The sequence below is a fragment of the Marinomonas polaris DSM 16579 genome (assembly GCF_900129155.1).
Lineage (GTDB): Bacteria > Pseudomonadota > Gammaproteobacteria > Pseudomonadales > Marinomonadaceae > Marinomonas > Marinomonas polaris.
The window spans coordinates 63,872-121,542 of the sequence record NZ_FQVF01000003.1; the positions used below are offsets into that span (position 1 = coordinate 63,872).

The following is a 57,671-nucleotide window of genomic DNA, read 5'->3' on the forward strand; positions in this document are numbered from 1 at the left end:
GGCCTATGAAAAAAATCAGGCATTAAAGATCTTAAAGCGAATTTTTGGTTACTTTTTGGGCGCTTGCAAAAAGTTACCCGCTCAGCAGAGCGGAATAAAGGTCGGGAATACAAAGCTATTAAGAAGTGGCAAATATCCTTTAAAAAACCAAAGAAATGACCCCATCCTAACCTTCCCCTGGAAGAAAGGGGAAGGAACTGAGCCCCGCTATGCAGAGCGGAAAAGAACAAGTTTTGAACGCTTTTTTAAAAGCCCTACTCCCCGATGTGCCAACCATTAGTAATCGGATAACGACGATCTCGTCCAAACCCACGAGCCGTAATACGCACACCAGTGGGTGCTTGGCGGCGTTTGTATTCGTTCACGTCGACAAGGCGAAGCACGCGATACACGGTTTCGCGATCAAATTTTTTGGTCGCGAGAATCGCTTCCGCACTTTGATCTTCTTCGATGTACATGCGTAAGATTTCATCGAGGATGTCGTAGCTTGGTAAAGAATCTTCGTCTTTTTGATCTGGTGCCAGTTCTGCTGAAGGTGGTCGCGTGATGACTCGTTCAGGAATCACGTAGCCCAAGGTGTTGCGGTAGCGGCAAAGCTTGAATACCAAGGTTTTGAAGACGTCTTTTAGTACGGAATAACCGCCGACCATGTCGCCATACAATGTGGCATAGCCTACGGCCATTTCGCTTTTGTTGCCTGTGGTAAGGACCATGTAACCTTTCTTGTTAGAGATAGCCATTAGGGTGACGCCACGAGTACGAGCTTGTAGATTTTCTTCTGTGGTGTCTTTGGCGTAGCCTTCGAATTCTGGCGCCAATACGTCGGTAAAAGCTGACACCATAGATTCAATTGGCAAGACGCTGTATTTCACGCCAAGCAAGTTGGCCTCTTCTTCTGCATCATGCAAGCTGATGGAGGAAGTGTAAGTGTAAGGCATCATGATGGCTTGAACACGGTCTGCGCCGATGGCATCTACGGCCACAGCCAAAGACAAGGCGGAGTCGATACCGCCACTCAAACCCAATACAATGCCTTTGAAACGGTTCTTGGTGATGTAGTCGCGTAGGCCAAGCACCATGGCTTGATAGACGTTGGCTTCGACACCCAATGCAGGAGCAATAACACCAGCGACAGGTTCAACCTTGTTTGGTTGGCTTTCATCGACGATCATATCGATGCTGTACAGGCCGGCTTCAAACCAAGGCGCTTGCATGATTTTCTCGCCTTTGGCATTGACGACAAAAGAGCCGCCTTCGTATACCAATTCATCCTGCGCGCCCATATAGTTCACATAGACAATCGGCAAAGTGACTTCAGTCGCACGCTGATGGAGCAGTTCTTCACGCTCGCCCATTTTTTCAATGTGATAAGGCGAAGCATTCAAATTAAGGATCAATTCCGCGCCAGCCGCTTTAGCTTGTGCGATAGGTTCTGGATGCCAAATATCTTCGCAGATACTTAAGCCAACTTTTACACCTTTGATATCAACAAGACCCGCTTCACGACCTTCGCTGAAGTAACGTTTATCATCAAACACTAGGAAATTAGGCAGTTTTTGTTTGGCGTATTCCACCAGCAATTGACCTTGGTAAATCACGCCAGCGCAGTTAAATAGTTCGCCATCAATACGACGTGGATAACCAACAACTACGTATATATCGTGAATCTCGGCTAATAATTTCGCCAAGGAAGATTCAATACGTGTATCCAAGCTAGAACGTAATAATAAATCTTCTGGAGGATAGCCAGTTAAGGTTAATTCTGGAAAAACCACCACATCCGCGCATTCTTCATCACGGGCTTTGTTCGCCGCATCAATAACGGATTGGGTGTTTTTTGTAATGTCGCCGACCAGCATATCCAGCTGGGCCATTGCAATTCGTAATGTCATACAGTTGCTATCTCGTGAACTCTGTTAGAATATGCCCGTTATTGTCTGGAATAACCCAAGCTAGGTAAAGTGTATGATCGTACGTTTGATCGTTTTTGTTGCTATTTTCTTTATTGGTTGGTGGTTGTATCGCCAATTTGTCGCTTTTAAACGCAGTCAATCGCCTGCGGAAGCAAAAAAACAGGATTCGCCTAAAAAGGACGAATCACAAGAAAGTATGGTTCGCTGTGAAGAATGTAAAACTTTCACGCCACGTTCTCATGCTATTCATGACCAAGAAGCGCGTCCATTTTGCAGCGCGGAACATTTAAAAGCCTTCAACCAGAAGCACTAACCCAACCGTTTGCAAGCAATCTATCTTCTCGCCACCACCAGCATAGATACTGTTGCTGGTTTTGTGTGGCGCAGAGTCGATAGGAAATCTTAGTATTATCAGATTCATCCGGCAGCGACTCGTAACTTTCCCAGCGATAATGCACAAGCTGGTTATCTTTTTGCCAAGTTTTTTCCTGTGAACGCTCGCCTAAATCACAAAAGCCAATACATTCGCTCGCCTTTGCAGATGTGAAACTAGGAGAAACAACTAAGGCTTGCCGAAAGTCTGCCCAAATTTGCTGATCGGCTTCCACTTCATTCACTTGCCCACGCCATTGATAAGCGGCCATGAGCCTTTCTTGAAAATGCATCGACAAGCTAGACATCGCCAGTAGCAAGGCAACAATGGGCAAAGACACCCAACCTTGTTGTGCATGAAACAATGACACATTCATTTTATCTATTCCTTAAGATTTTCATCTCATCCATGTGAATGAAAAAACACACAGATTACAGCACGATTATTTGATTATCCACGCCCTGACAAGGCGAATGATAATGCCATTTTTCGCCTCTCATAGAATGGTATTCTTGATGAAATTCTGCATCACGGTTGGCTTTGCAATCACTTAATCGATACTGATACTCCACCCATAAACCACGTAGATTTTTTAAGGGGAAGCGTCCATATTCTGTGTCCAATGTGTCTACCAAACCATTTCGACTATTATCCAATAAAGGAAAAACAGCAAAGCGCTCTAAGCCATTCCATAGCTCTAACGACTTACCGCTTTCTTCTGGTGTGCGCCATAAGGCACTCCAGACATCTTTGCCTTCTGCGATATACCAATAAAAACCATCTTCACTTTGAATAACGCCTGACTGACCAATAGCTGCATCATCCTCAAGTTTAATCTGGCTTTTACTCGCAGAGTCGCTTAAAACATGCCCAGAATAATTTGACTCGCAAGATGAAAAAGTCGTTCTATCGCCCGCTTTCCAATGGCAGGCCATGGTCGTTTCCATGGGATTATTTCGAACTGTAACTGAACTGCGACACAAGCCGTAATCAGCGCCCTGTAGCCAGTCTGAGTTTTTGTCGATTCGTCGCGTCGCCAAACGAATCGGTGGCGACATGCCCGATTCAATCGTCAAATATAACGACTCGTCTATCGTACAACTGGCAGGCAAAAGGCGTGACCACTGCGCCTTCAGGTGCGCATCAATAGCCGCTTTTATGGTGTGCTGATCTTGATAAGTTTGAGCCAAAAGATGACGCTCCTGCATGCGAGCAATCGCAATCACTAAAAAGGGTAAAAACAAGCCGATCAAACCACACACCACCAGCAACTCGATCAATAAGCTGCCTTTCATATAACGTCGCTGATTCATCGTGTATCCTCTTCACTCAATGTGAGTGTCGTTGACTCAAACAAAAAATGCTGTGAGGCATGGAACCAATTTTTAAGCTCATTGCCAGTACATTTTTGACAATCAGGATATCCTTCGTTGGGCGAGCTCTGAGCATCTAGCCAAATCAAAGATCCCGTCAGCTGTGCCATTGCGGCTTGTTTTTGTTGATTTTCGTGCAGTTTTCGGTGTTCTTCTGCTTGCTGAACAGATTGCCATTGTGCTGAGCTCTGACGCTGTAAAACTAGTAACACCACAGCAAATAATGCCAAACAAAGAATCACTTCGAGCATGATCCAACCCTTTTGCCTTGGCTTAGACAATCGCTGCATTAATCGCTGTTTATTCATCCGCATTGCCCTCCGCCCATTCCTTGCGAATAAGAGTCTTGCGAATAAGAGTCTTGCGAATAAGAGTCTTGCGAATAAGAGTCTTGCGAATAAAAGTCTTGTGAATAAAAGCCTCGTGGATCGGTGAGATAAAAACGCCCGCTTTGATTGAGTATTAACTCCGCTTGCCAAGCTCCCAAACAAAACTCAAAGGTGCCATTTTGATAACCAGACAAACCGTTAGATCGAAACTCTATCTGCTGTTTCTTCACGGGAAAGCCACTCCATGACACCGCCAATAAAGGCTCGAAGATAACCTGCCGATAACGTTTCTCAGCTCCACTATTAGGCTCAATTTGATAAAGTGTAAATCCTGAAGACCAAACACCGTCGCAATTCAAGCCACCACACAAAAAGCTGGTTTGACCGCTAATTACCGCCAATTGACGAGCCTGCGTGAGTGCATCCGCTAAGCGCTTCATTTCATTTTTTAGGGTGTTTTTGTCTTTGGTGTTTTGACTAACGCTAAGAAAATGCGCTGAGCCTGCGTGAGCTAATATGCTCAAAATAGCTAGAACACAGAGTAGTTCCAGCAGAGAAAAACCGTATTGACGGCCCATTAAAAACCTCCTTGTTTTCATGTTTTTTTACATTTTCTTTCTAGAAAATCATAAAATTAACGGGCTTCCTGCCCTTTTTAGCAACGCTTGTTTTATCTTAACGCTTATTTTGTTCTTAGTTCGCTGCAAACCAATTATTAATATGATTGGCGATTTGTCTAGGCTTTTGAAAGGGTAATGAATGATCACACGCGCTCAGCGTTTTATGTTGCCAAGCAGCGTTCTGCTCGCTCAACAAATCATAGTGTTGGCGCAAGGCCTCATGGCTTAATTCACCCGAGAACAAGAACACTTGTTCTGACGCATCGATCATCGCTTGGCGAATATGCGGCTCATTCGCCATCAACGACACATGGTCCGTTACTGCATCCAATGCATAAGCAAAACCATAAGGTCGGTGAGCAAGGCGCGATTGCGTGGTGGCTTCTGCTACAGGATGCTTACGTCTATTAGGTGACACGCCATCCATAAAACTTGCTACGCCAAGTTCCACATCTCCCGTATCACGAATCAGTTTCGATGCATGACGATACTTTTGGCGCACATCCATCAATGTAGATAAATCTTCACGATCCAAAGACGCAGGTTCTAACAAAGCCATTTTGACTTTCTTTTTGCCTTGCAAGCTACGCTGATAATTTAGGTTCAGCGCCACAAGACCGCCTAGGGAATAAGCAACTAGATCAAAATCATCCCATTTCACATGAGCCAATAAAGCTTCTACTTCGTCGGTTAATTCGGTAACCGACACAGCACCCTCTTCACCATGATGATGAAAAGAATCGCCCATGCCTTTTAGATCGGGCACCAGCATCCAACGCCACTGGGTAAAATACGGCAGCATCGGAGAATAAGTAATTTCCCCAGCGACGCCTGCACCATGTAGCAACAGACAAACTCGGTCGCTTTGCGCTTCTGGGTTCTCGTAAAGACGGTACGCAATACGCGCATTGGGTAAAGAAAGAAAAAAAATGTCAGACACTTGTAATTAACCTGTGAGGACCCTTATTAAAAGAATACAATGCTGCGATCAGCAAAACGAATACATTGAGACCTTGCGCCATATTGTAATTGCAATCAGTCAATACAATTACAAGTCGAGCGAAACCAAAACTCGGCTATTTTTAACAAAGCAATGGTAAACGCAGATCTCATATTACTAGGTATTAAAATAAATGTCAGAAATCAAACACGTAAATCTCCCTTATCAGGCGTCGTTACTGTCTTTCTTTTCTGCTGTGCGAGACTTACCTTATCCCGCTTTACTCGACAGTAACCATGAACACTTCCCTGATACAAATTACGATATTTTAGTCGCCAACCCACTTGCTCGCATTCATCCAGTTCAAAACAGTCAGCCTATCACTTGGTACATCAAACCGCTTTACGCGCTAAGCAATACTGACAACCCAATGACCTTGCTAAACGAATTAATGAGCTTAATTTGCCAAGAAACTTGGGCGAAATCAGCGCCGAAAGATTTGCCATTTGTTGGTGGCTTACTTGGCTATTACGGTTATGAAAGTGGACATTTTGTTGAGCAATTGCCAGATACAGTAGAGCATGACATTCGGTTGGAAACCTTGAGTATTGGCCTTTATGGTTGGGCAGTAATTACCTGTCACAAGAAAAAAACCACCCAATTAATTACTTCACCTTGGTGTCCTTCAGAAGACGTTGCTGATCTTATCAATCGCTTCACCAGTGCTTGTGATGATGTATTGGTAAAGCATGATTTAAACGAAGCACGACCTTTTCATTTGCAAGCGCCTTTTACTTCAAACATGACAGAAACCGAGTACGCGCAAAAGTTTTCTACTGTGCAAGATTACATTCAGTCCGGTGATTGTTATCAGGTAAATTTGGCGCAGCGTTTTTCAACTTGCTACCAAGGTGACACTTTTACGGCGTATCACACATTAAGAGACGTTTGCCCTACGCCGTTTTCGGCTTATATGGAATTTTCACCAGAGCAAAGTTTACTAAGTCATTCTCCTGAACGATTCCTCTTGTGTGATCAGGGTCGAGTAGAATCCAAGCCAATCAAAGGCACAGTAGCGCGCGGTAAAACACCTGAAGAAGACCAAGCCAACGCAGATTGGTTGCTTGCATCAGAAAAAGATCGTGCCGAAAACCTGATGATTGTCGATTTGCTGCGCAACGACCTAGGCCGAACCTGTTTAACCGGCAGTATCAAGGTGCCAAAGCTGTTTGCTTTAGAAAGTTATGCAAATGTACATCATTTGGTTTCCACGGTAGAAGGTAGGATTGATCAGGCGGATCAAGCGATTCGAGTTTTCCATCAAAGCTTCCCTGGCGGCTCCATTACTGGCGCACCTAAGATTCGCTCTATGGAAATTATCGATGAGCTAGAACCTCATGAACGTTCAGCCTATTGTGGTTCTATCGCTTACTTCAGTGCGAATGGTCAAATGGATTCCAGCATTACGATTCGCACATTGGTCGCAGACCATGGCAACTTGCACTGTTGGGCAGGCGGTGGACTGGTCGCGGATTCGAAATGCCAAGAAGAATACCAAGAAACCTTTACCAAAGTGGGCAAGTTAACCCATACTCTAGAACAAGACTTTTTGAAATAGGCCGTATCATGTCTGACATAGAGCAGTTTTTAAATGCTCCTCCCATTGACCTAAGCTTGGATGATATTCGCGCTGCATTAGACAGAGAACCTTATGCGCAACAAATTCATAACCCAGACGAGAAAATGTTTCCTAGTGGTTATGATTTGAACTACAGATCTGCCGCCGTACTCATCCCTATTTGGAAAGAGCCAGAAAATGGCGAGTTGTATGTACTTCTAACCCAACGCGCGCTTCACATGCGCAATCATCCGGGACAAATAGCCTTCCCCGGTGGCAAACATGACCCAGACGATGCCAGCATCCAATACACAGCACTGCGTGAAACATTAGAAGAAGTCGGCCTCTCACCGGATTGTTTCGATCTATTGGGAGAGCTTGGCGAGTATTGCACCATTTCGGGCTATTGCATAAAACCCATCGTCGCCGAAATGACGCGTAGAAGCGAATTAAGCCTGTGTGAAGAAGAAGTAAAATCCGTCCATTGGGTGCCTTTGCGCTACTTGCTCACACCACAAAATTACCGTTTTAAAAAGAAAGTGCTCGATACAACGTCTCGTGGTTATTTTGAAATTGATTACGAAGATATTCGTATTTGGGGTGTTACTGCAGGCATTCTCTACGGACTTTATCAAACACTGGCCAGGCATATACGTTAATGGTTTTAGTCTTTTCTCTCTTTACCCTTTATTAAGTATTATAAGGATAGTTTTCTTTCGTCTTTTATTTCATTGACACAAATTGATAAGGTACAACTAACGTAACTTAGAACACGGTAAACCTTCCTATGCCAGCATTTGATTTAGCGTCTTTTATTGCTAACAACAAAGAAGACGAAGCTCAAAAAATCATCCATAACGCGATGAAAGAATTCGACAACATTGCCATCTCTTTTAGTGGTGCAGAAGATGTTGTTCTAATTGACATGGCAGTCAAAGCAAAAAAAGACATATACGTATTTTCTCTTGATACTGGTCGTTTGCATGCAGAAACGTATCGTTTCATCGAACAAGTTCGTAAACACTACAAGATCAATATCGATATTCTTTCCCCTGACCGTGAAGCACTCGAAAACTTCACCCGAGAAAAAGGCTTATTTAGCTTTTTTGAAGATGGCCACAAAGAATGCTGCGGCATTCGCAAAGTACAGCCACTTAAACGTAAGCTCTCCACACTAGACGCGTGGATCACTGGACAACGCAAAGACCAAAGCCCAGGTACACGTAACGTTTTAGCCTTTGCTGAAAAAGACAGCGCATTTAGTACAGATGAAAAAGATCTATTTAAATTCAATCCATTGGCGAACTGGTCTTCAGAAGACGTTTGGAACTATATCAAGATGTTTGATGTTCCCTACAATGAATTGCATTTGAAAGGTTTTACCAGCATCGGCTGCGAACCTTGTACTCGCCCTATTTTACCGAATCAACACGAACGTGAAGGTCGTTGGTGGTGGGAAGAATCAGAACACAAAGAATGTGGGCTACACATTGGCAACTTAATACCAACAACTCAACAATAAGCTCTTCTTTTTGTTTAGAAGCACTTAAATTATAAGCGTCTAAAATTAAAAGTGCCTGATACCATCAGGCACTTTTAATTTCTTTAAACACATCATTTGATTTACTTTCTACATGGCTTTGCCATGATGCGATAAAGTCTTGATAACATAACTCTAGTTCTGTTATGTGTTGCAACAAAACTTCTCCTGCTGGTGTCATGTCCGTTGTTCGACCATGTCGAATCAACAACGGCTCACCTAAGTCCCGCTCTAATTTTTGAATGTGTTGGCTGACTGCTGGCTGAGTTAATCCCAACTGCTTCGCAGTTTTCGTAAAACTCCCCGTTTCAACCAAAGCCTTAAAAGTAATAAGATGTTGTGTATTAAGCATAAAGATTCCTTATAGTAGATCCCATTATGCCCAATGCCTATTTTACGAACATTGACCTATATCGTGTTTTCATGAAAGACTCAAAGTTATTAACCTAAGTGGATTAAGAGCATGACTACCGCACAAGACACAATGCTACCTTGGCACGAAAGACAATCTGGTCATAAAAAATCCCGCGACAACGATTACCGTACACCTTACCAGCGCGACCGAGCCAGAATCATCCACAGCGCGGCGTTTCGTCGCTTGCAATCCAAAACTCAAATTCTCGCCATTCGACAAAACGACTACAGCCGCACGCGCTTAACACACTCTTTAGAAGTCGCCCAAATTGGCAACGGCATTGTTCACCAACTTAAATTCAGCTCACCTGCTGACGCCGACTTTCAACCTTGGCTCGCCGATGATGCTTTAATTGAAACCGTTTGCCTCAGCCACGACATCGGCCACCCACCGTTTGGACATGGCGGAGAAGTTGCCCTTAACTACATGATGCAAACCTATGGCGGCTTTGAAGGCAACGCACAATCATTAAGAATCCTAGGTAAGCGCGGCTCCTACTCACCCACTTATGGGATGGATGTCACGCGCCGCACTTTATTAGGGATTTTAAAATACCCTGTTTTACACGCGAGTGTGGTTGGAAAATACCCAGAAAAACCCGCTAACTTCCGCCAATTCAAAGCCTCTAACTGGGCGCCACCAAAATGCGTCTATCAAGAAGAGCAAGACTTACTCAATTGGATCATCGAGCCGTTTAGCCAAGCCGACAAAAGCTTATTACAAGAAGTAAGCCAAACTGATCCAGATAGCCACGCCAAAGCCAAACACGCCAGCTTCGACACCAGCATCATGGATCTCGCCGACGACATCGCCTACGGTGTTCACGACCTGGAAGATGCCATCGTCCTCGGCATGGTCACCAAAGACATGTGGCTAGAACACCTAGAACCAAAACTTGCCGCCTTAGCGTCACCCTTTTTAGCGGAAAACCTAAACGACATTCGCACCCAACTGTTCAGCCGCCAAAGTCACTTACGCAAAGAAGCCATCGGCAGCTTAGTTAGCTGGTTTATCACCTCTTGTCGAGTCGTCGAAAAAGCACAGTTTGAGCATCCATTATTGCGCTTTCAAGTCGGCTTACCAGAAGGCCAACGTCAAGCATTAAACTTGTTAAAACAATTCGAAATGCAACACATCATCCAACGCCCAGAAGTGCAAATGCTCGTCTACAAAGGCCAGCAAATGTTATTGGAAATGTTTGAAGCCTACTCCGCCGATCCGAGCCGATTACTGCCAAGAGAAATCGCCAACGAATGGCAAAAAAGCCAAGATCGAGGAGAAAGCGGACTTCGCATCATCTGCGACTACATGGCTTCCATGACCGACGACTACGCCAGCCGCATGTACAATAAATTGTTTGTTCCGAGCTTGGGCTCGGTTTTTGAGCCAATGTAGTTGGGTTTAATTACAATTCGATTTGGAGCCAAAGGGATATTTGGCTCCGTTCAAACGCTTTGTATTCCCAACCTTTATTCCGCCCTGCTGAGCGGGTAACTTTTGTCCAGATCCACAAAAGTAACCAAAACGTCTCTTTATCGGGCTTTCGCCCAAACGTCTTATTCATATTGTTTAACATCACGTCTAGCAACACGATTTTTATCGTAAGGCATAGATTGTTTTTGATGCTTTTAGAAAGAGTATCTTTAACTGACCCTAAAACTCCATAAAGTCGCGCAACTTCGTCGCGTCGAACTGACTTCATAGTGAATTCAATAATAGGCACCAAAGAACGTAGGTCTGATGAGACGAGGCACGAGGCGTGATCTGACGCTGAAAGCGAAGCTTTCATATTCTAGGGTAGATCGCGGCTTGAGCCCGACGCGGAATTTAAACTCCATTCAAACGCTTTGTATTCCAGACCTTTATTCCGCCCTGCTGGGCGTGTAACTTTTGCCAAACGATGCAAAAGTAACCAAAAAATCTTTTGTCGAGCTATCGCCCAAACGTCTCATTCACATTGTTTAACATCACGTCTAGCAACACGACCTTTATCGAAAGGCATAGATTGTTTTTGATGCTTTTAGAAAGAGTATCTTTAACTGACCCTAAAACTCCATAAAGTCGCGCAACTCTGTTGCGTCGAACTGGCTTCTTCGGTCTGCAGTGATGGAAAACAAAGACGTAGGGCGACATGAGGGAGGTACGACCGTAATGCGCCGATGAAAGCGAAGCTTTCATTTTCTATGGAGGTCGAATATTGAAGGTAACGTTTACTAATCACTAAATCCCTTCCCCTTTTGTCTTCCAAGGGGGAGGCGGAGGATGGGATTAATCTCTTCTTTGGGTACTATTCAAATACATTATCTCTTCACCATATCCTTGGAAATCGTAATTCAAAGACAATTTGTTCATAAAACCGTGAAGATAGGATACTTGGCGAATGGACACGTTTTGCTTTCCCGATAGTTGATGAATCAATTCATCAACTGAGAAATGACGCTCCATGGAAGGAAACACTAATTCGATAGGAAACCGTGGATTACAAACAACATTGCTTCTAATCTGCGAGCCGTAGTAACAGATCGCTTTTTTGACTACCGTGATAGACTCATCACCTGAAATATTCCAGATAGCTGAAGCACCAACACTGAAGCCAATCAACAACACCTCACCTTGTTGTTCCAGCAAAACTTGCTTTAATTTATCAGCGTAGGAACCCAAACCGACATTCTCAGAAAAATACGCATAAGCAGCCTCTTCGTTTTTAAAATTCATAAACTCTGAATCATATGGATCTAAAATTAACGCGTCTTCGCTTATCTCTGCGGTAAAACGCTCAAGGGCTGCGGTTCTGCCAAAAATGTCTGAGATTACGATGGTTTTCATTGGTGTATCCAGTGGTATTTCTGCGTAAAGTTTGTCTGACAATATAACCTAGTTAAGGGTAACCTACATTTTTGTTTAATGCCTGTGATACGTAATTAACTAGAAAAATCGCCTTTAAACTATTAAGCTTGCTTCCGTAATCTAGTGATTCGCCATGCAATACCATATGCCTATTAAGAAGATTAAACCCTTTTTCACTTTATTCCAGTTTTCTGTCGTCCAGAAGGACAGCCTACCTTAAAGATGAAAGCTTCGCTTTCAACCGGCACATTACGCTACGCTAATGATGCCCTACGTTATGGTTTTACACGATTAGCTACAAAGAAGTCAGTTCGACGCGACGAAGTGGCGCGACTTTATGGAGTTTCAGAGTCATTAACAGACAAAGTCTCTCGAACAGAAAAAACCAATCTATGCCTTACGATAAAAGTCGTGTTGCTAGACGTGATGTTAAGCAATGTGAATGAGACGTTTGGGCGAAAGCCCGATAAAGCGAATTTTTGGTTACTTTTTGGGCGCTTGCAAAAAGTTACCCGCTCAGCAGAGCGGAAAAAAGGTCAGGAATACAAAGCGTTTGAATGGAAGCAAATAAAGAACACTTTGAGCAAAGTGTTCTTCACAGGGATGTCACTGGTAAACAGCCACGCCCCCATCTGTATTGTTCTGCTGTCTATGCATTTTCATTAATCCTTTCAGGTTGATCAATAGCATCGGCAGTACAATCAGTGCGAAGGTGATGTTGGAAAGAGGAACGGCTAACCAAACACCATCAATGCCTAGGTATTTCGGCAAGATGAATAGGAATGGAAACTGTATCAACATGTTACCTACGGAGACAAACAGGGCTTGCCCGCTTTTACCGACGGCAACAAAGTAGATGGACGCCATAAATAAAAAGCCGTCTAAAAACAGTGCCATTAAGTGTAGGCGAATGCCATTTTTACTTGCTTCAAGTAATGCATCGTTGCCTGTGGTAAAGATGCTAATAAAGAGCTCAGGAACAATGTTAAACAGTATAACCAAAGCGATACCGGACCCAACGGTGACTGAAAAAGCTAATTTTACGGTTTCGGTAATGCGCTTGTATTGCTTGGCACCTAGATAGTAACTCACCGGTGGCTGCAAGCCGCTGACTAAGCCTTCGGCGAAGAAGTAGTAACAGCTCGCTAAGTAGCCAACAATTGCAAAGGCGGCTAATTGCGTAGTGTCTCCGTAGGCCATAAATTGCATGTTATGGAACGCCATGACGAAGCTGAAGTAGATAAACATCACTAAGTTTGATGCACCCAATTGCACGATACGAATGGCGATGGTTTTATCAAGTTGCTTAATAGTCAGCTTGGTTTTGGCTTTTGCCGACGTAAAATAACGTAGACACAATACACAGGTCGCCAGTTGAGCAATTAAGGTCGCAATGGCGGCGCCTTTTAATCCCATGCCAAGATGGCCTAAGAAAACATAATCCAAGACGATGTTGGTCAAGGCGCCAACGATGATAAATACCGTCGCAAGATTTGGGCTGTCGTCATTTCGGACCAACATCGGCATGGCACTCGCACCAATCGAAATAAGCGCACCAAACGACATTATCTGCACATAACTCCAGCTCATTTCTAGGATGACGCCCGTCGCGCCTTGAATATTGAGCAAACTTTTGCCAAAAGCAATAAACACGATAGTTGCCAATAAGCCAATCAAAATGATCAAAAAAAGCGCCGTGACAAGTGTTGCTTGAGTGGCTGCGAGATTTTTCTCGCCACGATATTTAGACAATACGCTGCCGCCGCCCATACCCACAAGCAAACCAAAGCCCATAATTAAACCAAGCAATGGAATGGCCATGTTGATGCTTGCGAGTCCGTCTGCACCAACAAAGTGACCAACGAAGAAGCCATCAATGATCTGATACAGACCACTGACTAACATAGCGACGATGGAAGGAATGGCAAAACGCCAAAACGTTCGAGCAACGGATTGGGACTTTTGAACCTGTGGAGCGGCTTGCATAACTTAAATATCCAGAAAGTAAGAATGCAGGCATAATATATATAATTGAGATATAAGAAAGTTAGTTACCATCCGTTTATAGGATGGATTAAGCAATAATCTATGCCGCGAGAGTAACCATTTTATGAGCAAAGAAATGAATTGGACACTGGATCAGTTACTGGCTTTTGTTACCGCCGCAGAGTTGGGTTCTTTTTCGGCAGCAGCAAGGCAATTACAAAAGGCACAATCGCGTATCAGTAGTGCCATCGCCAATTTAGAATTGGATTTAGGGTTTGAGTTATTTGATCGCAGCTCTAAATTCCCCGTATTGACACACCTGGGTAGAGAAATGCTTCCCGAAGCGCGAGCCGTACTTAACCAGTGCTTACGTCTAGACTCGCGTGCTTTATCAGCAGCAAACAAAGAACCCATTTCGTTGCGCATCGCGCTAGATGAAGCCTTGCCACTGGAAACCATCCACTCTATTTTTTCTCAAGTTGGCGATTTATTTCCTAACACGCATTTAGTTATTACCAATGGGTCACAAGACGATATCGCCATAGCCATTGCTAATCAAAAAGCTGACATTGGTTTTATGATTAGCAACAGTGCTTTGCCACCAAAGTTAACTTTGCAGTCTTTGGGATATTTTAAAAAAATCCTGATTGTCGGTAAAAAGCACCCTCTTGCTAAAGAAAATATATTGAGTCTTGCGCAACTACAGCAATACCGTCAATTCGTACTATGCAATCGTTCAGGAGAAAACCGCGAAAATGCCCTAAGCCCAGATCATTGGGATTTAGACAGTTATTATCTGATTTGTGAATTGGTAACGCAGAATCAAGGTTGGGCCATCGTACCTGAGCATATTGCCAAGGCACATTGGTTTTTTGAGCAAATAAAAATCGCCAAAAGTGACTTTTTAACGGATCAATTAATTGAAATAGGTATAGTGAAACGACTCGACAGCCCAAGTAATAAATTGACAGATTGGATCACTGAACAGATGCGCCACTTAATGGATAATCGCTCTATTTAGACAATAAAAGCTTTTCAGCCAAGGTGTCTGGCAGCCCCCAGCTGTAGATGAATTCTTTTGTTTGATTGCCACAAGGTGTATGCCAATAAGAAGAGCCGATATTTTTAGCGCCAAGGGATTCATAGAATCCAATGGCTTTGGTATTAGACTCTAAAACTTCTAAATATAAGTCTGTGCTTTTATAATGAGTCGCAGCCCAAGATGCAGCGCCAGCGAGTAATTGACGGCCAATACCTTTACCCTTGTTGCCCGGTTTTACATGTAGGTTATCGATGATAGTGCCGAAAGTTGGATGATTATCACCAAACGCGCAAATGAAGCCGCAGATATAGTCATCTAACTCTGCGACTAACACCAACTGGTTTGTTAAAGGTTTATTTAATCTAGATGTCCATACCGCTTGCCTATCAGTAAATACCACTTTATCAAGGTACTCTTCAGACAAGACATCACGGTAATTGTCACGCCAACTTTGGGCATGTAGGTTTGCAATACTGGACAGATCGTCTAAACACGCTTTTCGAATGATCATATTTTCATTCAGTTTCTATTAATCGGACTGATATTTATCACTAGAAAAACTCTCTTCCAAGAATAAACACGTCTTCTTTAATCTGTTCATTCTGAGCAATATTCGGCAGCAGTCCCCATTGATCAAACCCTTGGCGTTTGAAGAAGCCTTGGCTTTCGAGGTTGCTGGCGTAGATGTAGGCGACAAGGTGGGTAAAACCAAGCTCTATCTGGTTCGTTTCTAGGTATTTAAATAGCTGTGTGCCAATGCCTTTTCCTTGCCAGTTTGGCGAGACATAGAAGCTGACTTCACAAGCGCAATCAAATGCGGGTAAGCCATAGAAGGGTTCGACTGAGCACCAAGCAATCACATTGCCCTGTTCTTCTAGAACCAACATTGGGTGGTTATCGGTGACGCTTTCCAGCCAGTCCATGACATCGATCAAGCCTATATTGTCTTGTCGATGGCCTGTGCTGGCAAAAAGGTCACAATGCTGAAAGATGTCTAATATCGCAGGGGCATCGTCTAATACTGCTAGACGGATTTCCCTGCTATGACTGAGTGACATTGCTGCGTTAGCCTTGTTCAAGCAAACGACGTAGGTCGATAATCGCGGTATTTGCACGTGCAATATAAGATGCCATGACCAAAGAATGGTTTGCCAAGACACCAAAACCACTGCCGTTTAAGATAAAGGGCGACCAGACATTGGCTTGGGTTGCTTCTAGTTCACGGATAATTTGACGCAAGCTAACCAGTGCGTTTTTGTCCTGTAAAGTGAAGATGAAATCTACTTCTACAGCACGCAACATGTGGATCAGTGCCCAGCTTGTGCCACGAGCTTCATAAAAAACATCATCTACTTTAGACCAAGGTGTACGCACGTAACGGGTATTTTCGTCTGATTCCAACTGTGGTTTGTCTTCTATTACACTTGCAGATAAACGCTGAGACAAGCTACCAAGACGAGTACTGACGTCTGATAACCAGTCCGAAAGGTTATCGGCACGAGCATAGAATTGGGCTTTGTTGTTTGATTGGCCAGCCAAACGATCAAGATACTCCATTAGCTCTTTATTACCACGACGATATTCGCTTTCACTAGATGGCAAGGCCCAGCTTTTGTTGTCGAAGTTGAATTGTGGCTCGGCTATTTTTAAGTTTACATCTTCTGTGGACTGGGACTGAGAGCGGCTAAACTCTTTACGGAACGCTCTGGCTAAATCACGCGACTGTACAAGCACACCAAATTCCCATGCTGGCATGTTGTCCATAAACACACCTGGCGGCAGTATGTCATTGCTAATAAAACCGCCTGGTTTATCCAGTAATGTTTCCATGATGGTGTGCAGTGTGCTTGCGGTTGTGTAGCCAACAACGAGCTTTTTACTATTGTTTAAATAACCACGCTCGGTAGCCTTTTCTTTTGCTGTAGCAACGACATCAAATTGATCTGGTTCACTACTCCAATACATACCTAAAAAGCTCAACAATACAGCAGCAATGAGCACAGCAGATATGGCGACTTTCCCCACACTCGAAAAATTAATACTTGGCTTTAAACCTTGTAACTTATTCGCTAACCACGACATTCTTGACCTACCTTAATCTTGTTGTAATTCGACCATGTAATCAGCACGATGATATGTCATCGCACGAACACGAAATTCGGGAACACGGCTATTAATGATTTGATAAATCAAACGTGCTTCTTTGTCATTTGGCCAGTAAATAGCGATGGGACGATCCGCTGTTGCCACTTCATCTATAATAGGCTGAATCTTTGCGATTATCTCTTCTTCACTCAAACTAAAAAGTGTTTCGGGCAATAAAAACTGTCCCTCTTTTAGAGCTTTCGGTTCTTTCGACTCTGGCTTTGTTTTTGAAATCTTAGCAGCCAGCTCTCGTTTCGCTTTCAAATCACTAACACGCGACGTCATTTCTATGATGGCAGGATCTTCTGGATTAACGGAGCGTGCAGAATCTAAATATTTTGCAGCCTTCTTATAATCACCGTTTCTAGCCGCTTGCCATGCCCATTGCGTATAAACATCCACAATGGCAGTAATGCCTTGAATTGCACGGAAATTACCAGGATCACGTCCTAGCGCAGCCTGAAAGTACAAGTTAGCATTGTCGTCTACTGGCGTTAAAAATCGCTCTGCAGCTAAAGCTATTTCGCCCTGCTCTATCAATCGCTGTGTCAATCGTTCAAAAGCCGTTGGGGCTTTGGCAGCTTTAGGTTGCTGTGTTTTTATCGCCGCTGGCTTTTCAATATCGACTGATTTATTAACAGAAGCCTTAGCTACTACAGCTTGGGTGACTTCCACTTCTTGTAGTGGCTGGCTTTTCTCTGTTGACTTCACATTTTCCTGACAGCCTGTCAGGAAAACTACAACAATTAGAAAAGAAACTAGGTTTTTACTCAATTTGCCCCCTTGCGATTGGCAACTTAAAGGTGGATTGGTAGTCTACACCTTCTATCTAGCGTGATGAAATATGGATTTACAATTTACACAATACGCTCAATTTGATTGAAGATATTTATGCGCCTACTCGTTCTACTGTTTTTACTGATATTTCAAAGCGTTTCTCACGCCTTCACTTTCGGCCCCACATCAAGACTTGCAGAACCAGAATTTTTAACTGTAGACCAAGCTTTCCAACTATCCGTCTCGGCTCCTAAAGACGGAAAATTAATGGCAACATGGCAGATTCAAGATGGCTACTATTTATATCAAGAACAATTCGCCTTGTCTGGTGATGCTGCAGATAAACTGCATTTTTCGCCTTTTCCTGCCGGCGAAATCAAACAAGATCCTTATTATGGTGAAGTAACGGTTTATCGCGAGCAATTAACTCTGCCCATTTATTACGACATCAAACTGACAGCAGGTACTCAAGTTAATGCCGTACTATCTTATCAAGGCTGTGCCGATAAAGGCTTATGTTACGCACCACAAAAAATGCCGATTCAATTTACAGTTCCCGCACTATTATCATCGACAGAAAAACTGGCATCGACAGAAAAACATCTAACCGCATCTCAACCTAGAGCAGAAAACCCTCAACCTTCCAACGCAATGCTTGTACCTTCCGAAGCGCAATCAGTAAGTCAGTTGCTCAGCAGTAACAATACTTGGGTAACTCTTATTGCTATATTTAGCTTAGGGTTACTTTTATCACTAACGCCTTGCGTACTTCCTATGGTGCCTATTGTCAGTGCGATTGTCATTGGCACTCGCAATTCAAAATTAGGCGCATTTTATTACAGCTTTGTTTATGTACTGGCCATGGCATTGACCTATGCGGCCATTGGTGGATTGGTCGGTGTTTTTGGTACCCAGCTCAATCTACAGGCCCAGCTACAAAACCCTATTTTATTAATTTGCAGTGCAATCATCTTTGTATTGCTCGCCCTAGCAATGTTCGGTGTCTATGAAATAAGACTGCCAAGCTCATGGCAACAGCGCCTCCAAGTATCGACCAAATCAACAAGTTCTACTTGGAAATCAACCGCGAGTATTTTCCTAGCTGGGGTTTTATCTACGCTAATAGTCTCACCATGCGTCTCTGCACCACTTGCTGGTGCCTTACTATATATAAGCAGCCAAGGTAATGCGTGGTATGGCGCGACGATGCTGTTTGTCATGGCGCTAGGCATGGGGGTTCCACTATTACTAGTCGGCCTTTTTGGGCCTAAAGTATTACCCAAAAGCGGAGAGTGGTTGCACGATATTAAGGTACTCATGGGCTTTGGTTTACTCGCTATGGCGGTCTGGATGATTACTCGTTGGTTACCAATGAACAGCCACTTGTATCTGTGGAGCATTCTTGCATTAGCAATAAGCGGCTATTTTATTCATCGCGCTTATAAAATTGCCTCGCACCCTATTCGTTGGTTTTTGGCCTTAGCCTTTTTCCTTATCGGCAGTGTTGAGTTTATTGGCGGCACAACAGGTAGCAGCAGTCCACTGCAACCCTTGAAAAAATTATCATCACCCTCAACAACACTAGAGGAGAAAGTAATATTTGACGCCACAATTACGAACTTAGACGAACTTGATGAAATTATAGCAAATCAAGACTCTCGCCCTATCATTTTAGATCTTTATGCAGATTGGTGTATCAGCTGCAAAATATTAGAAGACATGTTTGCTTCATCTGACGTGTTACCACTGCTCGATAAGGTTCAATTAGTTCGAGTTGATGTCACGGAAAATTCAGCGAAGAACCAAGCATTAATGCAGAAGTTCAACTTATTTGGGCCGCCATCACTGGTATTTTTAGATAGTAAAGGCGAAGAGCGTAAAGCATTAACTTTGATGGGCGAACCGACAAAATCCTTACTAATTGATCGCTTAAATCACGCTATCAACTAATAACTTTTATAAAAAAGCACGAGAGTTTACTTTTGATCAAAAATAAACCGCCGAGAACATTTTTCGGTTTTTTTAACGCAAAACTGGACAATATCCCGCTTTTTATCGATAATTTCGCGTTACAAGCTTTTACAATTCGTTTTTTTATAAAAGCCCTGTTTGTTGGATAACACAAGCAGTACACAGATTTTATAATAGTCAGTGGATAACATAACCACTGAAACACCAACACAGACAGAAGAGAGTATTTATGGACATTCGTAAAATCAAAAAGCTAATCGAACTTTTAGAAGAATCTAACGTCTATGAGATTGAAATCAAAGAAGGCGAAGAAGCTGTTCGTATTAGCCGTGGTGGTGCTCCAGTTCAAGCACCTATGATGGCCGCTCCAATGATGGCAGCACCTGCTGCACCAGTTGCTTCTACTGCAGCACCTGAAGCACCAGCTGCTTTCACTGGTCACTCTGTAAATTCTCCAATGGTCGGTACTTACTACAAGTCTTCTGCACCAGGTGCTAAGCCTTTCATCGAAGTAGGTCAAAAAGTTAACGCTGGCGATACTATTTGTATCGTTGAAGCAATGAAAATGATGAACCAAATTGAAGCAGATAAATCTGGTACAATTGGCGCTATCCTTGTTGAAGACGGCGAGCCAGTTGAATTTGACCAGCCTCTTATTACTATCATTTAATCCAACGCAAAGGTTTCATCATGCTCGATAAGGTATTGATTGCTAACCGAGGCGAAATCGCGCTACGTATTTTACGTGCGTGTAAAGAACTCGGTATCAAAACCGTTGCGGTTCACTCTAAGATTGACCGTGACTTGTTACATGTGCGCCTTGCAGACGAATCTATCTGCATAGGGCCAAATCCATCAGCTCAAAGTTATTTGAATATTCCAGCTATCATTAGCGCTGCAGAATTGACAGACACCTCAGCTATTCACCCAGGATACGGCTTCCTTGCTGAAAATGCGGATTTCGCGGAGCAAGTTGAGCGTTCTGGTTTTACCTTCATCGGTCCTAAGGCCGAAACGATTCGCCTAATGGGTGACAAAGTTTCTGCGATTAAGGCAATGAAAGCAGCTGGTGTTCCGACTGTTCCAGGTTCAAACGGCCCAGTACCTACAGATCCTGAAGAATGTATCCGTGTTGCTAATGAAATCGGCTTTCCGGTTATCGTTAAAGCAGCGGCAGGCGGTGGTGGCCGTGGTATGCGCGTTGTTCACAACGAAGGCAGCCTACTAAAATCTATCAGCATCACACAATCCGAAGCAGGTTCTTACTTCGGTGATAGCACGGTTTATATGGAAAAATTCCTACAAAACCCGCGTCACGTCGAAGTTCAAGTATTGGCTGATGGTCAAGGCAATGCCGTTCATCTATACGACCGTGATTGCTCTTTGCAACGTCGCCATCAAAAAGTGCTGGAAGAAGCGCCAGCACCGATGCTGAACGAAGAATCTCGCCAAGCTTGTTTAAAAGCGTGTGTTGATGCTTGTATCAAGATCAACTACCGTGGTGCGGGTACTTTCGAATTCCTATACGAAGACGGCAACTTCTACTTCATCGAGATGAACACTCGTGTGCAAGTAGAACATCCTGTTACAGAAATGGTAACTGGCGTAGATATCGTTAAAGAACAACTTCGTATTGCTAGCGGCTTGCCATTGTCTTTTAAACAAGAAGATATCAAGTTAAATGGCCACGCTGTTGAATCTCGAATCAACGCAGAAGACGCTAAAACCTTCATGCCTTGCCCTGGTAAAGTGGAATACTTCCACGCTCCAGGCGGTATGGGTGTTCGTGTTGACTCTCACTTGTACAGTGGCTACACAGTACCACCTACGTATGATTCTATGATTGCTAAAATCATTTGTCATGCACCAGATCGTACTGCTGCACTAAAACGCCTTTCTGGCGCTCTAGATGAAACATTCATCGATGGTATTAAAACCAATATAGAGCTACAAAAAGACCTAGTAAATGATGCTAATTTCATTGCTGGTGGCGTTAATATCCATTATTTGGAGAAAAAACTCGGTCTATAAAGACTGCAGTTTTGCCCCTAGTGACTACATAAATCACTAGGGGCAATCATTTTCCTCTCGCCTCTCGCTCTAAGCTTCGCTATTCTATTCCTGTTTGTTTTACTGTTGGACTTCACTTTATGCCTTGGCTTCAAATACGTATCAATACCACGCCCGATCACGTCCCAGCTTTCGAAGATACTCTTCTTGACTGTGGCGCAATGGTTGTCACCTTTGAAGACGTCCATGACGATCCTGTATACGAACCAGACCTAAACACTACACCTCTGTGGAAAAACACTAAGGTGACTGGCCTGTTTGAAGCAGACGCCGATATTGAACACATTCGTCCAGTAATTGAACATAAAGCCGAGTCCCTTGGTGAAACCGATATCGATATGAAAATAGAGATAGTCGAAGACAAAGATTGGGAAAGAGAATGGATGGACAACTACCATCCAATCCAATTTGGCGAACGTCTTTGGGTTTGCCCTAGCTGGCGCGAAGTACCAGATCCAAATGCAGTTACACTGATGCTAGACCCAGGCTTAGCATTTGGCACAGGCACGCACCCCACTACCGCATTGTGCCTACAATGGCTAGATAGCATTGATTGCAAAGATAAAACCATCATAGATTACGGTTGCGGCTCAGGTATTCTTGGCATTGCGGGCTTACTACTTGGTGCAAACAACATGGTTGGTATCGATATCGACCCACAAGCTGTGCAAGCAACAGAAGCTAACGCTGAACGCAACAAGATCGACCCAAGCCGTTTAGAAGTAAAACTGCCTCCGTACGAATCTGACTTACAAGCCGATATCGTAGTTGCAAATATTCTTGCAGGCCCACTTGCCCACTTAGCCCCAACTATTTCCGCTCTGGTTAAAAATCAAGGTCAATTAGCCCTTTCTGGCATCCTTGCTAACCAGGCCCAGGAAGTGATTGAGGCATATAAAGAGTGGTTTACAATTGACTCCATTACCGAAAAGGAAGAATGGATTCGTATTGTAGGTACTAAGCACGCATAATAGCCGTTTTACTCAGCACAGTTTTAGACAGGAAGATTACACCCTATGGCCAATAGCCTAATAACACGTTGCCCAAAATGTTCAACCGCATTTCGAGTAAGCGATGAAGTATTAAGCATGGCCAAGGGCAAAGTCAGATGCGGCCAATGCTTCCATATTTTTAATGCCAACGATGCGGCAAACAACAAGACTAATACTGCCAATACCAGAGAACAGCCACTACAAGAAAACAATGATCCAGCAATAGAAACGGTCGCGCCCAAAAAACAAGCACAAGCTGATTTGACTCGCCAGCCGACAGATCAAAACAACATAGCTCAAAACACTATAGCTCAAAACAACACCCCTCCAAACAATGAAGCTCACGCAAACTTAAAAGCATCTATTGATAATAGGCTCGCTCCTGCAGAAGAAATTGTTAATCCAGATTGGCTACACACGCTATTTGATGACGAGGACCTGCAACCACAGAGTGAAGATACAACAAGTTCAAAAATCAGCAGCATACAAGAAGAAGACGAAGCCTTCGAAGCAAACAATGCTTACCAAGAGTCTGTTCACAAACAAGAACAAGCCAAAAAAGCTGCTGCAGAAACAAAAAGACAAGATGAGCCAGCGCCATGGGAGTTAGAGCTTGCTGAAGTAGAAGCCGCACTTAAGGCGACACCACAGCAACCCTTTACAGCAAATAAACCCGCAGCCAAACCAACAAAGCCAGCCGCGACTGAAGCCTCTGTAGCAGTCAATCCTGAGCCAGACTATATGGTTGCCCTGCATTCCTTAGCGCAAACTGCTGCGGAACAAACACGCCCATCCGACATAAAAAACCAACACACCATCCTTGAGCAACTATCCGCTCAACAAAGCTTAGCGCCATTAATGGGCGAGAGCGAATCATTCACAAGCAAGAAAAAAGGACACCCTTGGCTATGGTTTTTTGCTTCGTTATTAGGAATCGCCTTATTGACTGCACAAGTGGCTACGCATTTTTTTGAAGAAGGCAGTCGCTCTTCTAATTTTAGAGCCATCTACAAAACGATTTGCTCTTACTCTGGCTGTGCACTACCAAGATTCGAAGACATCAGCGCCATCACCATTCAACATGTTCGCATCCAAAGCCACCCGTCCATACCGAATACACTTTTAGTAAACGCCATTATCACCAACACCAGTGATTTCTCTCAGCCAATGCCAAAAATTGCCTTAGAGTTTTTTGACTTAAACGGTCTACCAGTGGCAGCAAGACTCTTTTCGCCAAACGATTATCTGCACAAAGACTTTCTAGATATCACCTATATGCCACCAAATACCCCGATCCACTTGGTCATTCCGATACAAGATCCAGGCGCTCGTGCGGTCACTCATCAGCTTAGAGCCTTCCCAACAGACACTCGCTCTTACTAGTTTTTCACTGTTTTAGTACTAAGGTTAAAAAAAGAACAAAAAATAGTCAGTTTTTAGCCTGTCAAGACTTCAAAAACAACGATTGCATAGGTATTATTCACGCCCGCTCGACGCTGTCGACGATCTTTAACATTCAATCCAGTATTCAGGAACATCATGGCATTTGCTATTGGCCCATATTGCGTTGACAAGCCCGTTATTCTTGCCCCTATGGCAGGCGTAACAGATTTGCCTTTTCGCCGCCTTTGCCATGACCAAGGTGCAGGCTTAGTAGTATCAGAAATGGTCACTTCTGATGTTCGCCTGTGGAACTCGACAAAAAGCCGCCATCGTTTAATTCACGACGCGGAAGTCTCGCCGAGATCCGTTCAAATTGCTGGCGGTGACCCTCAAATGATGGCTGAAGCCGCTCAACAAAATGTTGAGCTAGGCGCACAAATCATTGATATAAACATGGGTTGCCCCGCTAAAAAAGTATGCAATAAAGCGGCAGGCTCTGCATTACTTAAAGATGAAGCACTTGTTCGAGAAATATTGGAGTCTGTTGTAAATAGTGTTTCTGTTCCAGTCACTCTAAAAATCCGTACTGGATGGAGTCTTGATCAGAAAAACGGTCTTGCGATTGCGAAAATGGCAGAGGATATTGGCATTCAAGCATTAGCAATTCACGGACGAACACGGGAATGTAAATTCCAAGGACAAGTTGAATACGACACGATTGCAGAGATTAAGCATCATTTAAACATCCCTATTTTTGCTAATGGAGATATTAAAGACGCGCAATCCGCAAAATTCGTGAAAGATTACACCCAAGCGGATGGCATCATGATTGGTCGAGCCGCCCAAGGAAGACCGTGGATTTTTCGCGAAATAAACCACTATTTAGAAACAAACGAATTGTTAGCGCCTCCTTCTTTATCTGAGGTGAGACAGCTTGTTATCAACCATGTGAACGCCTTACACCAATTTTATGGTGATTATTTAGGCGTGCGTATTGCTCGCAAGCACGTTGGTTGGTACCTGCAGACGTTAGCGGATAAAACACAATTTCGCAGTATGTTTAACCGTATTGATAATACGCAAGAACAGCTTGATAAATTGGAAGAGTTCTTTGTTTGCCAATAGGCAAACGAACCTTACACTTAATGTACTGAAAATCAAAAAAGAAGACCTAGATCACCCTTCTCAATGACGATCAACGTGCATTAATAAATGGTTAGCTTTAAAAATAGAAGGTCATTCTGTGGTAGAACAAACTCATACTCATACGTTTCAAGCCGCTTCTTCAGAGCAGTCACAAACCCTACGTGACAATGTTGAAAAAGCCCTACAAAACTATTTCGCTCATCTTGATGGGCAGCCAATAACAGACTTATATCAGTTAGTCTTAGCAGAGGTTGAGGCGCCTTTGCTGGAGTCTGTCATGAGCTACACAAAGGATAACCAAACAAAAGCATCCACCATCCTTGGTTTAAACCGAGGTACACTTCGCAAGAAGCTGAAGCAATACGGTATGCTATAAGCACAAAGAAAAAAGGGCGAATTCGCCCTTTTTTTCGTCTTACCTTCCCCTTGTTTATTTAGTGTTAAATTAATTGCGAGAACCATGATGGCAAATCAAAATACAGTAACTCCAATCAAACGAGCGTTAATCAGTGTTTCCGACAAAACAGGCATTGTCGAATTCGCACGCGAACTGACCGCTCAAGGTGTTGAAATTCTTTCAACTGGTGGTACTTACCGTCTTTTATTGGACAGCAACGTTAAAGCAACTGAAGTTTCTGACTACACAGGCTTTCCAGAAATGATGGATGGCCGCGTAAAAACTCTACACCCAAAAGTGCACGGTGGCATTCTTGGTCGTCGTGACATCGATGGCGCCATCATGAAAGAACACGGTATCGAAGAAATCGATATGGTGGTTGTAAACCTTTACCCATTCGAAGCGACCATCGAACGTCCTGATTGCGATTTACCAATGGCGATCGAAAATATCGACATCGGTGGACCAACTATGGTTCGCTCTGCAGCGAAAAACCATAAAGACGTTGCTATCGTAGTTTCCCCTTCTAACTACGAAGACATCTTGGCATCTATTAAAGCAGATGGTGGTTTGACTTTCGAACAGCGTTTCGACCTTGCTGTTAAAGCATTCGAACATACTTCTCACTACGATGGCGCTATTGCTAACTTCCTAGGTAAAAAAGTAGAAGGCGGCAGCGAAGACTTCGCTCGTACCTTCAACCTACAATTCCACAAAAAAGAAGAAATGCGCTACGGTGAGAATCCACACCAGAAAGCCGCTTTCTATGTTGAAGCAAATCCTAAAGAAGCTTCCATCAGCACTGCTAAACAAATCCAAGGTAAGGCACTGTCTTATAACAACATCGCAGACACCGATGCGGCTCTTGAGTGCGTAAAAAGCTTCGATAAACCAGCATGCGTTATCGTTAAACACGCTAACCCTTGTGGCGTAGCAACAGCAGCGTCCCAATTTGAAGCCTACGATCTTGCTTTCCAAACAGACCCAACGTCTGCATTTGGCGGCATCATTGCTTTTAACCAAGAGCTAGATGCTAAAACAGCTCAAGCGATTGTTGATCGTCAATTCGTTGAAGTTATCATTGCACCAAGCGTAAGCAAAGAAGCCGCCGATATCGTTGCTGCGAAGCAGAATGTTCGAGTACTTGAATGCGGACAATGGTCAAAAGACAAGCCAGCAGCACTAGATTACAAGCGTGTTAACGGCGGCTTATTGATTCAAGACCGTGACGATGGTGTGATTACTTTAGACGATCTTAAAATCGTCTCTAAACGCCAACCTAGCGAAGAAGAACTAAAAGACCTATTGTTTGCTTGGAAAGTGGCTAAATTTGTTAAATCCAATGCGATTGTTTATGCAAAAGCGGAACAAACTATTGGTGTAGGTGCAGGCCAGATGAGCCGTGTTTACAGCGCTAAAATCGCAGGTATTAAAGCAGCTGATGAGAACTTGGAAGTAGTTGGCTCTGTTATGGCATCTGATGCATTTTTCCCATTCCGTGATGGTATCGATGCTGCAGCACAAGCTGGTATTACGGCTGTTATCCAACCTGGCGGTTCTATGCGTGACGAAGAAGTCATCGCTGCTGCTGACGAAGCAGGCATGGCAATGGTCTTCACTGGCATGCGTCACTTCCGTCATTAAGAACGCGTCATTAAGAAGCTGCAATTAATGGAAGCATCCATTAATACATCAAAACTTTTTAGTTAGTCGCCAGAGACTTCGGTCTCTGGCTCGCAATACAAAGGATTAGATAATGAAAGTTCTTATTATTGGTAACGGCGGACGTGAACATGCTCTAGCATGGAAAACCGCAGAATCTAGCCATGTCGAAAAAGTTTTCGTTGCTCCAGGCAACGCAGGCTCAGCAACAGAAAACAAAGTCGAAAACGTTAACATTGGCGTCACTGATATTGCAGATCTTGTTGCTTTTGCAAAAAAAGAAAACATCGACCTAACAATTGTTGGTCCAGAAGCGCCATTGGTTATTGGTGTAGTAGACGCGTTTGAAAAAGAAGGCTTGGCTATCTTCGGCCCAACGGCGGCAGCAGCACAACTAGAAGGCTCTAAAGCCTTCACTAAAGACTTCTTAGCTCGCCACAATATCCCAACTGCGGCTTACGGTAACTTCACCGAGATCGAACCTGCTATTGCTTACATCAAGCAGCATGGTGCTCCAATCGTTGTTAAAGCCGACGGCTTAGCAGCAGGCAAAGGCGTTATTTTGGCGCAAACAGAAGCCGAAGCTATTGAAGCTGTTGAAGACATGCTGCAAGGCAACGCTTTTGGTGATGCAGGTAGTCGTGTTGTTATCGAAGAATTCTTGGTTGGCGAAGAAGCTAGCTTCATCTGCATGGTTGATGGCGAGACCGTTTTACCAATGGCGACAAGCCAAGACCACAAAGCACGTGATAATGGTGACAAAGGCCCTAACACTGGCGGCATGGGCGCTTACTCTCCAGCACCTGTTGTTACACCAGAAATCCATGATCGCATCATGAACGAAGTCATCATGCCAACGGTCAAAGGCATGAACGCTGAAGGTAATCGCTACCGCGGTTTCTTATACGCTGGCGTGATGATCGCACCAGATGGCACACCAAAAACGCTCGAATACAACTGCCGTTTTGGTGATCCAGAAACACAACCAATCATGATGCGCTTGCGTTCTGATTTGGCACAAATGTGTTTGGCTGCGATCAATGGCAAGCTAGATACAATCGAAGCTGATTGGGATCCTCGCGCAAGCTTAGGCGTGGTTCTTGCTGCTGGCGGCTACCCTGCCGATTATCCTAAAGGCGATGTAATTTCTGGTTTGGACACAGTACTTCCTGCAGGCCAGAAAGTATTTCAAGCTGGCACAACATTAAAAGATGGCCAGGTGGTTACCAATGGCGGCCGTGTTCTTTGTGCCGTTGCTCTTGGCGATACGGTTGCAGAAGCACAAGCGTCTGCTTACGATGTGGTTAAGACATTGTCTTGGGACAAAGTTTATTTCCGCACCGACATCGGCCATCGTGCAATTGCTCGTGAGCAAAAGTAATCTGCATTCAACTTAAAGTGTAAATACGTTATTTATTAACAAAAAAGGCCTCAATTGAGGCCTTTTTCACATATTAAAATTGATCCAGACTTATGACTTATTTTTCAGCTGAGACTCTTTTTTGTCTAACCAAGCCTTAAACAAGCGCCCTACTTCCAGCACCAATAAACCAAAAATAATGCCAGCGACCCAATCTAAACCAAGCACAAAACCTAGCGCTGCAATCATTCCATAGCCGTACATTAGATTAGTTCGGGTTGTCGGTTTTGCTTGCCTAGCAAACCAAGTTACACCCAACAAGAGTATGCTAAACCAAACATAATACTCCACCAAAATTGGATATAGCATTTGATCCCCTATCTAGTTAATAATGATAGCCTTTATACAATATAATTAGGCTAGCGTTTTGCTTTATCGATTTATTTTACTGTTTTTACTTAGCATCTCCAACACCGCGTGGAGCACAAACACTATTGCCATCATTGATGATACGAATAGTACGTTCAATATTAGCAAAAGCGGCTCTTATTTTATCGATGAAGATCAAGCCCTCCCATTTAGCACTATTGCGTCTGACGAATATGCAAAGAGATTTCGTCCAATTAACCGTGAATACTTACAATTGGGATTGGTAAAAGGCAACATATGGATTCGCACCGATGTAGCAATACGAACTACCAACAGTACGCCTATTTTACTAGAAATAGATTCGCCTAGACTACAATATCTAGACATCTACCTACCTAATTTATACGAAAATCAGATCCAGGCAGAGCTCGGTGGTGCGCGCCCTTATAACAACAAAGAAATCAAAGCACCAAACTATATTTTTTCAATTCCAGCCAACTCGCCCCCCGTGTTCACCTTATACATTAAGCTATCATCTCACTTACCAATTAATGCACAAATCGAGCTTAAAACCCTTTCTCAACTAAGCCAAGACACTCAAAAAAGCCTAACTTTCACCGGGGTTCTCATTGGCATATTGTTGGCTCTACTGGTTTGTAATGCCTTCTTTTTTGTCAAAACAACACACCCTATGTATTTAATCTACTGCATCTTGCTCATTGGCATAGCAGTTCTACATCTCGCACTTCACGATCAGATTTCTCAGCTGTTTCCAAACCAGATCAATATTCAAGAACGAATATACAATCTAGCCGCATTATCTTGTTTATGCGCCATTGTATTTTTCTCCCGCCTCTATCTTGATACCAAAGAACATCTGCCTAAATTAGACAAGCTATTAATCGCAGTCGGTTCTATTAACGCGTTATTTGCCATCATTTTCACCGTTTCACCAGAAAAAATAAACATAGCGGCTCTTTCTTTCATAGTGGTTGGCACTCTTATTATATTAACTGTGCATGCTGTCATCGCCTTTATGAAAAATATACCGTTTTCTGGGTACTACCTGGTTGCTCGACTAACATTACTTTGCGGCCACTTTGCTTGGCTTATGTCAGCCTATGGCGTTATTCCAAGCGCGTTATTGTTTGAGTGGGGGTTAACCATCACTATAATCATCGAAGCAATGATTCATTTCACTGGTATGATTGCGCAAACAACGCCACTACTACAAAGGCATTCGAAAAAGAGCAAACAAGCTCAAACAGAAATAACAGACCTTTTATCCGACATTTCCAACAGGCTTCGCCGTCAAATCAATATTCTTGGAGGTACACTCTCTCACCTTGAACAAGCTGCTACATCAAATGATACCAAGCTGTTTTTAACCAGCAGCCTGACTGCCAACAACAACCTAAAAAATCTGATTGAGCGAATTGACCTAATTAGTGATATTAAAGAACATACGCCACCAGATCAGCCGTACCCGCTATCACTTAATCAGTTAATAGATAATGCTTACAATAACGTTCAACGCTTAGATCAAGATAACACGCAGATTGAGCTGAATACTTACAAGACAGATCAAGTTGAAATCTTACAGAATGCATCTATTTTGCAGCACCTTATAGAAAGCCTAGCGCAAGAATTCAAGCACTTCACAGATCAAATATTAACCATCAACATTACCCGCCATGAAATAAACAGAGAAGGTGTAACTTTACTAGAGCTCAGCTGCTTTCCGCTGCCGACACAAGTTCGCACTACTGCAACCAGTTTTGATCTTGGAATGCATTACATATCACTTCTCACCCAACACTTAGAAGGTGAGATACAAACATCTGAAAATGCTCATATGCGAAGCGTTAACATCCAGCTCCCTATACGCGCGCACATACGCCCTTTAAATAACGATATCAGCCAACAACATCACTTTGACATCATATTATTTGGCCAAGAAGACAGCGATCTACAAAAAGCACTAACGATCTTGCAAAGTCATACCAATAAAATAGAGCACTTCACCACTCTAGAAAGTTTATTGGATTATTTAGAGCTGCCTGCAAAAAGAGAATCAGGCTCTGTTATTTTAGTATTTGATAACGGCGGGCACATTCCTCACATTACACAGCAAAGATTACTTCCTTTAATGCGGCATGAAGATCAGTGCTTACTCATCAGCAACAATGTTAAAATGTCGCTAGATTATGCAAAAAAGCTGGGATTTGATGAATTACTAGCCTGCTCTGAGTTAGAAAACCATCTAGAGCAAAGGATATCGCGCCTTATACAAAAAGGGGACAGACTAAAGAACACATCTTTGTCTCGGATCAACCCTTTGCGCAAAACGCCTTGAAGCAAAACCACTAACCTTGAATAATACAAACGAAAGGAGATGATATGGACTGTTTATTTTGCAAGATAGTAAAGGGTGACATTCCGGCAAACATTTTATTTGAAGACGATGACGTTATTGCTTTTGAAGATATTATGCCTAAAGCACCAACCCATTTTCTTGTCATCCCGAAGCGTCACATTAGTACGTTGAATGACCTTACAGATGAAGATGCTCCAGTGGTTGGTAAACTACAAATTACCGCAGCGAAAATAGCAAAACAGAAAGGCATCAGCGACGCAGGCTATCGAGTCGTGATGAACTGCAACGAAATGGGTGGGCAAACCGTTTACCACATTCATATGCATGTATTGGGTGGCCGCGCGATGACATGGCCTCCAGGTTAACAAGAGGAAATATGATGATCTCTTTTCTAGATAAAGCCGTATTACAGTTTGACCGCGCTTTACAAACGCTTGTCCCTCACGCAGCGAAAGCAAATCGACCTTCCCCTGCTGATAAACTAGAAGAAGCAGAATTGGATCAAAGCGAGCGTAAGCATTCATCAGGCCTAATGCGTATTAACCATACTGGAGAGGTATGCGCACAAGCCCTTTACGCGGGCCAAGCTACTACTGCAAAACTAGCTACAGTTCGCCAAGAAATGGAGCATGCCGCAGACGAAGAAATAGATCATCTAGTCTGGTGCGAACAGCGTCTTTATGACCTAGGCAGCAAGCCGAGCATTTTGAACCCATTATTTTATGGTGCGTCATTTATGATAGGAGCTGGAGCTGGTCTTATTAGTGATAAATTAAGCTTAGGCTTTGTTGCAGCAACAGAAGATCAGGTTTGCATTCATCTTCAAAAACACATGGCGACCCTGCCAATGCAAGATGCAAAAAGCAAAGCTGTATTAACGCAAATGCACATAGACGAAGCCAGACACAAAGCAATGGCGTTAGAAGCAGGCGGATACGAGTTTCCACAACCCATTATGGCCATCATGACACAAGTATCCAAAGTCATGACCACAACTACTTACCGGATTTAATCATGAACAGAGATCTTCATTCTATTCGTCGTGACTACCAATTCGACGATCTTTTGGAAGAACAGGCTGGTAACAACCCACTTGCTTTATTTGACAATTGGCTCGAAAAGGCTATCGAATCTTGCCCCGATGATCCAACAGCAATGGTATTAAGCACTATTGGACTAGATGGTTGGCCTCATTCACGCGTGGTGCTATTGAAACAACGTAACGACGCTGGATTTTCATTTTTCACAAACTATGACAGTGAGAAAGGCCAGCAGCTCGCGCAAAACAATAAAGCTAGCATGACCTTCTTTTGGCCTGCGCTGTCTCGTCAAGTTCGTGTAGAGGGCACTATAGAGAAAGTTTCCCGCACAACTTCAGAGACGTATTTTGCAACTCGCCCACGCGGTAGCCAGCTCGCAGCAAGAACATCAAAGCAAAGTACTGTAATTGCTAGCCGTGATGCACTGCAAAAAGCCTTTAACGCAGAAGAACAAGCGTTTAATGACTTAGAAGTACCTTGCCCAGAAAACTGGGGTGGCTATGTACTAAAGCCTAGTTTCATTGAATTCTGGCAAGGACGACCAAGCCGACTTCATGATCGCATTTGCTACACACTCAAAGACAACGATTGGCTAAGAACACGCAAAGCGCCTTAATTATTAGACACCACCAAAGAAGTATTAAAGTAAGTAGATAAGGATCAAAGCAGGAGGCGAAACGTTAAGCTTATTCGCTCCTCTTTGATTCGCTTTCTTACTGGTAAAGAATGCTGCCACAATACTTGCGTTGAAGCAGACATAACCAACCAGCTTGCGTCTTCTAATTCCACACTGTGTTTAATTTGATGATTCGCTTTAAGGCGAAATAGAAACGGCCGACTCGCTCCGAGGCTTAACATAGCAACGACTGGCGCAGGCCCTAATGATTTTTCATCATCGGCATGCCAGCCCATATATTCATCACCATCTTGGTACCAATTCAATAACACCGCATTAAAAGGCTGCTCTGCAAGGTGTTCTGCCTCTTCTTTGATAGGCAATAGCCAATCAGGCCAACCAGCACCATGATGATCTTTACCTGAATAGCGATAACAAATACCAAAATCCGCAATAAACGCAACTTTTCTTGGCACCGATATATCGCGGCCAAACATAAGCAAATTTTCTCTTTCCCACAGTAAATTCAACTTAAGCTGTGGCATAAGCTGCTGCAAGCTTGAGCTGGAAATTGAGTATCGGTATGATGGCCGGGCTTCCATTTAATTATTCACCTTGGATTTCAATGCAAACCTCTTCCGTTTTCGAACCCACCAAACGCAGTGCATTTTTAGACGTTTATCGCGGTGCCGCCGTGCTACTGATGATGATATTCCATTTCTGTTGGGATTTGCGGAATTTTGGCTTTATGGAGTTTTCCATTTACGATCCTTTTTGGGTCTATTTTCGCAGCCTAATTTTAACGTTGTTTCTATCTGCAATTGGCTGGTCAACATATCTAGCATTAGGAAGGGCTAGCAGCCAGTCGTTTTGGAAACGTGATATAAAACTATTTATTTCCGCCGCTGCTATTTCGTTAGCTACCTATCTTGCTGTCCCTGACCAGTGGATATATTTTGGTATTTTGCATTTTATCTTTATCGCATCGTTGATCACTAGACCCATTGCGCAATGGCCAATTCTTTCAGCACTATTCGGTGCCATAATTATAATCATCTATCACACAACTAACTGGCTACACTTCCCTAACGCCTTCTCGACCATCACTTCCTACATAGCTCTACCACAAAGAACCTTGGATATCGTGTTTCCATTCCCATGGATTGGTGTTGTTTTAGTTGGCCCTCTTCTTGGATACCTAAATTGGCATAAGTGCCCCATACCAAACAACCCAATAATACATATTTTGGCATTTATGGGACGTTATGCACTACCAATATACCTTACCCACCAAGTGATTTTATTTGCACTGGTTGCGGCGTTCAAAATGGTGCTTACCCTCATTTCTTGATCACTTTTCGTGCGTTCAGGCAGGTGAGTTTTTTTCAGCAAAAAATAGATAAAAATAGCCCTTATGGTATTGCCAATTGCTAACTTTACGCTTTTTCAGGCAAGTAAAGTAAGTGACCACTTAGCTATTATTCAATTATCATTTTAGAGTTTTTTTCAAGCCTTGATTTTCACCTAAATGAGCACTATTGTTCGCTACAGATTAACAACGAAACACTACATATAGTGTGTTAGCTAAAAAATACACACTACATAGAGTAAATATCCTTTTTTATATTGCGCTAATGGGAAGTCATTGAATGAGCACTCTCACAGTTACTAAACGTAACGGGACGACAGAAAACATCAACCTAGAAAAGATTCATAAAGTCATCGCATGGGCTGCCGAAGGGTTAGACAATGTTTCTGTTTCCCAAGTAGAGCTAAAAGCACGAATTCAGTTCTTTGAGGGTATTCGTACTACAGACATCCACGAAACACTTATTAAGTCTGCTGCCGATTTAATCTCCGAAAGCACTCCAGACTATCAATATCTAGCAGCTCGTTTAGCTATCTTTCACCTACGTAAAAAAGCCTTTGGTGATTTCGAGCCACCACACCTTTACAAACACGTAAAAAGTCTTGTTGAGCAAAAGCGTTATGATGCACAGTTGCTAGAAAAGTACACAGAAGAAGATTTTAACGAGCTAAATACATTCATTGACCACTCTCGTGATATGGATTTTTCTTATGCTGCGGTGAAACAGCTTGAAGGTAAGTACTTGGTACAAAACCGAGTAACTGGTGCAATATACGAAAGCCCTCAGTTTATCTACATACTTGTCGCTGCTTGTTTATTTGCTGAATACGACAAAAAAGAGCGTTTAAACTTAATCCGCCGCTTCTATGACGCCGTATCTAAATTCAAAATTTCATTACCAACACCTATTATGTCTGGTATTCGCACACCTACTCGTCAGTTCAGTAGCTGCGTATTGATTGAATGTGGTGACTCTTTAGATTCTATCAACGCCACATCAAGTGCTATCGTTAAATACGTTAGCCAGCGCGCTGGTATTGGTGTAAACGCCGGTGCAATTCGTGCTCTAGGTAGCCCTATCCGTGGTGGCGAAGCCTTCCACACGGGCTGTATTCCATTCTACAAACACTTCCAAACAGCGGTAAAAAGCTGTTCTCAAGGTGGTGTTCGTGGCGGCGCAGCTACCGTTTTCTACCCAATTTGGCACTTAGAGGTCGAAAGTCTATTGGTACTGAAAAACAACCGTGGCGTAGAAGAAAACCGTGTTCGTCATTTGGATTACGGCGTACAGTTTAACCGCCTGATGTACCAACGCTTGATTAAAGGCGGCAATATCACTTTGTTTAGCCCATCTGACGTACCAGGTCTATACGATGCTTTCTTTGCTGACCAAGAAGAATTTGATCGCTTGTATACTATGTATGAGCAAGATGTTTCTATCCGTAAACAAACGATTAAAGCAACGGAACTATTCACTCTATTTGCTTCTGAACGTGCAAGTACTGGTCGTATATACCTACAAAACGTGGATCACTGTAATACTCACAGCCCATTCGATCCTAAAGTTGCTCCAGTCAAGCAAAGTAACTTGTGTTTGGAAATCGCCCTTCCAACCAAGCCACTGAATAGCATTGATGACAAAGAAGGCGAAATTGCCCTTTGTACTTTGTCTGCATTCAACCTAGGTGCACTTGAAAGTCTAGATGAGCTAGAAGAGCTAGCAGAGCTTATTGTTCGCGCTTTAGACAGTTTGTTGGATTACCAAAATTACCCAATCCCAGCAGCACAACGTGCTACTGAATTGCGTCGTACTTTAGGTGTGGGCGTTATTAACTACGCGTACTACTTAGCGAAAAATGGCGTTAAATACTCTGACGGTAGTGCAAACGAACTAACTCACAAAACATTTGAAGCGATTCAGTATTTCCTACTAAAAGCTTCTAACAAGTTAGCGAAAGAGTTTGGTCCATGCTTGGCATTCAACGAAACGACTTACTCTAAAGGTATTTTGCCAATCGATTCTTACAAAAAAGAAATCGATAACATCGTTTCTAACGAATTGTTCTACGATTGGGAAACCTTGCGTACTGAGATCGTTACTCACGGTCTACGTAACTCAACACTAACTGCATTGATGCCATCTGAAACCTCTTCTCAGATCAGTAACGCGACTAACGGCATCGAGCCACCTCGTGGTTTCGTATCTGTTAAAGCAAGTAAAGACGGTATTTTGAAGCAAGTCGTACCTGAGTTTGAACGCCTAAAAGATAGCTATGAATTGTTGTGGACCATTCCATCAAACGATGGCTACCTACAATTAGTTGGCATCATGCAGAAATTTGTCGACCAAGCGATCTCTGCCAATACAAACTATGATCCACAGAAATTTGAATCTCAAAAAGTACCTATGAAGGTGATTTTGAAAGATCTACTTACCGCTTATAAACTTGGTGTGAAAACACTGTATTATCACAATACTCGTGATGGTGCTGATGATAAACAAGAAGACATGGATGATTGTGCTGGCGGTGCTTGCAAGATCTAACCTGTCAGCCATCGTACAAAGATCTTTTGCATGATCTGACAAGCAAAGCCTCATAACAATGAGGCTTTGCTACGTTTATCACTTTAACGAAATACTAAAATCTATTAATAACTAAGGCATCTTCTCATTGAATGTGCCTTACGCTTTTGAGGAATACCCTGAGACATGAGTTACTCGACTTTCAACCGTAAGCACTTCGATAGTACAAAAGAACCTATGTTCTTTGGTGAAAATGTCAACGTTGCTCGCTATGATCAGCAAAAGCATCCTATCTTTGAAAAATTAATCGAAAAGCAATTATCTTTCTTTTGGCGCCCGGAAGAAGTCGACCTTTCTACAGATCGTAAAGATTTTCAAAGATTAGAAGAACACGAACAACATATTTTCTTGAGCAACCTAAAGTATCAAACCCTGCTCGACAGCGTGCAAGGCCGTTCGCCAAACGTTGCATTATTACCAATCGTTTCTCTACCTGAATTAGAAACCTGGATCGAAACTTGGTCATTCAGCGAAACCATTCACAGCCGCTCTTACACGCACATTATCCGTAACATCGTTAACGATCCGACCAAGATTTTTGATGATATCGTGACGAACGAAGAAATCACTAAACGTGCTGATAGTGTTTCTAAATACTATGACCGTCTAATCGAAATGGTCAATTTGTATAACACCATGGGTATGGGAACCTTTGATGTTCCAGGTAAGGGCCCAATTGAAATTTCTATGCCTAAGCTTAAAAAGGCGCTTTACCTAACAATTGCCTCCGTCAACGTATTAGAAGCGATTCGTTTCTATGTGAGTTTTGCTTGTAGCTTCGCCTTTGCTGAACGCACGCTGATGGAAGGTAACGCTAAGATCATCAAATTAATTGCTCGTGATGAAGCACTGCACTTAACAGGCACTCAACACATGCTGAACTTGATGGCTTCCGGTAAAGATGACCCAGAGATGGCCGTCATTGCTGCAGAATGTCAGGACGAAGTTCGCCAGATTTTCATTGAAGCAGCAGAGCAAGAAAAAGAATGGGCAACTTACCTATTCAAAGACGGCTCAATGATCGGCCTTAATGCTCAAATCTTAGGCCAGTATGTTGAATACATTACCAATGTACGCATGCAAGCCGTTGGATTTGAAACTTGCTTTACAACTAAGCATAACCCAATCCCTTGGATTAATGCTTGGTTGGTGAGTGACAATGTTCAAGTTGCCCCACAAGAGGCAGAAATCAGTTCTTACCTAGTGGGTCAAACTGACAATAGCTTAGATGATTCAGACTTCGATGACTTCGACCTCTAAACCAAAAGCACCCGAGAAAAAAGAACAAGTGCATCGTGTACTGTTAGGGAAAAAACAAATTCTCGTCACTGAAGATGAGCCCTTGCTAGTACAACTTGAGCGAGCTGGTATTCACGTTGAATACCAGTGTCGTGAAGGATATTGCTCTTCTTGCTCAATCAAGCTCTTGTGGGGAAATGTAATTTACCCATTTGAGCCCCTTGCATGGGTGCAAAGCGGTTATTTATTAGCATGCTGCGCTATTGTCAAAAGCGACATTGAAATCGCTTTTTTCGACTAATTTTTGTTTACTAATTACTGCCTAACGTAACGTACGGTAGCCCGCGTAAATTCGAGTTGTCGTCGTTACCCAACATATCACACCAAACAAATACGCCATGGCGGCAAAGTAGTCAGGCAATAAACAAATCAATACCAGAAACACAATAGTTTCTGTACCCTCAGCCAATCCCCCTAAAAAATACAGAGATTTACGACCATACTCTAAACGTTCAATGTTTCGCTTCTCGGCCATAATGGCAAACGCTAAAAAACTACTGCCCGTTCCCATAAAAGAAAAAATCAAAAAGTTCGCCGCTAACGCATTGTCCACTGGATTCATCAAGGCAAAACCGAAAATCACCGCCGAATAAAAAATGAAATCTAAGGTGATATCTAAATACCCCCCCAAATCCGTGGGGCCTTGTATCCTAGCCACCGCGCCATCTAAGCCATCCATCACCCTGTTTATAATCACCAACACCAACGCTAAAGAGGTGTTTCCAAAGTACAAAGCCGGCAATACCATCATGCCAATCAAAAAACCAAGCAAGGTAATCCAATTGGCTTTTACTCCTAACTTATCAATCACTAAAGCCGTTAAACGCAACGGGTGCTTGAGGGCTTTAATAAAAAATGTATCTAACATTCAAACAACTACCTTGATTCTATAGGGACGAAATATTCCAAGACTTGATACAATGTAAGCATACTAGTGTTAACTAATACCATTCATCTACTTAGCAGAATAATAAGGTTTTTATGATACACGCAAAACAATATGGCTCATCAGGCCCAAATCTTATTGTCATACACGGTTTATTTGGCAATGCTGACAACTGGCATTCAATTGCACAATCTTTAGCTGAGCACTTCACTGTTTACTGCATCGATCTTCCGAACCATGGTAAATCAGACGGCATGCCAGACGCCAGCTACCCAAAAATGGCAGAAGCTATACTTAACTGGGCTGAGCTCAATAAAATCGACTCTTTCTACCTACTCGGTCACTCTATGGGTGGGAAAGTCGCCATGCAAATGGCGGCAATGGCAACAGCGGGACAAATTGAAAAACTTATTGTCGTCGACATTGCTCCAGTCGATTACCAGCCTAGCCATACTCGAATCTTAGAAGGCTTAAAGGCGATTGATGAATCACTACCCTCTTCAAGAAAAGAAGCAGACGCGCTATTAAGTAAATACGAGTCAAACTTGGCCGTCAGACAATTCTTATTGAAAAACCTAGCAAGAAGCAAAGAAGGCTTCAAACTAGAGCTCTCTGTGAACAATATAGCCGATAGCTATTCTACTATCCTGAAAAAACCAGTGATTAAAAGTGCGGTAAGTATTCCAACGCTATTTATCAAAGGTGAAAACTCAGACTATATCTTGGCAGAGTATCAGGAAGCTATTTTGGCATTCTTTCCAAACGCCAGCTTTAAGATAATATCTGGTGCTGGTCATTGGTTACATGCTGAAAAACCATTACCCTTTACCAGTCTAGTGAAACGCTTTCTACAGTAACCACTAACACCCAGTTTCGGAGCAAAGACCATACTTATCTTTCAAGTAAGACGGAGACGGCAACACGACACCGTGTGATTTAATCAGATAGGGGTTAAAACTCACTCTCAGCTTATCGGGGTACACAGCGTCCAGCAGTACCCCTTTTGTTTGCCACATGCTGATATGATTAGCCAAAATATCTAGTTTCGTATCAGTATCAGAATAAATTGCAAACAATGAACCTGCTCGAACAAAAGCAAAAGAAGGTCCTATCATCACCCGTTGTTTATGAAATAGTAATTTCAGTATGTCCTGTGCTATACCATTTTTATATAGCTCAGTATCAACTAATGAAAAAACCACAGCTGAGCCATCTAAGACGAAATTAACCGACTTCAACACAGACAGTCGGTCCACCTCTGTTTTAATAAACTGAAACTCAAAGCCATGCTGCGCGGCCTGTTCCTGCATATTTTGCACATCGATCAAAAGATTATCACTATAAAGTACAGCCAGAGGTTTACGATCAAACCAAATAGCCTCAAGCAAGGCCAAGCGCTTATCCAAAGGCGCCCCAGAAAACACAGCACTATTAGGAAGCCCACACTGCGACCGTGCTTTAAGATACTCTTCTTTACCAATGAAAATAGCCATAACAGCCCCTTCCGAGACCGATGAACACACCTGACGAAAGCTTTCAGAACCAATTGCAACCGTCACATCTTCGCTTTTCAAAAAAGAAGCGTTTTGTATAAACAAAGAACGACGCACTGGGATCAATTGCGTATTGGCTGGCAATAATTTAGAAAGCTGGAATGCCAAAGAGCGTGCTGAACTCTCTTCTATATCATGGACAACATAAATAGCCGCAGACACATTTATGGATGTCAGCGACAAAATAATAAAAATAAAAATCCTTTTCACGTTTCTATTTATCCACATTAGAAAGTGATGTTGGTGAAAACATAAGCAAACGTATTTTCCGTCAAATTATTATGTTTCGAAACAAGTGAGTTATCATCTAAACGCGTTTCCACACCAGCTCCCATTGTAGCCTTAGAGTACCCTCCGAAGGTCAATTCGTATGACAACCATGTATTAAGTAATTCATAATCTTTACCGCCTAACTCTTTTCCATACCAGTAATAGCTTTGAATAGCCCAGCGATCTGTTAGTGGCAAGCTACCAAAGAAAGAGACCATAACAGGTGTTGTAGCCTTCAGAAGAGTTGCGTTGTCTGTTTGAGTATCTTGATAAGCATAGGTGAAACGAGTAATAGCACCAGAACGAAAGCGCCAATCAAGTTCTAGCTCAATTCCATTGATATCAACATCTTCTGTTATGCCCTCTTCGACTTGAGCATCTCCAGTATAGGATGTGAATTTTTTCTGACTTAAGACCATGTCCTTAACTTCATCATGATAAAACTTTATATCAAACGATAAACCGCGACTCGGCCAATAATGATAGTAGCCCACTTCATAAGAAGTAATTTTTTCCTCTTTTTCTCCATTCACCGCATACGAGGTTGGAGAGCTATCCCCATTAGCTAAAACATAATGCCACTTAAAATATTGATCTGATAAATCAGGTGTTCTTACCGCTTTGGATATATTAAATCGCATAGACTCTTGCTCGGATAACTTATAAGTCATACCGAATTTAGGCGATAAAAACGCCCCTCCCATTTGACTGCGCTCAAACATAGCCCCAGCATTTATTATCCAACTCTCGCTAGCTCTGTACTCTATGTTAGAAGAAAGGCGAAACACCTCATCGCTCGCTTTTCCTGATAAATAATGCTCAGAATCCGCTTCATCCCAACGATAGCCCACAGCTGAAATCAAACGCAGTCTATTGGATGCTTCCCATGTGCTTTGTAGCTCAATATCTTGACGAGTTTCCAGTAGATCAACAATTGTGGACTCATACACTGGAACAGTACTAGAACCACCAAATAACGCGTTATAAAATCCAGAGCTAAGTATAGCTTCATGATATTCATTCAGATCAGATTGATCATAATAATACTGTATTTTCACCTCATGACTCGGTGACACTTGTTTGCTATAGCTTAACTTAATATGTTCACGATCAATCAAGCGCATTGGCTTATTAATATCATAAGAACCTGTGTCATATTCCACCGGATCAATCTTATCTTTAAGGCTATTGGCCCCCATATCTAGATTAAAGGCGCTGCTTGCAGTCTCCTTTTGAATAAGCACATTGCCCATTTGGGTTCGATGCCCATCATGACGTTCATATCCATCAGCATTTTTATCAAAGCCACTTACATTATTTGTAGAGGCCGATGCTCGATAGCTCCAATCACCATTTAAACCACTGTGCTGCCCATATAATCGATAATCACCATTCGACCCTGAATAAGCGCTAATACTGTCGCCCAACGTTTCTAAAGGAGATCTGGTAATAATATTCACCACAGCAAAAAACGAATTAATACCATAGCTTGCGGCATTCGGTCCTCGGTTAACCTCCACACGAGCTACGTCTTCAATACTTAATGGTAACGTTGCCCATTCAACTCGCGCCAACCCTACACTGTAAACAGAACGACCATTAACCAACACCTGAATACGGCGATATTGATCCAACTGAGTACCGTGATAAGAGGACTCTTTTTGGCTGGATGACTTATAAGGTGCAACTGAAAAGCCGGGTACAAACTGCAAAAGATCTTCCACATATTGCATATTAATACGTCGGATAAATTCACCGTCTAATACAGATAACGTAGAAGACACGTCGACTCTAGGCTGAGGCATTTTAGACGGCGTAACAACCACAGAAATATGATCGAAAAAGCCATCATACGAACCTAGATCAGAAAAATCTCCTCTAGCAGAAGACAAATCTTCCATTTCAGCCCAAGCATTGAAACTAAAAAACAGATAAAAACTAACGCACAAAAAACGAGTTATCATTGCTACTTCGACCTATAATCATCCGCTAAATAGGTTCCTAACATTCGGACTTCTTCAGAGAAAAAGCGCAACTCTTCTAATGCAGCCTGCATAGAGGAAGATTGAAAATGCGCTTCAACATCTACATAAAACTGGGTCGCGGTGAAGTTACCATTCACCATATAGCTTTCTAATTTCAACATGTTAATCCCTTGAGTAGCAAAACCACCCATCGCTTTATAAAGGGCTGCGGGGATATTTCGTACACGAAACATAAAAGAAGTGATATACGTTAAGCCATCTTCATAAATAGGCATTTTTTGCTGACGAGAAAAAACCAAAAAACGAGTTGTATTGCCTATAGTGTCGTTAAAAAAAGTTTTAAGCACATTTAGACCATACAATTCTGCAGCCAATTCAGATGAAATAACCGCTAATCCAGGCTCATCAAACTCAGCAATATGCTTAGCAGCACCTGCGGTGTCATACATGGCCTGACTTTTCGCACCTAACGCCTTAATATTAGCATCACATTGAGCCAACGCTTGAGGGTGGCTGCCAATGCGGGTAACTTGATCTAATGTCATAGAATGACGAGCAATTAAACAATGATTTACTGGCTCAAAATGCTCTTTCACTACATACAGCTGGGTGCGTTTTAATTCTCGATAAATCTCTTCAACTCGACCAGCAGTAGAGTTTTCAACGGGGATCATGGCGTAATAAGCATCACCTCGCTCCACCATCTGCAAAGCATCAACAAAGGTCGCACAATGAATGCTGGTCCAATCAGGAAAGGTATGTTTGCAAGCAAGATGCGAATAGGCTCCAGGCTCGCCTTGATAAGCAACGACTTGCATTGCATCAAGAGTAAGATGTTGATCTGGCATAGTAGAATCGATTCTGTGATATATTTCCGCTACAGTAACAAATAGACGTTACTATTTACACAAAAATGACATAACGCGATAGTCATCCAATCATTCACTAGACAAGTGGCGCATGAAAAGAATCTTCATATTAATAGTAAAAGGCTATCAATTTTTAATTAGTCCGTTATTGGGTAATAACTGTCGCTTTTATCCTAGCTGTTCACATTATATGATCCAAGCTATTGAGCGTTTTGGAATTTTTAAGGGTATGTACCTTGGTTTGAAAAGATTATCTAAATGTCATCCATGGCACGAAGGTGGCATGGATCCTGTTCCCGGTTCATGCCACTGCGAGGACGAAAAAATTGAAAAAGATCAGGCTAAAAGAGAGAAAGAAAAGAATTAACTTTATACGGTAGTCATTTGTAGCTTCAAGTCACTAGCAACCAATACTGCTTGCGTCCTATTATTGATTTCCAGCTTACGAAAAATCGCCGTAATATGTGCCTTTACTGTTGCTTCAGAAATAGATAATTCATAAGCAATTTGTTTATTCAGCAGACCTTCATGCAGATAACACAAAACTTTATATTGCTGAGGTGTCAGTTCTGTTACTTTGTGCTGCATAGATAAATCTGGTTTAGGTTGATTGGCAACCTCTTGTCTAAGACCATCTGGGAGCCAAATATCACCCGCCAAAATGGCATGAATGGCCTGTACATAAGTGGCAGGCTCGCTAGTTTTGGGAATAAAGCCCAAAGCGCCAGCATCAATCACTTTAGCAACCATTGCACTGTCCTCACTGCCGGAAATAACCGCCACAGGCACATCAGGAAAGTCTTTACGAATTCGAATTAGCCCATACAAGTCACCACTACCAGGCATATTTAAATCTAGTAGCAGTAAATCAAGATCATTTACGTTCGCTAAACATTGTAATGTCGAATCTAAGTCATGTGATTCGACAATTACAATTCCCTCAATTTCTGCCCGTAGTGCACCACATAGCGCACTACGGAACAAAGGGTGATCATCCGCGATAACAAGTGAAATCACTGTGTATCCTTTTTAAATGTGTAAACGTTCACACATTTAAACGGTTTTCGATTAAATCATCAACCACACTTGGATCAGCTAATGTACTTGTATCACCAAGTTGATCATGTTCGTTCGCGGCAATCTTCCTTAAAATTCGACGCATAATTTTACCTGATCGCGTTTTCGGCAAACCTTTACTTGTCCATTGAATAAGGTCAGGCGTTGCAATAGGACCAATTTCTTGTCGAACAAATAGCTTTAATGACTTAGTCAATTCTTCATCTGGAATCACACCAGCAATGGCACTGACATAAACATAAATGCCTTGCCCTTTAATATCATGAGGGTACCCCACGATAGCGGCTTCAGCGACAGAAGGATGAGCCACTAATGCACTTTCGATTTCAGCGGTTCCCAAGCGGTGCCCTGAAACGTTCAATACATCATCCATACGCCCAGTAATCCAATAATGACCATCTGCATCGCGAGATGCGCCGTCACCAGTGAAGTACATACCGTCGAAAGTACTGAAGTAAGTTTGCTCGAAACGCTCATGATCGCCATAAACAGTTCGTGCCTGACCAGGCCAAGAATCCGTAATAACCAAACCACCTTCCACTAACACGCCCTGCTCTTCTTGTAAGACGCCTTGCGCGTCTACCAACGCAGGTTGCACACCATACAAAGGACCAGTACATGAACCAGGTTTTACATCACCTTGAACAATACGTGGCGTCATCATCATGCCACCAGTTTCAGTTTGCCACCACGTATCAACGATAGGGCAAGAGGAATTACCAATTTCACTGTAATACCAAGACCAGGCTTCTGGGTTGATAGGCTCACCCACACTGCCCAATACTCGTAAGGAATCTCGCTTACTTGAACGCGTCGCCTCATCACCTTTCGCCATCAAAGCACGAATGGCCGTTGGTGCAGTGTACAAAATGGTCACGTCAAATTTATCAACCACACGACCAATTCGACCTGAATCAGGATACGTTGGCACCCCTTCAAATAAGATGCTTGTTGCGCCATTAGCAAGCGGCCCGTAAACCATATAGCTATGGCCTGTGATCCAGCCCACATCAGCGGCACACCAATAAATATCATCTGGCTTAAGATCAAACACCAATTCATGAGTTAACGAGGCATATACTAAATATCCGCCTGTTGTGTGCACCACACCTTTTGGCTTACCGGTTGAACCAGAGGTATAAAGAATAAACAACGGGTCTTCCGCGTTCATACGTTCTGCTGGACATTCAGTACTTTCGTTTTCTACTTCAACCGCCCAATCTAAATCACGGCCTTCAAACCAAGGCACGTCTTTTTCTGTGTAACGGTAGACAATAACATTTTCAACAGTTGGACAAGCATTGTTGTCCAACGCCATATCAACATTGTGCTTAAGAGGAATAGTGTTACCAGCACGACGACCTTCGTCTGCGGTAATAACAAGCTTTACTTCACAATCGTTTAAACGATCAGCGATAGCATGAGCTGAAAAACCACCGAAAATAACAGAGTGAATCGCACCAATTCGAGCACACGCCAACATGGCGTAGACGGCTTGCGGAATCATTGGCATGTAAATAGCAACGCGGTCGCCTTTTTTAACGCCCTGACGTTTTAACAGATTGGCTAAACGTCCAACCTCATCGTGTAATGTTTGGTAGGTAATTGCGACTTTTTCATCGCTTTCTTTATCACCTTCACAGTAGTAAGCGACTTTATTTGCAGATTTAGCTAAGTGACGATCAATGCAGTTATAAGCCACATTTAACTCACCATCTTCAAACCACTTAATGTTAACTTCGCCTCGTTTAAAAGAGGTGTTTTTAACTTTTGTATAAGGTTTAAACCAGTCTATACGCTTCCCTTCTCGACCCCAAAACTCATCTGGATTTTCAATCGATTCTTGATAGCGTTTTTCAAATTCTGCTTGACTAACATTGGCATTTTTTGCTGCCTCATTTGAGGTTGCGCTATATAATGACTTCATAACCCGCTCCATTGTTAAATTTGTTATTCGGATGCTGAACTACTATAACTCGCTAGAGGTTCCAATCTATTCCACTTTAGTCTTATTGCAAAAGCAAGCCTAAGCGAAACGCCCTGCTTTTACGAAGAATGGCAGGTGTATCTCTTGCTTTTTTGTCGGCTCCGACCAAGCCTCACGAATAATAGGTGAAGCATTTAATAAAAAGTCATCTCCCTGTTCTTGTATACGCAACTGAGATGCAGACCAAGTACGAATAAAATCCAGCGTTTGCGCCACAGACCAATGACAATTTAACTCAAATTTTGGGACGTCTATTAATTCAAAAGGAAACTTAATATCACGATATTGATTCCACAATAAACGGCTTTCTGCAGGCCAATAAGTTTCAAGATGAGGCAGCACAGACTCTGCTATCGCTTTATCCTCCGTCTCGCCTACCTGTAACCAGTTATATCCCCAGCAAATAAACATGCCACCAGGTTTTAATACTCGCTTTAATTCTTTCCAAAACGCGTCTAAATTAAACCAATGCAGTGCATGAGCAACACATACAACATCAAAATAATGGTCAGGATAGAGCGTCTTTTCAGCAGGAAAAACCTGATAATTCACCTTCCGGTGAGGTGTCGCAGCAGTTACTTGAGATTCACTAATATCAGACGCTTCTACGCGATCAAAGTACGCAGCAAGATCAACCGAAGCTTGGCCAGTACCGCACGCACAATCCCATACAACACTTGATGCAGGTACTTGTTGGGATAGCCAATAATAAAGCTCAGCCGGATACATAGGCCGAGTACGTGAATAGCTAGTAGAAGATTGTCCATCAAACGTACGCATAGAAACCTCTAAACCTAATGGTGTTTAACCTCAACTGCTTAATTTAAGGCTTCAAGCAATTCTAGTACTGTTGTCTCAGCCTATAATTTAGCTAGACAACACCCCATGTTGATGAAGCACGACACGTGCTTCATCAACCCCTTTGACTCGAAACGCTTTCATCCCTAGAGCATTGGCAGTATCAATATTGACCTGATTATCATCAATAAAAAGAATCTGCTCGGGAGCAACCTGTAAATTGCGAATAACATGCTGGTAAATCGCTTCATCCGGTTTTACGAAACCTACCATATGAGAAGCATAATAACTGTGAAATTTACCTGCCAGCGCCATTTCATCCATTAGTCGCGGCCAATGAGCGGCATTAGTATTGGATAAAATAGCACGATGATATTCAGGCTTCACCGCTTCAACCAACTCAAGTGCCCCCGCAAATAAGCCTCTTGGCCATGCTTTAAAAGACGCCTTGAATATTTCTTTATCTATATTACTGCCAACTTCTTTTAGTAATCTATCAGCAAATTGATCAAAAGTAATTTTCCCAGAGTCAAATGCAGCCACTGTCGGTGATCTTAGCCACTTCAACCAGACTGCAGACTCCTCACCTTGCGTATTCAACATAGCATGCATTTCAGAAATATCGCCTAAGTCGACTAAGACATTTCCCAAATCAAACAATACAACACGAATATTATGATCTTGTTTCATTATTTTCTCGCTTTAGACTCATCGGCAAAATTTTGCTCATCACATATCCCTCTATGACATAAAATAGCATGTTAACAGCGATTTTTACTCACTTACATCGTAAGCAATTTATTGCCGATACTGAAACGTCAACGATAAGCAATAAATAGCCCATATGTGTATAAAAAAAGAAAGGAAATACCAAGGATAAAATAAAATCCATATATATCAATAAGATATATATTTGGCATGATAATCGCTATAGATTACGTAACCATCCCATCAATAGGAGAAAAATAATATGAAATTGGGCTTTGTTACTAAAACTATTCTTACTAGTGCAACCGCTGCTGCGATTGCTTTATCAGCATCCGGTGTATCTGCTGCAGATAACCGCAATTACATTTTAGCTACCGCATCGACAGGGGGAACTTATTACCCAGTTGGTGTAGCTATTGCCACTTTGAGCAAAGTAAAACTAGAACCTAAGTTTGGCCTATCAGTTTCTGCTATCAGCTCAGCTGGCTCAGGTGAAAACATCAAACTTCTACGTGAAAACCAAGCGCAATTCGCCATTCTACAAGGTCTTTACGGTGCATGGGCTTGGGACGGTGAAGGCCCATTTGCAAGCTCAGGCAAACAAACCGAGTTACGCTCTGTTTCTATGCTTTGGCAAAACGTAGAGCATTTTGTACTAAAAACAGACCTAACTAAAACCGGCACTATGTCGGATCTAAAAGCTCTTGAAGGAACAAATAATAAATTTTCCATCGGCACTAAAAACTCTGGAACCGAAGGTTCTGGCCGTCAGCAACTAAAAGGTCTAAATATTGACCCAGACAAATTTGCCCTTGCTTATATGGGCTACGGTGCAAGTGCCGACGCAATGCAAAATGGCAATATCGATGGCATGAACACTCCTGCAGGCGTTCCTGTCAGTGCGGTAACTAGACTTTATGCTTCAATGGGCGACAAGGTCAAAGTATTAGACTTTACTGACGAGCAAATTAAAGAAGCAAACGGTAACTACGAGTTGTGGACCCGCTACGTCATTCCAGCTAACACTTACCCAGGCCAAACAAAAGACATAAACACAGTTGCTCAGCCTAACTTCCTTGCAACACGCGCTGACTTATCAGAAGACGATGTCTATGAGCTAACCAAATCACTTTATGAAAACTTAGCGTATTTAAGTGCCATTCATAAAGCGACATCAGTGATGTCTCTTGAGAAAGCCATTGCAGGTCTTCCTGTTCCGCTACATCCAGGTGCCGCTCGTTACTACCGTGAACGCGGTATTAATATCCCAGCTCGCCTGATCGCAAAATAACATCATTCACTATTGTTCTAGCGCCGTACACTAGTGCGGCGCACCTTTTACGTCTTTGCTCAATCCGTTTTTTGCACACATAAAGGTAGCTTGTCTATGACTGCTTCATCGCAACCAACCGCACCTCAAGACATCAATCTTGAAGATTTTGAAACCAAACATCGCTCTGGCCCTTGGCTAAACCGTTTTGTATTTGCCCTTTCGGTTTTCTTGGCAGTTGCACACATTTACATCAACACAATAGCAACACTTCCAGAACTTTGGGTATCTGCTTTTCATTTTGCAGGCTTCGGTATTTTGTGTGCCTTACTGATACCAGCAAACCCTAAATGGCAAGACAGCAAAGTCGCTCTATTTTTTGATGGTGCTATTGTGCTCGCCCTTATAGGTATGGTGCTTTACATCATTTTCTTTGAAGACGCACTCTATGCTAGAGGCGTAACCTTCAACACCTCAGACTGGATAGTATCCAGCGTTGCTGTTTTACTATCTCTTGAACTGATTCGTCGCACCAGTGGCTGGTTCATTCCATTTCTAATTATCGTCGCTCTAACCTACGTTGTACTTTGGGGAAGCTGGCTTGGTGGCATGTTTAACTTCCCCGGACTTAGCCTTGAAACCCTTTTGTATCGCAGCTTTTTTAGTACCGATGGCATGTTTGGTTCTATCTCACGAATCTCATGGAGCTTTGTCTTCATGTTTATTTTATTCGGCGCCTTTTTAGTAAAATCCGGTGCAGGTGATTTTATTATTGATCTATCACGCTCGCTTGCTAGCAAAATGATAGGTGGCCCCGGTTTTGTGGCGGTATTAGGTTCTGGTTTGATGGGTTCTGTTTCTGGCTCTTCTGTGGCCAACACAGTATCGACTGGCGTCATCACCATTCCACTAATGCGCAGAGCTGGCTTTCCAGCACGTTTTGCTGCTGGCGTCGAAGCTGCAGCGTCTACCGGTGGACAATTGATGCCGCCAGTTATGGGTGCTGGAGCTTTTATTATGGCTTCTTATACACAAGTGTCTTATGTCACCATCATCAGCGTGGCAGCCATTCCGGCGTTATTGTATTTCCTTTCTGTTGGTTTCTTTGTTCGTGTCGAAGCAAAACGCAGTAAAGTAATTGCAACAGAAAGCGATGATGCGGTCGATATTTCACAAGTCCTCAAAGACGGCTGGCATCATATTGTACCACTTGGCGTTTTAGTCACCTTGTTGGTACAAGGCTTTACACCAACGTACGCTGCGGGGATCAGTATTTTGGCAGTTATTGCCGCATCCTTCCTTTCCAGCAAGCATAGAATGGGGCCGGCTGCGGTTATCGATGCGATGGCTCAAGGCGCGAAGAACATGTCTACCACTGCAGTTTTACTGGTAGGTATTGGCTTAGTGGTTAACGTAATTAGCACCACTGGCGTTGGTAATACTTTCTCTTTGTTAATAACCAATTGGGCTGGTGGTAGTCTGTTCTTTACCATTATTTTAGTTGCAATTGCGTCTTTGATTTTAGGTATGGGCTTGCCAGTAACGGCGTCTTACATCGTGTTAGGAACGCTATCGGCTCCAGCTCTATTTAATCTCATCGCAGAAAGCCAGCTATTGGATATGATGTCTTCTGGTAGTTTACCTGAAGCCGCCAGTGCTGTTTTCATGCTGGTAGACCCTTCAGCTATTGCTTCTTTAGCGCAAGGCATGCCGATGGAGCAAGCACAAGCATTGTTGGCTCAAGTGCCTAACGATTTCAAAAGCATGTTGATGGATCAAGCCCTAGGTGCTCAGAGTGTCGCGATGATTTTGGTAACAGCACACATGATTATCTTTTGGCTTTCACAAGACAGTAACGTAACACCACCGGTATGTTTAACCGCTTTCGCTGCAGCTGCTATTGCTAAAACGCCGCCGATGCTAACGGGTCTGACTGCATGGAAACTAGCAAAAGGCTTATACATTGTCCCGCTATTAATGGCTTATACTCCATTAATTGGCGGTGATACCGAAACACTATTGCGTCTGTCTTTCTTTGCCATCTTTGGCATGTATGCCTTAGTTGGAGCTATGGAAGGTTACTTAGAAGATAAGCTGTCGATCTTTTCACGATTCATTGCTTTAGTCGCTTCTTTGATGATGCTGTGGCCACATCTAGCGCTTTGGATTAATTGTATTGGCCTCGTGATTTTCTTGGTACTTTTCGTCATAGGCAACAAGTCTTATAAGAAAAGTATGTGAGTGATAATACATCACAATATTGAAATAATAGTTAATCTCTAACTGCAATAATAACTAAACGAAAAAGGCGTCTCTTCATAAGAAGAGACGCCTTTTTTATGTTTCATCAGTCTTTTTAAAATCGATATTTAATTTGCCGCGGCATCCAATTCGGACGCTGGTTCAGACTCTGATTCAACGTCTGTATTCTTAGCTGAATCTGCTGCCTGAGCACTCGCCATCATGGCTACCCAGCGCTTAACATTACTGGCATATTCTTTTTTATCACCTTTAGGTATGGATTGGGTGGTCGGAATATCCGTCGTCATTGGATTAACTGGGCGGCCTCTTATATGCAATTCATAATGTAAATGAGCGCCAGTTGTTCGGCCCGTATTACCAGACAAAGCAATTACTTGACCACGTTTAACCTTCTGGCCTTGTTTCACTAATATTTTACTTAAGTGTAGAAAACGCGAGCTGTAAGGACCCGTATAATCAACCACAACATACTTACCTGCATACTTATGCGTTGCGATTCGAGTAACAACACCATCACCTGTAGCAAGAACTTCTGTCCCTGAAGGAGTTGCTAAATCAACACCATTGTGTGGTGCTGGGCGACCCGTAATAGGATGTAATCGATTGGCATTAAAAGGTGAACTAATTCGATACTGCTTACGTGTTGGCCAACGTAATAAGGCAGGTGTTAAGCTGTTGCCATCGAGATCATAAAAACGTCCATCTGAATGTAAGAAAGCACTGTATTTCTGACCTCTTACCGTTATTTCCAGGGCTTCTAGTTGATTTTCCCCTACCTTCACACCACCAATATTGCCTTTTTTGACAATGACATTAAAGTCATCGCCTGCTCTAAGATCTTTGCGGAAATTCACTCGACCTTTCAGTAAATCGTTAATAATTAAAATGTTCGTATCCGACAAACCTACTTTTTTAGCTGATAGATAAAAATTTCCGCTTATTTTACTGTGCATAGCTTCTTGCGTGTAAGTGATGGGATTAACCTTTTCTTCGTAGCTAAAACCACCACCATCATGCTGCACATAGGATACACTTTTACTAATATCTATACGGCGAGTCATCCTAAGTAGGTCACCGTTTTCATCCAACTTAAACGTGAATTTATCATCCGGCATCAAAGGCTCAAGAACTAAAAATTCCTGGTCCGCTTCCAATACAGAATACAAGGATTCTCGAGATAACCCCAAGCGCGCAAATATGCGAGCCAAGGTATCACCAGGCTTGATGACGTATTCTATTGAAGGAATAGAGGCTGTAACCTTCTCTACATTTTGCAGAGGGTCGGTCGTAACCAGCGAATCGTAATTATTATCTTCATCAGTATTCGAACTGGCTTGTGGAGGCGCTATGCTTTTATTGTCACTGCTCTTAGCAGTATCACTCTTAGCAGTATCACTCTTAGTGGTACTAGGTAACGTGTAGTCTTTAGGATTATTTGTTGGTGATACAAGAGACTTATATACAAACAACAAAGCGATAAAAGCAACAAAAATGATAGATAACCAAGCTCGCGGGCCAGATAAAGCCCAACGCGAGAGGCGATTAATAAACTGCATAAATAAAAAACTCATTAAACAAAAAGTGGCTCACGGAGAACCTGGCTATGTGCTAACACCTAGGTCACACACGTTCTCGATATATGACAAAAACAGAACCACACTTTGTAGCATGTGCTTTTTCCTTGCCACTGTTGGAGTGCAAATAATCACAGTCCATACCCTTTTAACCTATAGTTTTACAAAACCAATACGGATGAGGGTTTTTGAAGCTTAATTTTTCGGGGTAGGATACGGCATTTTAGGATCTAAAGAAATACTTAGGCCTTTGAAACACGGTCGCATATCGCCTCTTTTTTAAACAAACAATATCTATTCAAAATTCATGTCGTTTTCATGCTCTTTCTTAGCGCAAAAGCATTGGACGCTCCTGTTCTCTCTCCGTACTATAAGTACATCTTCTTAATTAACTGATTTCAATATCATGCAACATTCGCCTATTTCTTTTATCAGCCACAGGTGCCAAAAATTTGGCCGCTGCGACGCTTTACAGGACAAGACTGCGCAGCAAGGCATTCAGCTAGAACAAGAACAATTAGAAGCGACAGAGCTCGTTGAAGAAATGCCATTAGCCATCAGTATCAACGATATTTCTTATGCCGTTATGATGGTCACACCAGTTAACTTAGAAGCCTTTGTTATCGGTTTTGCTCGCAGTGAAGGCATTATTGAACATATTAACGACATCCGAGACATTGCAGTCCAACTCACGCAGACTCCACCAGACATCGACTGCATTACGATCAATTTAGAGCTTAGCCCACGCCGATTTGCTCAATTCAAAAAAAGAAGACAAACACATCTTGGCGCGACCGGTTGTGGTTTATGCGGAATAGAATCTTTAACTCAAGCCATTCCAATACTGCCAAAACTACAGCCTAGCCAAGCGATAAAAGAAGCCAATTTAATCGCATTAAGGCCACGCTTAGGCGAATACCAAATCTTGGGTAACAAAACGGGGGCAGTTCATGCGGCCTTGCTAATATCCCCCGAAGGCGAACCCATTTTATGTATGGAAGACATAGGCAGACATAACGCCCTCGATAAGGTGATTGGCTATGCGCTCCAACAGAATATAAACTTGCATAATTACAGTGTTTTAATGTCGAGTCGTTGCAGCACTGAATTGATTCAGAAAGCCGTACGAGTCGGACTTTCTAGACTAATACACCTAGCGTCGCCAAGTACACTCGCAGTCAAATTAGCTCAACATTACGGATTAACATTAATTCATTTACCCAAGCAAGATGCGCCACGACTGTTCGCATCTTCAGCCAAGCCAGAAGGAACAGACGATGAGTAAAAAAACTGATTTTTACACGCCATACAAGGGACCGGCTGGCGGCTGGGGAGCACTACAAAGCACCACAAAACATTGGCTAAAAAGTGAAAATGCTGTCCGTAACATTAACACCTTATTAAAAACTAACCAGCCTCATGGTTTTGACTGCCCGGGCTGCGCTTGGGGTGAAAAACACGATCCAGCCAAGATTCGTTTCTGTGAAAATGGCGCTAAAGCGGTGAACTGGGAAGCGACGTCTCGAAAAGTAGATGCCGCTTTCATGGCGGAACACAGTGTGACTTGGCTAAACACACAAAGTGACTACTTCCTTGAATACCAAGGTCGACTCACAGAGCCAATGCGTTACAACCGCGAAACAGATCACTACGAAGCGATTTCTTGGGAACAAGCTTATAAACAAATCGCTAACACACTAAAAGAACAAACCAATCCAGATAATGTGGCCTTTTATACCTCTGGGCGAGCAAGCAACGAAGCGGCTTTCCTATACCAACTTCTTGCTCGTGCTTATGGCACAAATAACTTCCCAGACTGCTCAAACATGTGTCATGAAGCCAGCGGTTATGCACTGACCAGCAGCATTGGTATCGGCAAAGGCACGGTTGAAATTGACGATTTTGAACGCGCAGATGCCGTTTTAGTTTTTGGCCAAAATCCGGGGACAAACCATCCTCGTATGCTAGAAACCTTAAAAGAAGTAGTGCAACGTGGCGCCCAACTACTCATCTTCAATACACTACGCGAACGGGGTTTAGAACGTTTCCAAAACCCTCAAAGTCCAGTGGAAATGCTCACCAACGGTTCTAAACCAACCAATACCGGCTACTTTTGCCCTAAAATCGGCGGAGATATGGCTGTGGTGCGCGGCATGGTCAAAGTGCTTATCGACCTAGAAGAAGCTGCTCAACAACAAGGCAAAGCCGTTTTTGATCACGATTTTATTAACCAACATACTCAAGGCTTAGATACCTACCTTGAGCAAGTTAAGCAAACGCCTTGGCAAGACATTATTGATCAATCAGGTCTAACAAAAGAAGAAATCACTCACGCTGCCAACGTCTATGCCGAAGCAAATAGTACTATTCTCACATGGGCAATGGGCATTACTCAGCACCATCATTCGGTGGCCATGATCCACGAAATGGTCAATCTACTCGCATTGAAAGGCAATATTGGCAGACCCGGCGCTGGCGCTTGTCCTGTTCGCGGTCACAGTAATGTACAAGGCGACAGAACCATGGGCATTAATGAGCGCCCTTCTCAGGCTTTCCTTGATGCTTTGGAAAAACACTTCAACTTCACTCCGCCACAAGAACACGGTCTAGCCGTTGTGGATACAATTCGAGCCATGCGTGATGGCAAAGTTGGTGTCTTTATCGCTCTGGGTGGTAACTTCGCTGCATCGACACCAGATACAGAAGCAACCAAGCACGCTCTAAAGCAATGTCAGCTCACAGTGCAAATCAGCACCAAACTAAACCGCTCTCACCTTATTACAGGCACTGAAGCGATTATATTGCCTTGCCTTGGTCGTACCGACATAGACCGTCAAGCGAAAGGCCAGCAAAAAGTCACGGTAGAAGATTCTTTCAGCATGATTCATGCTTCTGGTGGCGTATTAGAACCATTAAGCAAAGAGCAAAAATCTGAACCAGCCATAGTGGCAGGAATCGCTGCCGCGACTCTAGGCAACTTTCCAATTGATTGGAACGAAGTGGTCAGTGACTACGATTTAATTCGTGAGCACATTGCAGCTGTCGTACCAGGCTTCAATGACTTCAACCAGCGCATTTTACAAGATGGTGGGTTCTACCTAGGTAATAGCGCACGAGAAAGAAACTGGAAAACACCTGCAGGAAAAGCCATTTGCCACACCCACGTGTTACCTGAATCTATTCTGCCAAAAAGAGCAAAGGATTTGCTCTCAGACAAAACCCTTATAATGCAAACTCTGCGTTCTCACGACCAATACAACACAACAATTTATGGCATGAATGACCGATACCGTGGCATTAAAGGTGAACGTAAAGTAGTGTTTATCAACCCTGCTGATATACAACGTCTCGGCTTTAAAGAAGGCCAAAGCGTCACATTACGCTCAATATGGGATGATGGTGTAGAACGAAAAGTTAGTGGTTTTAAGCTGGTGCCTTATAGTATTCCAGCGGGCAATATTGCAGCTTACTACCCAGAGACTAACCCATTAGTACCGCTAGACAGCCATGGTGAATTCAGCAATACACCAACTTCAAAAAGTATCGCGATAGAACTAGAAGAATACGAAGAAGAAAACAATGGCATCGCGGTTGCCGCCGTTTAACCTTCTCTTTAAATAATACGCTCTTTAATGTGGTAATTAAAAAGGTGCAGATATCGATGAGATATCCGCCCTTTTTTTTGCTCTTACTATTTATCAAAACGATCAAATACTTATTAATGACGCCACATTACGGGGAAGAAAAGCACCAGCACAGTAAAGTATTCCAAACGCCCCAAGATCATCGCAAAACTCATCAACCAAGTACCCGTGTCGCTTAGTGGTGAAAAGTTACTACCCAGCTCAGCAAAGCCCGGTCCCAGCACGTTCAAACAAG

The 57,671-nt window shown here is 42.9% G+C and carries 56 protein-coding genes (1 of these 56 cut by a window edge); 31 read left to right on the forward strand and 25 right to left on the reverse strand.

Going from position 1 to position 57,671, the window contains the following annotated elements:
* A partial coding sequence (locus tag BUA59_RS24005; RefSeq protein ID WP_217653716.1) for a hypothetical protein occupies window positions 1-280 on the forward strand: 280 nt, incomplete at its 5' end.
* Here the strand turns inward: BUA59_RS24005 and BUA59_RS02420 are convergent.
* The gene (locus BUA59_RS02420) at window positions 255-1,892 is read right to left on the reverse strand and encodes an NAD+ synthase (RefSeq protein WP_072838137.1); all 1,638 of its coding nucleotides are present in this window, start codon (window positions 1,890-1,892) and stop codon (window positions 255-257) included. The two genes, BUA59_RS24005 and BUA59_RS02420, sit on opposite strands and share 26 nt — an antisense overlap.
* 73 nt (window positions 1,893-1,965) lie before the next feature.
* On the opposite strand from BUA59_RS02420, the gene BUA59_RS02425 reads away from it, so the two are divergent.
* A complete protein-coding gene (locus BUA59_RS02425; RefSeq protein ID WP_072838138.1) occupies window positions 1,966-2,226 on the forward strand; it encodes a PP0621 family protein in 261 nt (86 codons plus the stop codon).
* Here BUA59_RS02425 and BUA59_RS02430 read toward each other — a convergent pair.
* The 5 genes from BUA59_RS02430 to BUA59_RS02450 all read right to left on the reverse strand — a co-directional run bounded on the left by BUA59_RS02430 (window position 2,210) and on the right by BUA59_RS02450 (window position 5,548).
* Window positions 2,210-2,662: a hypothetical protein gene (locus tag BUA59_RS02430; protein WP_072838139.1), complete on the reverse strand. Its 453-nt coding sequence runs from the start codon at window positions 2,660-2,662 to the stop codon at window positions 2,210-2,212. The genes BUA59_RS02425 and BUA59_RS02430 overlap by 17 nt on opposite strands.
* Window positions 2,663-2,717: 55 nt before the next feature.
* Complete coding sequence (locus BUA59_RS02435; RefSeq protein WP_072838140.1) at window positions 2,718-3,599, reverse strand: type II secretion system protein; 882 nt, start codon at window positions 3,597-3,599, stop codon at window positions 2,718-2,720.
* The gene (locus tag BUA59_RS02440) at window positions 3,596-3,973 is read right to left on the reverse strand and encodes a type IV pilus modification PilV family protein (protein WP_139248826.1); all 378 of its coding nucleotides are present in this window, start codon (window positions 3,971-3,973) and stop codon (window positions 3,596-3,598) included. Before BUA59_RS02440 ends, BUA59_RS02435 begins: the two co-directional genes overlap by 4 nt.
* Window positions 3,964-4,566 (reverse strand): GspH/FimT family pseudopilin, encoded by a 603-nt coding sequence (locus BUA59_RS02445; RefSeq protein ID WP_245813079.1) that lies wholly within the window; start codon window positions 4,564-4,566, stop codon window positions 3,964-3,966. The genes BUA59_RS02440 and BUA59_RS02445 overlap by 10 nt, the downstream gene beginning before the upstream one ends.
* A 115-nt stretch (window positions 4,567-4,681) precedes the next feature.
* The gene (locus tag BUA59_RS02450) at window positions 4,682-5,548 is read right to left on the reverse strand and encodes an alpha/beta fold hydrolase (RefSeq protein ID WP_072838142.1); all 867 of its coding nucleotides are present in this window, start codon (window positions 5,546-5,548) and stop codon (window positions 4,682-4,684) included.
* Window positions 5,549-5,741: 193 nt separating this feature from the next.
* Here BUA59_RS02450 and pabB point away from each other — a divergent pair, with 193 nt between their 5' ends.
* The 3 genes from pabB to BUA59_RS02465 all read left to right on the forward strand — a co-directional run bounded on the left by pabB (window position 5,742) and on the right by BUA59_RS02465 (window position 8,688).
* On the forward strand, window positions 5,742-7,166 hold the full coding sequence (gene pabB, locus BUA59_RS02455) for an aminodeoxychorismate synthase component I (RefSeq protein WP_072838143.1): 1,425 nt from the start codon (window positions 5,742-5,744) through the stop codon (window positions 7,164-7,166).
* Window positions 7,167-7,174: 8 nt separating this feature from the next.
* Window positions 7,175-7,825 carry an NUDIX hydrolase gene (locus BUA59_RS02460; RefSeq protein WP_012070652.1) on the forward strand — a complete coding sequence of 217 codons (651 nt, stop codon included), beginning with the start codon at window positions 7,175-7,177 and terminating at the stop codon, window positions 7,823-7,825.
* A 128-nt stretch (window positions 7,826-7,953) separates the two neighbouring features.
* Window positions 7,954-8,688 carry a phosphoadenylyl-sulfate reductase gene (locus tag BUA59_RS02465; RefSeq protein WP_072838144.1) on the forward strand — a complete coding sequence of 245 codons (735 nt, stop codon included), beginning with the start codon at window positions 7,954-7,956 and terminating at the stop codon, window positions 8,686-8,688.
* A 64-nt stretch (window positions 8,689-8,752) separates the two neighbouring features.
* On the opposite strand, the gene BUA59_RS02470 is transcribed toward BUA59_RS02465, so the two are convergent.
* The gene (locus BUA59_RS02470; protein ID WP_072838145.1) at window positions 8,753-9,058 is read right to left on the reverse strand and encodes a LysR family transcriptional regulator; all 306 of its coding nucleotides are present in this window, start codon (window positions 9,056-9,058) and stop codon (window positions 8,753-8,755) included.
* A gap of 111 nt (window positions 9,059-9,169) precedes the next feature.
* On the opposite strand from BUA59_RS02470, the gene BUA59_RS02475 reads away from it, so the two are divergent.
* A complete protein-coding gene (locus BUA59_RS02475) occupies window positions 9,170-10,516 on the forward strand; it encodes an anti-phage deoxyguanosine triphosphatase (RefSeq protein WP_072838146.1) in 1,347 nt (448 codons plus the stop codon).
* 873 nt (window positions 10,517-11,389) lie between these two features.
* Here BUA59_RS02475 and BUA59_RS02485 read toward each other — a convergent pair.
* Window positions 11,390-11,947, reverse strand: a complete 558-nt coding sequence (locus BUA59_RS02485) for a hypothetical protein (protein ID WP_072838148.1) — start codon at window positions 11,945-11,947, stop codon at window positions 11,390-11,392.
* 243 nt (window positions 11,948-12,190) lie between these two features.
* On the opposite strand from BUA59_RS02485, the gene BUA59_RS02490 reads away from it, so the two are divergent.
* The gene (locus BUA59_RS02490) at window positions 12,191-12,634 is read left to right on the forward strand and encodes a hypothetical protein (RefSeq protein WP_072838149.1); all 444 of its coding nucleotides are present in this window, start codon (window positions 12,191-12,193) and stop codon (window positions 12,632-12,634) included.
* On the opposite strand, the gene BUA59_RS02495 is transcribed toward BUA59_RS02490, so the two are convergent.
* The gene (locus tag BUA59_RS02495) at window positions 12,575-13,954 is read right to left on the reverse strand and encodes an MATE family efflux transporter (protein WP_072838150.1); all 1,380 of its coding nucleotides are present in this window, start codon (window positions 13,952-13,954) and stop codon (window positions 12,575-12,577) included. The genes BUA59_RS02490 and BUA59_RS02495 overlap by 60 nt on opposite strands.
* Before the next feature lie 124 nt (window positions 13,955-14,078).
* On the opposite strand from BUA59_RS02495, the gene BUA59_RS02500 reads away from it, so the two are divergent.
* Window positions 14,079-14,975 (forward strand): LysR family transcriptional regulator, encoded by an 897-nt coding sequence (locus tag BUA59_RS02500; protein ID WP_217653717.1) that lies wholly within the window; start codon window positions 14,079-14,081, stop codon window positions 14,973-14,975.
* On the opposite strand, the gene BUA59_RS02505 is transcribed toward BUA59_RS02500, so the two are convergent.
* Genes BUA59_RS02505 through BUA59_RS02520 form a run of 4 tightly spaced genes read right to left on the reverse strand, consistent with a single transcriptional unit; the run spans window position 14,968 to window position 17,915 of the window.
* Window positions 14,968-15,507 (reverse strand): GNAT family N-acetyltransferase, encoded by a 540-nt coding sequence (locus BUA59_RS02505; RefSeq protein ID WP_072838152.1) that lies wholly within the window; start codon window positions 15,505-15,507, stop codon window positions 14,968-14,970. The two genes, BUA59_RS02500 and BUA59_RS02505, sit on opposite strands and share 8 nt — an antisense overlap.
* Window positions 15,508-15,547: 40 nt before the next feature.
* Window positions 15,548-16,054: a GNAT family N-acetyltransferase gene (locus BUA59_RS02510; protein ID WP_072838153.1), complete on the reverse strand. Its 507-nt coding sequence runs from the start codon at window positions 16,052-16,054 to the stop codon at window positions 15,548-15,550.
* A 7-nt stretch (window positions 16,055-16,061) separates the two neighbouring features.
* Window positions 16,062-17,078: a DUF2333 family protein gene (locus BUA59_RS02515; protein WP_072838154.1), complete on the reverse strand. Its 1,017-nt coding sequence runs from the start codon at window positions 17,076-17,078 to the stop codon at window positions 16,062-16,064.
* Between the two features lie 12 nt (window positions 17,079-17,090).
* A complete protein-coding gene (locus BUA59_RS02520; protein WP_072838155.1) occupies window positions 17,091-17,915 on the reverse strand; it encodes a tetratricopeptide repeat protein in 825 nt (274 codons plus the stop codon).
* Window positions 17,916-18,032: 117 nt separating this feature from the next.
* Between BUA59_RS02520 and dsbD the strand changes: the two genes are divergently transcribed.
* From dsbD to purD, 9 genes are all read left to right on the forward strand, one after another.
* Window positions 18,033-19,868: a protein-disulfide reductase DsbD gene (gene dsbD, locus BUA59_RS02525; protein WP_072838156.1), complete on the forward strand. Its 1,836-nt coding sequence runs from the start codon at window positions 18,033-18,035 to the stop codon at window positions 19,866-19,868.
* 250 nt (window positions 19,869-20,118) lie between these two features.
* Window positions 20,119-20,559, forward strand: a complete 441-nt coding sequence (accB, locus tag BUA59_RS02530; RefSeq protein ID WP_072838157.1) for an acetyl-CoA carboxylase biotin carboxyl carrier protein — start codon at window positions 20,119-20,121, stop codon at window positions 20,557-20,559.
* Window positions 20,560-20,579: 20 nt separating this feature from the next.
* Window positions 20,580-21,920, forward strand: a complete 1,341-nt coding sequence (gene accC, locus BUA59_RS02535; protein ID WP_072838158.1) for an acetyl-CoA carboxylase biotin carboxylase subunit — start codon at window positions 20,580-20,582, stop codon at window positions 21,918-21,920.
* Between the two features lie 119 nt (window positions 21,921-22,039).
* Entirely contained in the window at window positions 22,040-22,930 is an 891-nt protein-coding gene (gene prmA, locus BUA59_RS02540) for a 50S ribosomal protein L11 methyltransferase (RefSeq protein ID WP_072838159.1), read from the forward strand.
* A gap of 45 nt (window positions 22,931-22,975) precedes the next feature.
* Window positions 22,976-24,334: a DUF3426 domain-containing protein gene (locus tag BUA59_RS02545; protein WP_072838160.1), complete on the forward strand. Its 1,359-nt coding sequence runs from the start codon at window positions 22,976-22,978 to the stop codon at window positions 24,332-24,334.
* A 156-nt stretch (window positions 24,335-24,490) separates the two neighbouring features.
* Complete coding sequence (gene dusB / locus BUA59_RS02550) at window positions 24,491-25,459, forward strand: tRNA dihydrouridine synthase DusB (RefSeq protein ID WP_072838161.1); 969 nt, start codon at window positions 24,491-24,493, stop codon at window positions 25,457-25,459.
* Between the two features lie 118 nt (window positions 25,460-25,577).
* Window positions 25,578-25,856, forward strand: a complete 279-nt coding sequence (gene fis, locus BUA59_RS02555; protein WP_012070668.1) for a DNA-binding transcriptional regulator Fis — start codon at window positions 25,578-25,580, stop codon at window positions 25,854-25,856.
* Window positions 25,857-25,943: 87 nt separating this feature from the next.
* Entirely contained in the window at window positions 25,944-27,521 is a 1,578-nt protein-coding gene (gene purH / locus BUA59_RS02560; RefSeq protein WP_072838410.1) for a bifunctional phosphoribosylaminoimidazolecarboxamide formyltransferase/IMP cyclohydrolase, read from the forward strand.
* Between the two features lie 112 nt (window positions 27,522-27,633).
* Entirely contained in the window at window positions 27,634-28,920 is a 1,287-nt protein-coding gene (gene purD, locus BUA59_RS02565; protein WP_072838162.1) for a phosphoribosylamine--glycine ligase, read from the forward strand.
* Window positions 28,921-29,010: 90 nt separating this feature from the next.
* Here purD and BUA59_RS02570 read toward each other — a convergent pair whose 3' ends face one another.
* Complete coding sequence (locus BUA59_RS02570; RefSeq protein ID WP_072838163.1) at window positions 29,011-29,268, reverse strand: hypothetical protein; 258 nt, start codon at window positions 29,266-29,268, stop codon at window positions 29,011-29,013.
* Window positions 29,269-29,326: 58 nt separating this feature from the next.
* Between BUA59_RS02570 and BUA59_RS02575 the strand changes: the two genes are divergently transcribed.
* Genes BUA59_RS02575 through pdxH form a run of 4 tightly spaced genes read left to right on the forward strand, consistent with a single transcriptional unit; the run spans window position 29,327 to window position 33,301 of the window.
* On the forward strand, window positions 29,327-31,624 hold the full coding sequence (locus tag BUA59_RS02575; protein WP_072838164.1) for a sensor histidine kinase: 2,298 nt from the start codon (window positions 29,327-29,329) through the stop codon (window positions 31,622-31,624).
* A gap of 44 nt (window positions 31,625-31,668) precedes the next feature.
* A complete protein-coding gene (locus tag BUA59_RS02580; RefSeq protein ID WP_072838165.1) occupies window positions 31,669-32,010 on the forward strand; it encodes a histidine triad nucleotide-binding protein in 342 nt (113 codons plus the stop codon).
* Window positions 32,011-32,024: 14 nt separating this feature from the next.
* Window positions 32,025-32,657 (forward strand): 2-polyprenyl-3-methyl-6-methoxy-1,4-benzoquinone monooxygenase, encoded by a 633-nt coding sequence (gene coq7 / locus BUA59_RS02585; RefSeq protein ID WP_072838411.1) that lies wholly within the window; start codon window positions 32,025-32,027, stop codon window positions 32,655-32,657.
* 2 nt (window positions 32,658-32,659) lie between these two features.
* Window positions 32,660-33,301 carry a pyridoxamine 5'-phosphate oxidase gene (gene pdxH / locus BUA59_RS02590; protein WP_072838166.1) on the forward strand — a complete coding sequence of 214 codons (642 nt, stop codon included), beginning with the start codon at window positions 32,660-32,662 and terminating at the stop codon, window positions 33,299-33,301.
* Window positions 33,302-33,345: 44 nt separating this feature from the next.
* Here pdxH and BUA59_RS02595 read toward each other — a convergent pair whose 3' ends face one another.
* Window positions 33,346-33,903 carry an alpha-ketoglutarate-dependent dioxygenase AlkB family protein gene (locus BUA59_RS02595; RefSeq protein WP_072838167.1) on the reverse strand — a complete coding sequence of 186 codons (558 nt, stop codon included), beginning with the start codon at window positions 33,901-33,903 and terminating at the stop codon, window positions 33,346-33,348.
* A gap of 23 nt (window positions 33,904-33,926) precedes the next feature.
* Between BUA59_RS02595 and BUA59_RS02600 the strand changes: the two genes are divergently transcribed.
* The 4 genes from BUA59_RS02600 (at window position 33,927) to yfaE (ending at window position 38,794) form a co-directional block, all read left to right on the forward strand.
* Window positions 33,927-34,652, forward strand: a complete 726-nt coding sequence (locus BUA59_RS02600) for a heparan-alpha-glucosaminide N-acetyltransferase (protein WP_072838412.1) — start codon at window positions 33,927-33,929, stop codon at window positions 34,650-34,652.
* Window positions 34,653-34,950: 298 nt separating this feature from the next.
* Window positions 34,951-37,215 carry a class 1a ribonucleoside-diphosphate reductase subunit alpha gene (gene nrdA / locus BUA59_RS02605; RefSeq protein WP_072838168.1) on the forward strand — a complete coding sequence of 755 codons (2,265 nt, stop codon included), beginning with the start codon at window positions 34,951-34,953 and terminating at the stop codon, window positions 37,213-37,215.
* A 165-nt stretch (window positions 37,216-37,380) separates the two neighbouring features.
* Window positions 37,381-38,514, forward strand: coding sequence for a class Ia ribonucleoside-diphosphate reductase subunit beta (gene nrdB, locus BUA59_RS02610; protein WP_072838169.1), 1,134 nt, complete (start codon window positions 37,381-37,383; stop codon window positions 38,512-38,514).
* Window positions 38,498-38,794 carry a class I ribonucleotide reductase maintenance protein YfaE gene (yfaE, locus tag BUA59_RS02615; RefSeq protein WP_072838170.1) on the forward strand — a complete coding sequence of 99 codons (297 nt, stop codon included), beginning with the start codon at window positions 38,498-38,500 and terminating at the stop codon, window positions 38,792-38,794. The genes nrdB and yfaE overlap by 17 nt, the downstream gene beginning before the upstream one ends.
* Before the next feature lie 21 nt (window positions 38,795-38,815).
* Here yfaE and BUA59_RS02620 read toward each other — a convergent pair whose 3' ends face one another.
* The gene (locus tag BUA59_RS02620) at window positions 38,816-39,421 is read right to left on the reverse strand and encodes a CDP-alcohol phosphatidyltransferase family protein (protein WP_072838171.1); all 606 of its coding nucleotides are present in this window, start codon (window positions 39,419-39,421) and stop codon (window positions 38,816-38,818) included.
* A 113-nt stretch (window positions 39,422-39,534) separates the two neighbouring features.
* Between BUA59_RS02620 and BUA59_RS02625 the strand changes: the two genes are divergently transcribed.
* Window positions 39,535-40,296, forward strand: coding sequence for an alpha/beta fold hydrolase (locus tag BUA59_RS02625; RefSeq protein WP_072838172.1), 762 nt, complete (start codon window positions 39,535-39,537; stop codon window positions 40,294-40,296).
* Window positions 40,297-40,299: 3 nt separating this feature from the next.
* Here BUA59_RS02625 and BUA59_RS02630 read toward each other — a convergent pair whose 3' ends face one another.
* From BUA59_RS02630 to BUA59_RS02640, 3 genes are read right to left on the reverse strand one after another with little or no spacing between them, the layout of a single operon-like run.
* Window positions 40,300-41,202 carry a hypothetical protein gene (locus BUA59_RS02630; protein ID WP_245813080.1) on the reverse strand — a complete coding sequence of 301 codons (903 nt, stop codon included), beginning with the start codon at window positions 41,200-41,202 and terminating at the stop codon, window positions 40,300-40,302.
* 17 nt (window positions 41,203-41,219) lie between these two features.
* Window positions 41,220-43,226 carry a TonB-dependent receptor plug domain-containing protein gene (locus BUA59_RS02635; RefSeq protein ID WP_072838173.1) on the reverse strand — a complete coding sequence of 669 codons (2,007 nt, stop codon included), beginning with the start codon at window positions 43,224-43,226 and terminating at the stop codon, window positions 41,220-41,222.
* 2 nt (window positions 43,227-43,228) lie between these two features.
* On the reverse strand, window positions 43,229-44,095 hold the full coding sequence (locus BUA59_RS02640; protein WP_072838174.1) for a prephenate dehydratase: 867 nt from the start codon (window positions 44,093-44,095) through the stop codon (window positions 43,229-43,231).
* A gap of 112 nt (window positions 44,096-44,207) precedes the next feature.
* On the opposite strand from BUA59_RS02640, the gene yidD reads away from it, so the two are divergent.
* On the forward strand, window positions 44,208-44,483 hold the full coding sequence (gene yidD, locus BUA59_RS02645) for a membrane protein insertion efficiency factor YidD (protein WP_072838175.1): 276 nt from the start codon (window positions 44,208-44,210) through the stop codon (window positions 44,481-44,483).
* A 2-nt stretch (window positions 44,484-44,485) separates the two neighbouring features.
* Here yidD and BUA59_RS02650 read toward each other — a convergent pair whose 3' ends face one another.
* The 4 genes from BUA59_RS02650 to BUA59_RS02665 form a co-directional block, all read right to left on the reverse strand.
* Window positions 44,486-45,133, reverse strand: a complete 648-nt coding sequence (locus tag BUA59_RS02650; protein ID WP_072838176.1) for a LuxR C-terminal-related transcriptional regulator — start codon at window positions 45,131-45,133, stop codon at window positions 44,486-44,488.
* 28 nt (window positions 45,134-45,161) lie between these two features.
* Complete coding sequence (gene acs / locus BUA59_RS02655) at window positions 45,162-47,120, reverse strand: acetate--CoA ligase (RefSeq protein WP_072838177.1); 1,959 nt, start codon at window positions 47,118-47,120, stop codon at window positions 45,162-45,164.
* Window positions 47,121-47,219: 99 nt separating this feature from the next.
* Window positions 47,220-47,960: a class I SAM-dependent methyltransferase gene (locus tag BUA59_RS02660; RefSeq protein WP_072838178.1), complete on the reverse strand. Its 741-nt coding sequence runs from the start codon at window positions 47,958-47,960 to the stop codon at window positions 47,220-47,222.
* A gap of 87 nt (window positions 47,961-48,047) precedes the next feature.
* On the reverse strand, window positions 48,048-48,668 hold the full coding sequence (locus BUA59_RS02665) for an HAD family hydrolase (protein ID WP_072838179.1): 621 nt from the start codon (window positions 48,666-48,668) through the stop codon (window positions 48,048-48,050).
* Window positions 48,669-48,948: 280 nt separating this feature from the next.
* Here BUA59_RS02665 and BUA59_RS02670 point away from each other — a divergent pair, with 280 nt between their 5' ends.
* Together BUA59_RS02670 and BUA59_RS02675 are read left to right on the forward strand one after the other, a co-directional pair.
* Window positions 48,949-49,977 (forward strand): TAXI family TRAP transporter solute-binding subunit, encoded by a 1,029-nt coding sequence (locus BUA59_RS02670; RefSeq protein ID WP_072838180.1) that lies wholly within the window; start codon window positions 48,949-48,951, stop codon window positions 49,975-49,977.
* Between the two features lie 96 nt (window positions 49,978-50,073).
* A complete protein-coding gene (locus BUA59_RS02675) occupies window positions 50,074-52,197 on the forward strand; it encodes a TRAP transporter permease (protein WP_072838181.1) in 2,124 nt (707 codons plus the stop codon).
* Between the two features lie 128 nt (window positions 52,198-52,325).
* Here BUA59_RS02675 and BUA59_RS02680 read toward each other — a convergent pair whose 3' ends face one another.
* Window positions 52,326-53,774 carry a peptidoglycan DD-metalloendopeptidase family protein gene (locus BUA59_RS02680; protein ID WP_245813081.1) on the reverse strand — a complete coding sequence of 483 codons (1,449 nt, stop codon included), beginning with the start codon at window positions 53,772-53,774 and terminating at the stop codon, window positions 52,326-52,328.
* 424 nt (window positions 53,775-54,198) lie between these two features.
* Here BUA59_RS02680 and fdhD point away from each other — a divergent pair, with 424 nt between their 5' ends.
* Both fdhD and BUA59_RS02690 read left to right on the forward strand, forming a co-directional pair.
* Window positions 54,199-55,077, forward strand: a complete 879-nt coding sequence (gene fdhD, locus BUA59_RS02685; protein ID WP_072838183.1) for a formate dehydrogenase accessory sulfurtransferase FdhD — start codon at window positions 54,199-54,201, stop codon at window positions 55,075-55,077.
* A complete protein-coding gene (locus BUA59_RS02690; protein ID WP_072838184.1) occupies window positions 55,070-57,397 on the forward strand; it encodes an FdhF/YdeP family oxidoreductase in 2,328 nt (775 codons plus the stop codon). Before fdhD ends, BUA59_RS02690 begins: the two co-directional genes overlap by 8 nt.
* A 113-nt stretch (window positions 57,398-57,510) precedes the next feature.
* Here the strand turns inward: BUA59_RS02690 and BUA59_RS02695 are convergent, their stop codons facing one another.
* Window positions 57,511-57,671, reverse strand: the 3' portion of a protein-coding gene (locus BUA59_RS02695; protein ID WP_072838185.1) for a TrkH family potassium uptake protein. The gene runs 1,294 nt beyond the window's last position; 161 of the gene's 1,455 nt are visible here — the last part of the coding sequence; its start codon lies beyond the right edge, outside the window; its stop codon occupies window positions 57,511-57,513.

What these genes read in the sequence shown, in the direction of transcription:
- BUA59_RS02510 (WP_072838153.1), bottom strand. Translation starts at nt 16,054, where the DNA reads ATGTCACTCAGTCATAGCAGGGAAATCCGTCTAGCAGTATTAGACGAT.
- pdxH (WP_072838166.1), top strand. Translation starts at nt 32,660, where the DNA reads ATGAACAGAGATCTTCATTCTATTCGTCGTGACTACCAATTCGACGAT.
- BUA59_RS02570 (WP_072838163.1), bottom strand. Translation starts at nt 29,268, where the DNA reads ATGCTATATCCAATTTTGGTGGAGTATTATGTTTGGTTTAGCATACTC.
- BUA59_RS02460 (WP_012070652.1), top strand. Translation starts at nt 7,175, where the DNA reads ATGTCTGACATAGAGCAGTTTTTAAATGCTCCTCCCATTGACCTAAGC.
- BUA59_RS02625 (WP_072838172.1), top strand. Translation starts at nt 39,535, where the DNA reads ATGATACACGCAAAACAATATGGCTCATCAGGCCCAAATCTTATTGTC.
- BUA59_RS02665 (WP_072838179.1), bottom strand. Translation starts at nt 48,668, where the DNA reads ATGAAACAAGATCATAATATTCGTGTTGTATTGTTTGATTTGGGAAAT.
- BUA59_RS02490 (WP_072838149.1), top strand. Translation starts at nt 12,191, where the DNA reads ATGAAAGCTTCGCTTTCAACCGGCACATTACGCTACGCTAATGATGCC.
- purH (WP_072838410.1), top strand. Translation starts at nt 25,944, where the DNA reads ATGGCAAATCAAAATACAGTAACTCCAATCAAACGAGCGTTAATCAGT.
- BUA59_RS02470 (WP_072838145.1), bottom strand. Translation starts at nt 9,058, where the DNA reads ATGCTTAATACACAACATCTTATTACTTTTAAGGCTTTGGTTGAAACG.
- BUA59_RS02675 (WP_072838181.1), top strand. Translation starts at nt 50,074, where the DNA reads ATGACTGCTTCATCGCAACCAACCGCACCTCAAGACATCAATCTTGAA.
- BUA59_RS02680 (WP_245813081.1), bottom strand. Translation starts at nt 53,774, where the DNA reads ATGCAGTTTATTAATCGCCTCTCGCGTTGGGCTTTATCTGGCCCGCGA.
- pabB (WP_072838143.1), top strand. Translation starts at nt 5,742, where the DNA reads ATGTCAGAAATCAAACACGTAAATCTCCCTTATCAGGCGTCGTTACTG.
- prmA (WP_072838159.1), top strand. Translation starts at nt 22,040, where the DNA reads ATGCCTTGGCTTCAAATACGTATCAATACCACGCCCGATCACGTCCCA.
- BUA59_RS02515 (WP_072838154.1), bottom strand. Translation starts at nt 17,078, where the DNA reads ATGTCGTGGTTAGCGAATAAGTTACAAGGTTTAAAGCCAAGTATTAAT.
- yidD (WP_072838175.1), top strand. Translation starts at nt 44,208, where the DNA reads ATGAAAAGAATCTTCATATTAATAGTAAAAGGCTATCAATTTTTAATT.
- BUA59_RS02640 (WP_072838174.1), bottom strand. Translation starts at nt 44,095, where the DNA reads ATGCCAGATCAACATCTTACTCTTGATGCAATGCAAGTCGTTGCTTAT.
- BUA59_RS02440 (WP_139248826.1), bottom strand. Translation starts at nt 3,973, where the DNA reads ATGCGGATGAATAAACAGCGATTAATGCAGCGATTGTCTAAGCCAAGG.
- BUA59_RS02445 (WP_245813079.1), bottom strand. Translation starts at nt 4,566, where the DNA reads ATGGGCCGTCAATACGGTTTTTCTCTGCTGGAACTACTCTGTGTTCTA.
- nrdB (WP_072838169.1), top strand. Translation starts at nt 37,381, where the DNA reads ATGAGTTACTCGACTTTCAACCGTAAGCACTTCGATAGTACAAAAGAA.
- BUA59_RS02660 (WP_072838178.1), bottom strand. Translation starts at nt 47,960, where the DNA reads ATGCGTACGTTTGATGGACAATCTTCTACTAGCTATTCACGTACTCGG.
- accC (WP_072838158.1), top strand. Translation starts at nt 20,580, where the DNA reads ATGCTCGATAAGGTATTGATTGCTAACCGAGGCGAAATCGCGCTACGT.
- dsbD (WP_072838156.1), top strand. Translation starts at nt 18,033, where the DNA reads ATGCGCCTACTCGTTCTACTGTTTTTACTGATATTTCAAAGCGTTTCT.
- dusB (WP_072838161.1), top strand. Translation starts at nt 24,491, where the DNA reads ATGGCATTTGCTATTGGCCCATATTGCGTTGACAAGCCCGTTATTCTT.
- BUA59_RS02475 (WP_072838146.1), top strand. Translation starts at nt 9,170, where the DNA reads ATGACTACCGCACAAGACACAATGCTACCTTGGCACGAAAGACAATCT.
- BUA59_RS02595 (WP_072838167.1), bottom strand. Translation starts at nt 33,903, where the DNA reads ATGGAAGCCCGGCCATCATACCGATACTCAATTTCCAGCTCAAGCTTG.
- BUA59_RS02600 (WP_072838412.1), top strand. Translation starts at nt 33,927, where the DNA reads ATGCAAACCTCTTCCGTTTTCGAACCCACCAAACGCAGTGCATTTTTA.
- BUA59_RS02495 (WP_072838150.1), bottom strand. Translation starts at nt 13,954, where the DNA reads ATGCAAGCCGCTCCACAGGTTCAAAAGTCCCAATCCGTTGCTCGAACG.
- acs (WP_072838177.1), bottom strand. Translation starts at nt 47,120, where the DNA reads ATGAAGTCATTATATAGCGCAACCTCAAATGAGGCAGCAAAAAATGCC.
- BUA59_RS02435 (WP_072838140.1), bottom strand. Translation starts at nt 3,599, where the DNA reads ATGAATCAGCGACGTTATATGAAAGGCAGCTTATTGATCGAGTTGCTG.
- BUA59_RS02485 (WP_072838148.1), bottom strand. Translation starts at nt 11,947, where the DNA reads ATGAAAACCATCGTAATCTCAGACATTTTTGGCAGAACCGCAGCCCTT.
- nrdA (WP_072838168.1), top strand. Translation starts at nt 34,951, where the DNA reads ATGAGCACTCTCACAGTTACTAAACGTAACGGGACGACAGAAAACATC.
- BUA59_RS02425 (WP_072838138.1), top strand. Translation starts at nt 1,966, where the DNA reads ATGATCGTACGTTTGATCGTTTTTGTTGCTATTTTCTTTATTGGTTGG.
- fdhD (WP_072838183.1), top strand. Translation starts at nt 54,199, where the DNA reads ATGCAACATTCGCCTATTTCTTTTATCAGCCACAGGTGCCAAAAATTT.
- accB (WP_072838157.1), top strand. Translation starts at nt 20,119, where the DNA reads ATGGACATTCGTAAAATCAAAAAGCTAATCGAACTTTTAGAAGAATCT.
- purD (WP_072838162.1), top strand. Translation starts at nt 27,634, where the DNA reads ATGAAAGTTCTTATTATTGGTAACGGCGGACGTGAACATGCTCTAGCA.
- BUA59_RS02545 (WP_072838160.1), top strand. Translation starts at nt 22,976, where the DNA reads ATGGCCAATAGCCTAATAACACGTTGCCCAAAATGTTCAACCGCATTT.
- BUA59_RS02505 (WP_072838152.1), bottom strand. Translation starts at nt 15,507, where the DNA reads ATGATCATTCGAAAAGCGTGTTTAGACGATCTGTCCAGTATTGCAAAC.
- BUA59_RS02690 (WP_072838184.1), top strand. Translation starts at nt 55,070, where the DNA reads ATGAGTAAAAAAACTGATTTTTACACGCCATACAAGGGACCGGCTGGC.
- BUA59_RS02430 (WP_072838139.1), bottom strand. Translation starts at nt 2,662, where the DNA reads ATGAATGTGTCATTGTTTCATGCACAACAAGGTTGGGTGTCTTTGCCC.
- BUA59_RS02465 (WP_072838144.1), top strand. Translation starts at nt 7,954, where the DNA reads ATGCCAGCATTTGATTTAGCGTCTTTTATTGCTAACAACAAAGAAGAC.
- BUA59_RS02420 (WP_072838137.1), bottom strand. Translation starts at nt 1,892, where the DNA reads ATGACATTACGAATTGCAATGGCCCAGCTGGATATGCTGGTCGGCGAC.
- BUA59_RS02500 (WP_217653717.1), top strand. Translation starts at nt 14,079, where the DNA reads ATGAGCAAAGAAATGAATTGGACACTGGATCAGTTACTGGCTTTTGTT.
- BUA59_RS02580 (WP_072838165.1), top strand. Translation starts at nt 31,669, where the DNA reads ATGGACTGTTTATTTTGCAAGATAGTAAAGGGTGACATTCCGGCAAAC.
- BUA59_RS02620 (WP_072838171.1), bottom strand. Translation starts at nt 39,421, where the DNA reads ATGTTAGATACATTTTTTATTAAAGCCCTCAAGCACCCGTTGCGTTTA.
- BUA59_RS02670 (WP_072838180.1), top strand. Translation starts at nt 48,949, where the DNA reads ATGAAATTGGGCTTTGTTACTAAAACTATTCTTACTAGTGCAACCGCT.
- coq7 (WP_072838411.1), top strand. Translation starts at nt 32,025, where the DNA reads ATGATCTCTTTTCTAGATAAAGCCGTATTACAGTTTGACCGCGCTTTA.
- BUA59_RS02635 (WP_072838173.1), bottom strand. Translation starts at nt 43,226, where the DNA reads ATGATAACTCGTTTTTTGTGCGTTAGTTTTTATCTGTTTTTTAGTTTC.
- yfaE (WP_072838170.1), top strand. Translation starts at nt 38,498, where the DNA reads ATGACTTCGACCTCTAAACCAAAAGCACCCGAGAAAAAAGAACAAGTG.